Origin of the sequence: Desulfosporosinus fructosivorans (assembly GCF_004766045.1) — a bacterium.
Lineage (GTDB): Bacteria > Bacillota > Desulfitobacteriia > Desulfitobacteriales > Desulfitobacteriaceae > Desulfosporosinus > Desulfosporosinus fructosivorans.
On record NZ_SPQQ01000004.1, the window covers coordinates 230686 to 288356 of the forward strand.

Genomic DNA, 57671 nt, shown 5'->3' on the forward strand with positions numbered 1-57671 from the left:
CACTAGCCGTATTAGCATGTCCAGTTGCAATGGCACTCCCATTTACATTAAGCAATTCTTTCAACTGTTGATACTTAGCCTCATCATTATCAAGAATTGCTTGAGCTGAGGCTTCTTTAACCATCGCATTAAAGTCACTCTTTAAGAATCGATCATTGGATAAGAGTTTCATAGAAACCAAGGGAACACAGGCAAAGGCCTCATTGATTTCAATAAATTTCATATCTTCGATGATGAGGTCAGCTTCATCCAGACACTTCTTAATGGCAAAGGCAGGCGATACTGGCATAATTCTCGGCTGCAATGCAATAGTAGAAATAGCGACCAGAGTATAAAGTATAGGTAAGCCCAGTTTCTCTGCATTCTCTCTTGAAGTAATAATCTGTGCGGTAGAGCCATCATTCATTCCTGGCGCGTTACCTGCAGTACAGGTGGGATTACCAAAGATTGGCTTTAATTTTGCTAATTGTGCCATATCAATAGTAGCACGGTATTGTTCATCCATATCTAAGACTTTGGAAGAAATAACGTTGCCCTTTTTATCCCTTTGCGATATTTCAAGTGCTGCCATTTCATGTTTAAAGAACCCCCGCTCCCATGCTTTACCGTAATTAACATGGCTGGCCAGGGCTAATTCATCTTGTTCTTCTCTTGATATACCATACTCAAGGGCAACGTTACCAGAATCCACCGCTACCGGGGCATAATCTTTATAACCTAACGGAATTATAGGATCTTCAACCATAAAGGAAGAATGCCTTTTCCCTTCCCACCGAATGTCCCGGAATAAAAAGGGAACTGTGCTAAAGCTCGTCGAACCACCAGTCATAACTATCTTCGCTTCTCCTAGCTTAATACTTCGAGCACCATATTTTACGGCACTCAGTGCAGAGGTACAAGCTTGATCAAAGGAAACAGAGGGAGTTTCTGGTGCAATTCCGGCCTTTAACATTGTTTGTCGAGCTACCACTGGGGTAAATGGATCCTTAGTATTACTGGTATCGCCACTTCCCCACCATACTTCATCGATTAAAGCAGGATCCAGGTTAATTTGGCTCATCGCATTTTTCATAGCGATGGCACCCAGGTCATAAATATCAAGGTCTTTCATGGAACCGCCAAACTTGCCAAAAGGGGTTCTTACTGCACTGACACAGACGATATCGTCGTTACTCTTTTGAAAACTCATACGATCACCTCATTTTTTTTGTTAGCAATGATTGCCCTAGATCACCCTGCCATAAGCTTCACGGTACTGACGTTTTAACTCGGATCTAAAGTTGGGATGAGCGATGCCTATAAGCGCTTCAGCTCTTTCTATTTCTGATTTGCAAAATAAATTGACTGCCCCATATTCGGTAACTACCCAGTGAACGTCATTTCTAGTCGTTGTGATAGGGGTTCCCTGGCTAAACTGACAGGAGATTCTAGAAATAGTTCCATTTTTAGCCGTGGAGGGCAACACAATAACTGGTCTACCATTCTTCGAAGCTGCTGCTCCCCTTATAAAATCTAATTGTCCACCTATCCCGCTATATTGTTTAGTACCAATTGCCTCAGCGCACACTTGCCCACCTAAATCAACTTCTAAAGCAGCATTAATGGCTACCATATTATCATTTTTAGCGATTACGCTAGAATCATTGACGAAATCGACGGGGAAGAATAGGAACATAGGATTCATGTTAATGTATTCATAAACTTTTTTAGTACCTTCGGCGAAGGTGGTTACTATTTTTCCTGGAAATAGGGTTTTCTTTGAACAGTTAACATTTCCTGCTTCAATTAAATTGATGAGACCATCGGAAAACATTTCAGTATGGATTCCAAGGTCATTCTTTTCCTTGAGGTAGTACAGCACTGCATCAGGAATAGTGCCTGCACCTAATTGCAATGTGTCACCATCTTTAATGAGACTCGCGACGTGTTTACCGATAAGCTGAGTTGTTTCATCCATCTCCGCAAATCTCTTAAGTTCAAGAATGGGACCGTCATTTTCTACGATATAATCAAGATCACTAACATGTACGAAGGTATCACCATAAGTGCGTGGAACGTTCGGATTTACTTCTGCAACGACGATTTTAGCGCACTTAACCAATTCCTTGGAATGATCTACGGACATACCGAGACTGCAATATCCGTGTTCATCGGGAGGGCTAACCATAGTAAAGAAGACATCAGACCCTAAATGACCCTCTCGAAAAGCCCTTGGGAAATCATGAAACATGAGCGGGAAAAAGGTCCCGCGATTTTCCCAGATAGATTCACGAGTATTTCCTCCTGCAAACATTGACTTTAAAATAAAGTGACCCTTCATTTCAGGTTTGCAGTATGGAGCGCTTCCTATAGTGACTCCCTGTATAATCGTAACATTTTCCAACTCTAGGTAACGTTTAACCAGTGCATTCATCAGTAGTTCTGATTCGCTCGCCGCATGACCCGGTATGATATCGTCACCTGACTTAACGACTTTAACTGCCTCATCTGCGCTTGTTAAGCGGCTGTTGTATGTCTCTCTCCAGTTCATAATAAAGCTGCCCCTTTCCATTTTCCAGGCACAAGTTGTCTATGAATGCACCTATACTATTTAGTTGTTTTGCAAGAATGATGCCAATGCACAGTCAGCAAAATACCTATTATGCAAATAGTGTGTTATAAGGATTATAAGGAAGATAATTAGAGACAAAGAAAACCGCCGTCAACAAAAACTGTCTGACCAGTTACATAGTTTGAAGCCTCTGAACTAAGATAAATGATGGCACCGTTCAGTTCTTCTGGATCTCCCATTCTACCCATTGGAATATGATTGAGAATGGCACCAGCATCCTTTAACGAGGTATTCATTCTGCCAATAAAGTATCCCGGACCAATGGCATTGACACTAATATTGTAAGGGGCCCATTCAAGAGCAAGCACTTTAGTAAATTGCATTACAGCCGCTTTTGTCGATGCATATGCCCCTCTCGTGGGCAATGCTGCCGACCCCATTACTGAGGTAATATTTATAACCTTACCCCGCTTTTTTTCTATTAAAGTGGGTCCTACAGCACGTGAGCAAAGGAAAACTCCTTTGAGATTCACGCGCATCACATCATCCCATTGCTCTTCAGACATGTCTACGCATAATTCCCGGTGGTTAATGCCGGCGTTGTTTACCAAGATATCAATGGTTCCATACTTCTGTAAGGTCAGGTTGACCATGTTTTGAACGCTAAGAGAGTTACCTACATCTACCTGAACAGAAATACAGGACCCTCCCTTTTTGCTAATATCATCACAAATCTCATCCGCTTTCGATACCGTTTTACTAGCACAAACAACCGAAACACCAGCATCAGCAAGAGCGTGCGCCATTGAGGCTCCTAAGCCCTGTCCTGCTCCAGTAACGATCGCGACTTTTCCACTTATATCAAATATATTTTTCATCTTTTAACCTTTCTCTAAAACATGATCAATGGCAGAAGGATAGCTCCGTGTTCTCTGAATAAAAAGCAAGGCTTCTCCATCCATAACTGTTTCACCCTTCTGATTAACACAATGTGTAAGGAATTTCAGCATATGTTTTGCTTCAAGTTTATCGATTATTGTCGACGTCGCGGTAATGGTATCATCTAAATATACTGGTTGCATAAACCGTATATCTTGAGATGCATAAATACCTCCAATTGCCAATTTACTTAAAGTTGCCGAAACAAACCCTAATACATATATACCGGGCACAATAATATCCTTGAACCGAGTTGTTTTGCAGTATTCGCGATCTAGATGAACTGGATTCATATCACCTGTAAGTCCACACCACATAACTACATCAGCAGCAGTGATGGTCTTTGCGAAGCTACAATAATCCCCTACTTTAAACTCAGCCCAACTTTTTGTCACTGTACTATAATCCACAATTAATACACCTCACAATAAAATTATTAAGTACGAGTTATTTGAATCAGTAATTCCATAAGGTAATTACTATTTCTCACCCCACTTTTTTCTTTGCTCGTCAATCAGAATTAAGCTCTACAGAAAAAGTATGCAATATCTGTACCAATCAAATTTTCAATTAAATGCTAAAACATAATTATATCTGGCACAAATTTTGCATGACTGATTATAAAATCGAATCTAAGTGGAAGGGTGGTATTTCTTAAATGCAATTACGCGAAGCCGTTATAGTTGCTCCAATTCGAACACCCGTTGGAAAATGTCGTGGAGTTCTAGCGGATGTTCCTGCTTACAAGTTGGGCGCCGCTGCAATCAAGGAGACAGTTGCCAGATCTGGTATCGATCCACTCGAAATTGATGACGTAATTATGGGCAATTTATTTTCCTTTGATGTGGCTAATATAGCTCGTATGTGTGTGTTAGAGGCCGGTCTACCTGTGCAAGTACCGGGATTAACAGTCGATAGACAATGTTCATCCGCCCTAAATGCAATCATGTTATCCGCCGCACTAGTGATGGGCGGATTTGGCGATGTGTATATTGCAGGAGGTACTGAAAGTGATTCTCGCCGACCTTTCGCTTTGGAAAGACCTGATAAGGCATACAAAGTACAGCCACCCAATTTTTGTGGTCTTCAAGTGTCCCCACCCCAAATCGGGAATCCTTCTATGGGAATAACAGCGGAAAACGTAGCTGAACTCTATGGAATTACAAGAGAAGAAATGGATATGTTTGCATACAATAGCCACATGAAGGCCGCTAAAGCGATGGCTCGAGGAGCCTTTAACGAACAAACTGTACCCATAACAATACCTCAAAGAAAAGGTGACCCTGTTGTAATAACCAAAGATGAGTGTCCTAGAGAAAATATTAGCATGGAAGATCTGGCGAAACTAAAACCAGCTTTTAAGAACGATGGCACAGTAACCGCGGGAAACAGCTCTCCAATGAATGATGGAGCTTCTGCCTGTACGGTAATGTCAAGAGAAAAAGCAGAGGCTATGGGATTAGATTGGATATTAAAATTCAAGGCCTATGCAGTAGCTGCTTTGGATCCAAATTACATGGGATTAGGTCCTGTTTCTGCAACACGCAAACTTTTGAGTAAAACAGGCATGACTATAAAGGATTTTGATGCTATTGAATTAAATGAAGCGTTTGCAGCCCAAGCGATAGCCTGCATTAAAGATTTAGGACTTGATATGGAAAAGGTTAACATTAATGGTGGCGCAATTGCTCTTGGACATCCCCTAGGAGCGACGGGTGGTATTTTAACGGCTAAACTGGCCTACATCATGAGAGAAAAGCAGCTAAAGAATGGACTCGTATCTTTCTGCTGTGGCGGTGGACAGGGAGTTACCGCCTGGTTCGAAGCCAGGCAATAAAAGAGCTTGCGCAACTATTCTGGTACCCAAAATAGTTGACACAAAAAAAGAGACCCGCCTAACTTCCAATTAGTCGAGTCACTAGGTTTAAAAAGGTTTGTTGGGCATTTCGTTTTCCAATATTCGAACATGTCCATTAAAAATAACATAGCTGGGAAACTTGATGTTTCCCGGCTATGTTATTTGTCCATGCTCATTATAGTGATATCTCACTAGGAGGTGTATTCAGCCCCCCATTCTCTCCTGCATAGCCTTGATTAAAAAATCATTCACCATCTTTTTATACGCTGCATGCACATCCGCGTCAATCGAAGCGAACTTGGTCATCTCATAAGCCAGTTCCTTGAATGCTTTATCCATATTCTCATATAAAAAAGTGATTTTATTGGCGGCCACTTTGTTATACGCGACAGTAAGACTATCGCTCATCCTTTGGACACTCTTGTAACTTGTCTTTTCTTTGAGCTTGTCACACTCCAATTGCTTTTTCTCGACATCCTGCTCAAGTGCCTGCTTGGACTTCTGCAGATCGCCCGCCATCGTCTTCAGGGTGTCGCGCTCCTTAGTCAGCTGAGTGTTTTTGCCCTTTTCACCATCCAGAGCCTTCAGGAGATCAGCTTTTTCCTGAAGGGCCTGGTCCCGATCCTGAAATGCCTGTTCCCGGTCCTGAAAAGCTTGCTCCCGATCCTTCACTGCCTTCTGCAGTTCCCGAACGGACATGTTTTCGATATCCATCTCCGCTATGAACTGCTCCCGTTCTTCTTCCGGGACCCCGAGAAGGATAAGCGCCTGAGAATAGGTCATGTTCGGCAGTCGCTGCGTTTGCGCGCCGGCGTTGAGGGCAGCAGGCTGTTGGTCCCCGTAGGCATCAAAGACGAGTAGAAATCTTTGGGCCGTTCTCTCCGTGTAACTCACCGACTCCTCCAGCCACTTCAGCCATTCCCCATGCTGAAGCATCTCTTTGGCCTCCTTCAGCCGCCGCCCAACCTCGACGGCGTTGTTAAGTACTACTTTTTCGGTCTGCTCTTTTATCATATTAATTTCAGCCGCGATGACGAGCGGCGTGCGTTCTGTTATCAAATCGCTCATGATTATTGCCAATCCCTTCTTGCACTTTATTCACATCATATGGGATTGGCTTGAAAAGCGTGACAGCCTCCTATAAACGGCTTGTCCCAAATACGAATACGTTGTCGTATTTGGGACAAGCTTGGGTTTGACCGGGCTCACCTCCGCCGGCGACCCGGTACTCAGGCAGAAAAGCCTGAGTGACGTGAGATCCGACGCAACGGAACAAGCTGTTTATGATGTCATCATCTAACTTCATCATAGTCAAACTCATGGTCAAATCAAATTTTGGCAATAAAAAAAAGCCCCGAAAGGCTTGAACTTACTGGTCGGAGCGACGAGATTCGAACTCACGGCCTCTTCTAATACTTAAACCTTTGGCAATCACCGATTGCACCACGGAAGCACATCAGACACCTGCAGGGTTCTTTGTTATACATTCACATCCTGTAATTGCGCCTGTGTGTTTTTTTGTATCATCCAAAGTCGAACAACACTGTGCCTCGGCAACGTGGTAAAGAATTTCTTCTTCCATAACGTTTGCACAATAACAAACAGGAATAGGGGAAGAAATATTTTTCTTAAACCAAATCTTGTTCTTTAATTGTCCTTGGCCAATTACCTTTCCGTTTTGTGAATAATAACCGGTCTCACATTCTGGCGTTAGACATATAAAAAACTGTTCTCCATGTAAATTTATATCATTTATATTTTCCACCTGATAATCCACAGTAATGTCTTTTACCCTTTGTCCAATATTTCCGCATATAGGACATGAATTATTTACTTTGGGATTTACGTTAAGCTCTAACAACCTTCCACCTCACTCTGTAAGAGTATCTAGGCTTTGATCGGCACTCCATTTTTGTTAAAATACTTCTTTCCAAAAAACAAACTAACATTAACTAAACCGATCATGACAGGCACTTCAATGAGCGGGCCGATGACTGCTGCGAACGCGGCTCCAGAGTTGATTCCGAACACCGCGACTGCAACAGCAATGGCCAGTTCAAAATTATTACTCGCCGCCGTAAACGCTAAGGTGACCGTTTGACCGTAGGGAAGTCCTTGTCGCCAAGCCATATAAAAGGAGACGAAATACATAATTGCAAAGTAAATCAACAGCGGTATCGCAATTCTTACGACATCCAACGGTACAGAAACAATAGTCTGACCTTTGAGTGAGAACATGACAATGATTGTAAAGAGCAAGGCGATTAGGGCGAGTGGGCTAATCTTGGGGATGAATTTTTTCTCGTACCACTCTTTTCCTTTCATAGGCAATAGTATCAAACGCGTCAGCATCCCCGCAAAAAAAGGAATTCCCAAATAAATAAGCACACTTTGGGCGATCTGCCAAATACTGATGTTAACGTTAATACTCAGAGCAAGACCCAGCCAGTTCGGTAGGACGGTAAGAAAAATGTAGGCATAAACTGAATAGAAGATAACCTGAAAAACAGAATTCAGAGCAACCAACGCAGCAGCATACTCTGAGTCTCCTTTAGCCAGACTGTTCCAAAGAATTACCATGGCAATACAACGGGCTAAGCCAATCATAATAAGTCCAGCCATATACTCAGGGTAATTATGCAGAAAAATGACAGCGAGACCGAACATTAAAATGGGCCCAATAATCCAGTTTTGAATTAACGACAAGGTCATGACTTTACCATTTGTGAAGACACGTCCGATTTCCTCGTATTTCACTTTTGCTAGAGGTGGATACATCATCACGATTAAGCCAACGGCAATCAGAATATTAGTCGTCCCCATCTGAAATTGGTTAATAAAATTCGTGGTACCAGGGAATACAAAACCTAGACCAACCCCCACTGCCATTGCTAAAAAAATCCACAAGGTTAAATAGCGATCTAGGAATGATAACTTACGGGTTACTGACAATTCGACATTCATATTAATCAACTCCTTATATTGTTATTAATATCTAACCGTTATCCAGCAAAATCAGAACCCAGTCCAATCTCTTAAGTTTTGCAACCTTTGGCATGCGTCAGGCTTTCCTCGTCCTCTTTGACCTTGGGAACCATGGGCAAAAGTAAGCCTATCAGAGGATTTTCCATATTCAGCGAATAATAAGTCCATTGTCCTCCACGACGTTCATTCACAAATCCCGCTTGACGCAGTCGTCTCATATGTTGGGACACTGCCGGTTGGCTTATTTCAAATACTTCTGTCAGATCACAGACACATAACTCTCGTCCTTGAAGCAAGGATAATATTCTCAAACGCGTTTTATCCCCAAGCACTTTAAATTCTTCCACCATTTCTTCAAAACGTTGTCTGGTGCTCAAGGGCTTTGCCTCCTTTCTGTAGATTATATGATTCTCGTATCCCCATATGCTTATATAACTATATTATTATATGTTTGGTATAATTACAACTACGATTTCACCACAAAGAGACCGTTGCGGTCTCTTTGTGAGGCGTCGAATTAAGCCCACAGGGTCCCTTAATATTACGAACCCTTCCTAACCTCGTCATATATCTTGCTGTTGCTGATCCCGCCATACAAACGAACAACACCGTTGACCGACACCAGCGGTAGAGCAAAGCCGTTCTTGAACATGGTATGTGCCGTATCATAGCCCTTTAAATCATCCTCAAAAACATCAATAAACTTTAATTGTACATCAGCCGCCAGCTCACTTTCCTGGAAAAACCGGACCAAATCCTCATACATTTCTCCCATAGTTTTTTCAGTCATCGACCCACAGGCACCACCACAACTGCATGAACTAGCCGGAGCTTCTTCACGGATTCCGAACACATCTACCTGAACCATGGCCTTTTCCTCCTCCCCTTCTTTCAACACTCCCAAAAGACACAAGATTTCGTGCACTCATGGACAAACTGTTATTCCCCGTCCCCAAAGACAATCTCCACACGAGGGTACTTTCATTTCCTGTGCATCCCCCTCTCAATTCCCAATTAATAAATGTCGGTTTTCGACTTAATCTATAACCATATTCTAGCACACAGGTTGTAACGCATATAGCGTTTTAATTCGAGTGGACCCAACTCTCCCAGCAATTGTTCTTCTAATGCCAAATTGAGTTTTTCTTTCTCTTTTTCCGTATAACATTGATATCCCCCTTTAGTATTTCTTTTTTAATATCTATGCTTATAATAGTGAAATCGTCCAACGAAACGCTGGACGATTTCACTATTATAAATTCCCAATTGACTCCTTGGCTTCATTGGCTTCTACGACATGATCCCGTATCATGACAAAGCTCAAAAATAACGTGATGATGAGCGCGATACCATTAATCAGGAAAAGGTTACTGAGCCCCACGCCTGAAATTACCCTGCCCCCAATAGCAGTACCGACGCCGCCCCCACCCATGAAAAAGAAGGCTACCAGTGACATTGCTGAACCTCGAGCTTTCTGGGCAAACTCTGTCGCTCTTGTGAGAAGCGTGGAATGCGTAAAGATGAAACCAAGTCCCAATAAGGCAATACCTAGTATCAACATCCCTAATACGTTACCATATTGATAGATAATTAGATCGGCGACAGCTGCTGACGCAAGTCCTAAGCTCAATACTTTACGCGCACCGATTTTTGCTGCTAACTTACCACTCATTCTCCCACCAATCACTGACATGATTCCAAAGGCCGTCATAATTAAACCGATGTATAGATAATTAAAGCCGTAGGTTTTAGCAATGTAAGCTCCTGCGTAAGAAAAGCTTCCGATGATGAAAACGCCCTCCAGTAAGACGATGATATATGTAAACAAACTTCTGCTCGTTCCCAGCAGCTTAGCATACGGCGCAAATAATTTGCTGTCGGGGTGCTTCTCCGACGGAAGTAGCTTATAATTTTTAATGAGCAGTACTGTTGGAATTACAGCCAGTATCGCATAGACACCAAATACCCCTTTCCAATTGAGGATGTAGGCAATTGTGCCTCCAATGGCCATGCTGAGTCCTTGACCAAGAAATGAGATACCCATAAACGTCCCTATCGCGCCCTGTCTCTCCTGGATTGGGAACATATCTCCGATCAAAGCAAGGGAAATTGGCATAACTGACGCGGCAAACACTCCAGTTAAGGCCCTGAATATTGACAAACTCGTTAAACTTGTGCCGAGCGCACAAAGCCCCGTCGCTACCGTAAAGAGAATCATTGCAGAGGTTATTACCTGCTTTTTCCCATATCGATCTGCCAAAGGGCCAAAAATAATCTGAAAAATTCCAAAGGGGATCATATAGGCCGAGATTAAGAGTCCCGCGCTTGAAATGTCAATATCTAGATTCTGAGAAATGGCTGGCAGTATGGGAGACACCACCCAGTTATCTGCCATGACGATAAAACCTGCTAAACCAAGTAACAGAACGATCTTATTTCTATCCTTATTTGTACTCATCCACTAATCCCCCTTCGATCCATACAATAACCTTGTTTTTTCTAACATCGAGGTTGTTTCGATACTGCTCAGATCTTGACACGATTTGACTGCTTTCAATTCACCTCCTACAGTAGTATATAATGAATTTATAATATAATAATCTAATTATACTCCTATTCCCTAATTCTTCAACCCCATTACAATTCATAATGACAAGAAAATAAGTGGAGCTTTAACAAACCACCATAAGGTTTGTTAGAGCTCCACTCATTTCTTCCTAATACACTCAAAAGGTCCCGGCATGCTGAACTTTCAGTATGTCAGGACCTCTTAATAGTTAGGCTTTAAGTTCTTTTTCTAAGATCTCAATGATCTTCGCTTTGTTTGGTACTTTTCCAACTAGTTTAACCACCCCGTTAATAACGAGTGCTGGCGTACTCATGACTCCATATGACATTATTTTCTGCATGTCCTCGACCTTCTCAACTTGGGCTTCTATCCCCAACTGAGCAATACCCTCTTTAGTTACCTTTTCTAACTTTGCACAATTTGAACAACCAGAACCTAAAATTTTAATTTCCATAGTCCCAACCTTTCTTTACAATTATCTTGCGATAAAGGAATGGCATTTCTAATCTCTTTGGCCTCCTTCAGCCGCCGCCCAACCTCGACGGCGTTGTTAAGTACTACTTTTTCGGTCTGCTCTTTAATCATATTAATTTCAGCCGCGATGACGAGCGGCGTGCGTTCTGTTATCATATTGCTCATGATTATTGCCAATCCCTTCTTGTACTTTATTCACATCATATGGGATTGGCTTGAAAAGCGTGACAGCCTCCTATAAACGGCCTGTCCCAAATACGAAAACGTTGTCGTATTTGGGACAAGCTTGGGTTGTATAAATTTAAAAAAGCGGTCCGCAAATAATAACCTTCGGACAAGTAAAATCATATACTATACGGACAAGCCGAAATTCAAACGGCTTGTCCAAGCGAAGGAAAGGATGTGGTAACGATGGCGGTAGTAGGGATGCCTTTAAATTCGACGTCGTATACCAGACCGCCCCCCCCCCGCCGCCGGCGGCCCGATACTCAGGCAGAAAAGCCTGAGTGATGTGAGATCCGACGCTGCGGAACAGGCTATGACAATTGGAGGTTCTTACATCACACGTTAGGGGATAAAGCTTTTTACACTTTTTAAGCCAGGTATCAAAATGGGCTTTGTTCATTTTGTCTATTCCGCTACAATTAAACTTTGATCACTGGCCTTAACCTACTTCTTCTTGATCGGGGAAGTCGCTTCCTTCAGGGCAGTATTTGCCGCGTTGACTATTGCATCAACGGATATCTTGGTTATATCGATTCGGATTATTTCCAGTGGCATAAGTGGGATTCCCTTTCAAAGGATTACTGGGTATCACATACTTCTAACGCTATTTTCAGCTTGTCAAAATTCATCTTCAGTTACGCTTTTTTAAGTCCAGATATTTTATCAATTCCTTCTCTAAGACACATTTTATCATAGCAATACGTGATCAAATTTGCTAACTCTTTTATATCCTCAACAGAGTCAATATATATCCTCGATTCTCCTACCTTTTTTGGAGCTGCTTCAATTTTAAAACCGTTAGAGTATTTTTCCAAAGTCTCTGATTCCATTCTTGTAATAAAATTTCTATGAGTGCTATCTAGATTTATTCTAACAAACCAGTTATTGAGGTTAGATACATAAATCGAAAAATAGTTCAAAGTATCCTTATACCCTAGTTGATCGACATTTCTACCGTATTTTGCCAACATCTCTTTAATGTACTCAAAAGATTTAAGTTCATCATCCGTGGTGATGATTTCCTTACTTTTAATCTTGTCATCAATTTCCTTTTCAACGATAACATCAGGCTCAGTATTAACTTCCTGTCGGTATAGACCATCACTTACCCTATCCAACACAGCATTGGATATAGATTGTTTAACAATAGGTCTGAATTTGTCTACTATATTGCTTGTAATCCTATTGAAATTGAAGTCCTTTAGTAGAAATCTGACAAATTCATCACTAGGGTTTTTCAGCAACTCTTTTATATTATTGTCCAGTGTAGATGCATAAGTAAGTTCTTCGGCACATCTTGTCAAAGACTCTTTATTGAAAGAATCTTTCCGGAATTTAGCTAAATTTTCAAAGTCGGATTCTTTTAATTTTGTAATGTTTACTACAAAGAATGGTTTATTATCCATGATATTAGTATCATTAATGTCGGTGAAAAACTTGTACTCTATACCGTTTGTAATAATACCTACACTTACGTCCTTAGTGGAATTAAAATATCTGCATAATTGAGCATCATGATTATGTAATTTCTCATTCACAGATTTAGCTTCAAAAAACATCACTGGACTAGAATCTTTAAATATAGCATAATCAACTTTCTCGCCTTTTTTCTTACCAAAATCAGCGATGAATTCAGGTCTTACTTCAAGAGGATTATAGATATCAAAACCTAGAACTTGAATGAACGGAAGTATAAGGGATTGCTTTGTCATCTCTTCATTTGTAACATGGATTCTTCGTTCAGCGATTTGAGTTGATAATTTCTGTAACTCCTCTTTGAATTCCATATAATTACCTCTTTCCATTAATATACTTACTTCTTAACCCCTATGAAGTCGTTTCCAATATAATTAATGTCACTCCGCTTTATTGTGCTGCAGTCTGCTTCTTAAATATGCTTGAAGGTTTTCATCACGGCAGAATATATAACAACCTTTCATACCACGGGTCATCAGAACTTTATAGATATTTTTTATAAGATAAGTCAGTTCTTCCGGCTTTTGTTTTAAACCTTTTTTGCCAGTTTTATCATAGTAGTCGCCATATGAGGCATAAATCTGCATAGTCTCTGGATTATATCTTAGATCATTTCCTACAATAACCCCGACATAGTCAAATTCCAACCCTTGGGATGTATGTACACAACCTATTTGATTCACTTTTTCAGCGTCAAAGGCCCATGTATATTGATTGCTTCTGCTGTTCCACGGCATGCTGAATCCATGTTCAGTCAGCTCAACGTCCTTAACTTCAGCATTCGTGTTTCCTTCCGCTTCGGATGTCCATGGCCATGCAAATCCTGCCAGCATCCGTGCTTTGAAACCCACTTCATTTCTTTCTTTTACTTTTTCCAATACCTTCTGCGGGGTGTCCATAATCATGAAATCAAAGGCGTCTCCATCCCAGCCGTCAAAATTCGCCGTATCTTCAATACCAAGATTATGATCCAACCAATTTAAAAAGCCTTCCGCACCTGCACATCTGAACTGTGCTTCTAGCTTTATTTCCATCACTTCAGAACCAAACTTTACTGCAGCTTCCTTGATGGTACCCACCGTTCCGACATCCTCTGGTCGTATTCGTTGGTTATCATCGATAAAGAAAACATTAACTTTAGAAGCCTTAACTATATCCTCTACCTGACTTTCACCTTTGTACATATAGGCCCCTTTTTGCTTAAGTCGATGTGCTTCATCGACGACAAATACGTCAAATTCATCTTCCAACGCATTATAAAATGAGCCCGAGCCTGAAAACAAAACTCCTAAACGCTTTTTACTATGCTTTTTATTATTGGATAACATCTCCACCATTGCAGCCCTGAACGATGCATTCGGTGCCACGAATTTCAGGTTCTTTCCCTGTTTTAGTAGTTCAACAAATGCGTTCATTGCAACGATAGACTTACCAGTACCGGGTCCACCGTTTACAATAATCGTCGATTTCTCCGTTGCTTTTGTTGCAGTGGTAATTATGTTTTCGTAAGCCACCTTTTGCTCATCTAGAAGGGTATATACTTCATTTCCATCAAACATGTCCGAAACATATTCCACAAACTTCTTTGAAGGTTTAATCTTCCCATTTTCAATTTGATAAAGAATATCAAGTCCATTTCCTTTGCCTACATACTTCTTGATGAAATCCACAAGTTTTCCGGCATCCTCCGAAAGGAAAACTGGCGTATCTCTGATGATTTCCTGATATTGCACTGCCGTTAAAGGCTCCGGATTTCTCCTTGTATAGTTATGAAGATAGGCACATGAGTATGGATGAATATTTTTTGCGTTAACGGCCTCATTCATATCAGATATATGTTTTTTGTATGAATAGGCTTGATAGGACGGATGAGCCACCTCTCTAACTTTGCCGCCAACATAAGTTGTGACGATATCCTCCTTGTTAGTTGTACCGACTTTATCCCACTGTTTTAGCTCAATAATCACGAAGTTCGCATTATCATGCTTGTCATGTCCTGATACAATGAAATCAATTCTTTTGCTGGTGTTTGGGATCATATATTCTATCAACACACCACAATCATCCGGTATCTTTGATCTTCTCAGTACCGTTTCCATAAACTTAAGCGAATAATTCCACGCTCGTTTCTCCGATTCCGCTACCTTTCTCCCATATTTGGACATGAACTGAACATCTATATCATAAACGATCTTATTATCATCAACGGCCGTCCGGAATCCAAGTGCACTGTTCTGGTAAATAATCATATCACTTACTCAATTCGGTATATTTTTTCTTGCTACCATATGCTTTTTCAACTTGGTATTTCTCCCCATTTCGTTTAAGTTTTTCTTTAATAATCTCATTTACATCAACCTGCAGGGCATCAGCCATCATGATACTGTAAATTAACACATCCGCCAATTCCTCTACAATGCTGATCTTCTTTTCTGGTGCGTCTGTTTCACTGCCTGTCCATTGGAAGTTCTCCAACAGTTCCGCAGCCTCTAAAGAAATAGATATAGCCAAGTCCTTTGGATTATGAAACTGTTTCCAGTCCCTCTCATCCCTAAACTGAATTACCTGATCAACAACATCTTCTAGCATTTCTATCACCTTTCTCAATTGAAATCTTTAGACAGACATTATGATAACCACTTTTTGCATAATTTGTTCAACTTCGCAAGCTATCATTGCTTAAAAGCAACCCTTTTTCTGCACAACTGGCATATTGTTCGCCTGCGGCAATAATGTGGTCAAGCACAGATATAGAAATCTGTTCTAAAGCAATTTGGATTCTTTTTGTAACCGCAATATCTTGAGGCGAAGGAGATGGACTTCCTCCAGGGTGATTGTGAGCTAGGATAACGCTATGAGCTTTATGGCGTAAGGCTGTTTCCACAATGATCCTTGGGTAAACTGGGGCTTGGTCAATGGTCCCCTCATGGACGAGTGCCGGATAAATCACGTTATGTTGGGCATCTAGACAGATTACATAAAAAACTTCATAAGTTCTTCCCGCACAGAGCGTTAAAACATACTCCCCTGCTTTGTCAGTGCTATTGAGTGCCGGTCTAGTTCCCCACCGATCTTTCAGATAAACCCGAGCAAGAGAAGGTATAAGTGCCAACAAAATAGCTGAGTTTTCGCCTAAACCTGGTGTCTTGGACAGATCTTTGGGATCGGCTTCCAAAACTCCCGACAAAGAACCATATTTATTAATCAAAGAATGGGCGAGTTCATTGGTATCCCTTCTCGGTATGGCGTAAAACAACAGAAGTTCAAGGATTTGATGGTCTACAAAGTCGTCCAATCCTTCTTTCAGAAATCGATTTTTCAATCTACTTCTGTGTCCTTCGTGCATGGATCAACATCATTCCTTTCGTGGTATTGTCAAATTTCTATTCTTAGCGTTATTTCTCCACTTTTCCATATTACCCTGCTTTCTTTGGTTAATTAATCCAATCTTTTCTTGCTCTGAGAACCATCGGAAATCTCCTCCAAAAAACTCTCAAATAAGGGCTACCTAAAAAAAGGTGACGTATCGAAACTAAGTTTCGCCACGTCGCCTTACTCTTTCGGATCTTCCACATACCCAACTCAATCAGAGCTTCTTTTTCAAACCAGGACACCTTTACCCCATCTGGGAAAGGACTAGTGAGTGGATAGGAAATGCGGTACTTTATGAGCAATATTTGGGCGGTACCAATCCACTAAAGAGTCATTCCCTATCGTCCGGACCGGACGGATCCTTAACACTTCAGCAACCAACTTCACCATGATGACCGCAGCAGCTTGAACCGCGACGAATTTTAATCCAGTTGTTCCTGAAGACCATTCCTAATTTAACTAAGGAAGGTTCTTCTCTTCGATGCCAATTGCTGAAAACAGCCTGAATACTAGGCCGGAACTGACTTTTCTCCCCATTATCGTGCTGATGAGGTTGTTGATGGTGCTGGAAGCATTTTCATCCCTTCATTCCATGATTGCAAATCGTAAATGCCTCGCTGAAAGATTAATTAGGTATCATATATATGTATATAATTATATTGTAGCAAATATTGGTTTTTTTATATTCTAGACTGTGTTGTACCAAATACACACGAAAGGTCCCGGCATGCTGAACTTTCAGTATGTCAGGACCTCTTAATAGTTAGGCTTTAAGTTCTTTTTCTAAGATCTCAATGATCTTCGCTTTGTTTGGTACTTTCCCAACTAGTTTAACCACCCCGTTAATAACGAGGGCAGGCGTACTCATGACTCCATATGACATTATTTTCTGCATGTCCTCGACCTTCTCAACTTGAGCTTCAATACCCAACTGAGCAATACCCTCTTTAGTTACCTTTTCTAACTTTGCACAATTTGAACAACCAGAACCTAAAATTTTAATTTCCATAGTCCCAACCTTTCTTTACAATTATCTTGCGATAAAGGAATGGCATTTCTAATCAACTAACGTTCGGTAAAATGCCTCATCAACGCTTCCCCTTCTTTAAATTGCTGGGCAAGAATCTTCGCGACATTCTCTAAAATCGTCAACGCTTCAGGGTATTTGATGCGATACATAACTTTCAAGCCCACTTTAGTTGATGTAATAATTTGTTGTTTGCGCAAGATACTTAAGTGTTGCGATAAATTTGACTGCTCGACTCCCAAATCTTCGATCAGCTCACAAACACAGACTTCCTCGTTGTTCTTTGCCAGTCGTTCGACAATACGTACCCGAGTAGGGTGCGCTAAGGCCTTAAAAAAATCGCTCTTCAGGGCCACGATCTGTTCTTCCATATAAACCCCTCTAATCCTCTTTACATTAATCTGCCTGTGAGGTTACTAATTAATAATATTATAATATACATTCGGCTCCAAATACAACTACTTGTGTGGCAACTGGAGGTTAAAGTCTCGCCCTAAAGCCTAAACATGGTCCAGCAGATTAATAATACGCAGGGACATGGGTATAACATCCAACTTTAGTACTGGATAATAATAATTGACCTTTTCACCATAGACATTATAACAACTTTAAGCTTAGTGCTCTTCTCAGCCCAAAGATTAGGACACGATATAGCAATTCTTAAAACTATTTATCAGCATCTTTGTGTGGAATCTCGATTTAATAAATCGACAATTTATTAGCGTATCTCTGATTTTATTATGACCCAGGCGCTTAAATCTTCCTTTTATGTTAAATTATTTATTTAGACTATTTATTTTACAAAATACCCGATATAATTATATAAATCAAATTATTCGAATATTTAAAATACAAGTAAGGAAGGAGATCACCAATGGATGAAATGAAACAATTTATTCAATTTAAACTGGGTATACTCGATTATGCAGTGGAAATGAGTAGCGTTCGAGAGATCCTCAAACCTGTGAAGGTCACACAACTTTTGGGTGCACCCGCCTACATTCAGGGCATTGCTAAAGTTCGTGACGGAGTTGTTACTATTGTGGATTTGAGGAAAAAGTTCAATATTGCACCAACCGACGAAGGCGAACCCCGAATCATGATTTTCGAATCAAACTTAGACACCGAAAGAATTGGACTTTGGGTAGATGATGTGGTTGAAATTCAAGAAAGTAATTCTATTGAGCAAGCCCCGAGTATCATACACAAGGGCATTATTAAGGAAATTCTAAAATTAGACAACGCTATTATTCCAGTACTGGATATTGAAAAGCTATTTTCCAGTGATATTATAAATTGGTTAGGTTCCGATATCGAATTAAACGCTAATTCAACTTTAGCTCAAGAATTTTAATCCTTGGAGGTAATGATTATGATAGAAGATTATATACAATTGGTCGATGTGATTTTTGACACAGATTTTGAGAAAACATCTGTCTTCTTATTTGACCTTGAGAAGTATATTTATGTAAGAATGGGTTCCGTCATTAAACTTCCCCTAGATGTTGGAACCATATTACCAGCCACGTCAACGTCTTTGGAATGTCTTCAAACCGGTAATAAGGTTCAGCGAATGGTTGGTGCGGAGATATTAGGGATTTCTTACACTGGAGTGGCTTATCCAATTAGAGAAAACGGAGTCATCATCGGTGGAATCGCTGTCACAGGTTCAACTGAGAGGGAAAGCTCACTTCGGAAATTGCCCTCGTTATCAAAAAATCTCTCCGAGTCCTTGCAACAGGTCGCAGCCGCTATTGAAAATATTGCTGCCTCAGCTCAAGCACTTGCTGACGGTGGGCAAGCGCTCACTATACAATCACAAGAAGTAAACGACAAGGCATTTGCAATGGGAGAAGTCGTTGAATATATCAATTCAGTTGCAAGTGATACGAAGGTTCTTGGTCTCAACGCGTCCATCGAGGCGGCTAGAGCCGGCGAAGTTGGACGAGGGTTTGCTGTAGTAGCCACAGAAATTCGAACGATGGCAATATCTAGTGCCACCTCTGCGAAAGATATCCGCAAAATCATCGGTGGTATTCAAGGTCTAGTTGGTAAAATGACTATAGAATTAGAAAAAGTAGGTGGTAACACCCAGGAAGTCTCTGCAGCAGTTGAGGAAATCGGAGCAACCATTGAAACCCTTGCAGAGTCTGCAATAGAACTAGCAGCGTTAGTTGAGAATATTTAAAAAAATAATTTACATTCCCGAAAAGAGAGCATTCCCTTTTGCCTTTGAAATATATTCACTTGACTTTGCAGCTTTTCCTTCAATGGCAAAATATTGTAACAGGTTACGCTTAACTGGCCTGGTTAAATCGGAAATATAACTTTCGCTGGCATCATGCAGAAGGCAGCCGAGTTGTACCCGTTCGGAATACCCACGTTTTTTAGCCTCGTTATAGCAATGAATCGAGTGTTGGGCAACTGAGTAAAAAGGCCAGATTCCTCCACAATACTAACAATACTAAGCAAAAAAAAAGACGCTTACTAAAGCGTCAAATCATAGTTATACATCCAAGCCTGTCCCAGAAACGAATACGTATTCGTTTCTGGGACAGGCTTGGATAGAAAAAGGCCCAGTATCTACATTATATGGAATTAAGCATCAAATTTTCCAACACATAGAGTAAGTCTGGAATAATTGAAAAATTAAAGTGCATAATAATTTAAATACTTTAAGGAGGCTGAACCAAATGGAAATAGATATAAAAAAAGACCGCTTAGTTGCTGGAGGTATAGCGGGTGTTTTAGGTGCTTTTAGCAATGTTATTCTAGGTTATATATTTAAATCGTTAGGTTGGTCCGACCGATCCTTTTATGACTATTCGACAACATTGTTTGGCGGGTTTGTCATGTGGATGTTATTAACATCACTCGGAACAATGTATAACATTCCTCTTTTCAGCGATACTCCTCTTGACGTTGCTTATACAACTCTATTTACTGCTTTAGTTTATGGCATTGTGATTGCTTGGGCTTTAAGGACTATTGAAACAAAAAGTAAGTTATTATGATAGTCATGCAAAATGTTCTTTTATTAGACCTATAAATTTAATTGCAAGCATTCACATTAATGCACACTATTATCGTCTCAACGTGCCCTGTCACCCCAAAAGAGCTATATTTTTATATAGTCATTTTGCCGTGACCACGGTGACTTGTCTCTGACTCTGAGGTATACTTTACCCATGCGAGGGGCTACAATCATGGAGTAGATGTCTTACTATCATCTTCTTTGGTTTGTTTTTATGAAAAAAGAACCTCCGAAACTCAATAATTTTTAGTTTCGGAGGTTTCCGCATTCCATTTATAGTATTTATTCTTACTAGTCTTCAGTAGTTGCATGAACTACTGATGAATATGCGCTTGTTCCAGAACTGTTTACAGCCTTTACTTTATAATAATAGGTTGTATCATCGGACAAATCATCATCGGTATAACTTGTGGTTGTAACGGTATCAACTTTGGTGTAAGTTCCGAAAGAAGAAGTCGCTCTGTAAATATAATAGGATGTTGCATCACTAACAGAATCCCAGTCTAGGTATATTTCGCTGGAACTTTCAGCTATAGCAGTAAGATCATCCGGTATGGACAGTTCATCAAACTCATCAGAAGTTGTTGCATGAACTATAGATGAGTAATCGCTTGCTCCAGAACTATTAACAGCCTTTACTTTATAATAGTAGGTTGTATCATCGGACAAATCATCATCAGTATAACTTGTGGTTGTAACGGTATCAACTATGGTGTAAGTTCCGAAAGAAGAAGTTGCTCTATAAATATAATAGGATGTTGCATCACTAACAGAATTCCAGTCTAGGTATATTTCGCTGGAACTTTCAGCTATAGCGTTAAAGTCAGTTGGCGCAGACAGAGAAATGTTAGATGTGCCTTCAACGAGTTGGGTTAGGCGTTCAGTTAATTTACTTTTCATTTCTGTGGCTTGAGCTTCGGTAATAGTACCAGCGGTAACTGCATCATCAATAGCATCACCTAAAAGTGCCTCAAGATCTGACAACAGAGTGCTTTCACTAACACCGCGACTTTCAGCAATTTCAACCAAGGTATTGCCAGCTTGTAACTCATCAATAACGGTTTGTTCATCGACACCTAGAATACTTGCAACTTGGGAAATAATGTGAAATTGAAATACCGATTGTCGGTGCACCTGTTGTCCAACTCGTTGACCAGGCTTTTGATCCTGTTGTCCAACTCGCTGACCAGGCTTTTGATCCTGTTGTCCAACTCGCTGACCAGGCTTTTGATCCTGTTGTCCAACTCGCTGACCAGGCTTTTGATTAGCTTGCATGGAAGCAGCATTTGCTACTGGAACATTTGAGAGTATACCCCCAGCAAGTAAACATCCTACAGCTAAACTGACTAACGTTTTTTTTCTGAGTTTGGACATAATTTATACCTCCCCTTCTAAATTATGGGTTATATTAAGTGATACGTATTAATTATTCAGTTTAGGTGGGTGTATAAAAGAAAAATATTCAAAACCCTAAAACCTGTTATTTAAAGATGTACAGACCGAACTTTGTCTTATGGGATGGTATGCACATGCTGGCGCTGTCCATACCCCAAGGATTAAACGTGACTCCAATATGAAAAAACCGAAACAAACACCATAGTAAATCGACGTAAGAAAGAGAAAAGCGGACTTTAGCACTTCGGATTGTACCAGCGCTAGTTTTCTTTGCCTTTGGTATTGTGGAACAATCGGCCACTGTGATTTTACCCCGAACCTTTTATGCTGTTAGAATATCAATAAAGGAATGTGCCCTTGCTTTCAGAAAGCTTAGGCACATAAATCGTGGCATTTGCCGCAATCTACTTCCCTACGAACGTGAAACAATCCAATCCCCCTCTTGATGAGGGGAGATTGGATGTTTTAGCTACCGTTGTCAGAGAGGACTCCTGTATATACGAGTAACGCACCTGAGAATCGACGCTTTCCGATCGATCCGAATTGTTGGGTACAATGTTATTATGCAATATCCATCTTAAACTAGACTGAATCTTACCTGAAAGTTTACTGAAGCTCATCTGAATGTTTGCTGAAACCGATCATAGCTAATTAGCTCTCCGCTCACAAAAAAAGCCAGAGTAAATTCTGGCTTTTTCTTAACCCAATTGTTACCTACTTTTTAAATCACACCGAATAATCCAGTTTAGTCATCATCTAACTTCATCATGGTCAAAACCCATGGTTAAATCAAATTTTGACAAAAAAAAAGCCCCGGAAGGCCTGATTTTACTGGTCGGAGCGGCGAGATTCGAACTCACGGCCTCTACCACCCCAAGGTGATTTGTTGCGTTTATCGCAACTATTTAACTTTATAGTGTTCATGCATGTTCCATACCCCGTGTATAATGGTAACTTTATTTCGTTATCACAACTATTCGTCACAGAAATAAGTCCTTAAAATGCTTAGTAATCTTTTGGTCGGCATTTTGGTCGGCATTTTGGTCGGCATTTTCCTTGGCAAGATGTTTCCCTAACCCCTATTTTGCAAGTGCTTTCCACGCGATAACTCTCCAGTTATGTAAGGCTAAATGATGTAAATAGTTTTACTCGTTGGTGAATTCATAAGAACAAAATCTAGAGGTGCTCAAGCTTTGTTAACCATTGATCAAAATGACTACACTGGGATCTGATTGTATCAAGACCAATTTCCATTACAGTTAAACAGCCGTGAAGAGGTTTTTCATATTCGGGAAATATATTTAAGATTCTTTTCGACGGTGCAGTTAATGGAGAATTATTTATTTCCTCTGGGGATTCAACAGATTGTGCTATTGTACGAATTAAATCCACCTTTTCTTCTGAGTTAGGAAAAGTATAAGCTATTTTTTCAGGAGTACAAAAAAGAAATGCTTCAAATTCATGCAACATAAGATAAGGAATAAACCTAGTATCATTTATATCCTGTTTCATTTGTTCTTCAAGATATTCAACTTGTACATATCCATTTCCAATTGGCAATGAAGAATATCCAGGGGCATCGGTTGGAAAAGCATAAAAATCGAACATGGTTGTAATAGCATTTATATTTGAATCTCGACTAAGTAGTTGAATATCAGTCTTGATTTTTGTATAACTGTCTACACCACCTCTATATCGCCTACAATTACCTACTCTTTTAGTACATACCCTTGTAGCATATGGAAAGATGTCATATTGACTAAGGTGGTCAGATAAGATTTCTTTAACAAAGGTTTCCTCAGTTTGCCCCTCAACTAAAACGGCTAATCTCTTAATCACTATGGTCTACCTCCAAGGACATTCTTTTCCCAGAGTTCTCCTAAGGAGTATGCTTCCAGCCAGTCTTGGAATTCTTCAGAGGTAGGCCTTTTTAAAACTGATTGATCATTCTTATAATCCACTACGATTAAATCCTCTGGCTCTAATTGATCTACTAATAAAAGCGATTGGGTTGAAGCAATTATTTGAGTTTTCTTAGATACACTCTTAAATAGTGACCCTATAATATTAATAGCATAAGGGTGCAAGCCTAGCTCTGGCTCGTCAATTAGAATACAAGAAGGAAGATCAGGCTGTAATAACAATGTGGCAATACAAATAGTTCTGATTGTACCATCTGAGAGCTGACTAATATCAAAATAATTATCAGATTCTTTATGTTTCCATTCAAGTCGAATAATATCTGAATTCAATTTTGCAGGCTCCAAAATAAAGTCTTCAATAAATGGAGCTATCAATTGTACAGTTTTTAGGATATAGGAATAATATTCAAAATGATTTAGTTTTAGTAGATAGAGAAAAGCTGCTAAATTAGACGCGTCAGGTCTAAGAATCCGATTATCATTGATGTCACAATTTCCTTTAATCTTGGATGATTCACTAGTATCATGAAAATGATATACACGCCAACTTTTAAGAGAATCTAAAACTTGGTCGGCTACAGAGTAGCCTTGTTTATTTTTAGATGCACTTATTAAAGAAGTTTCTTTGTGTCCTGAGCCGAGATAGTTCTCCCAAGGCTTTGGATAGTTGTCTTCATGATAAGAGATATACTCCTTAGCGAAAAACATTTGATTATTAATAGTAGGTTCTAAAACAAACTCATAGGCGTTCTTACCAAATTCCAAATATGCATCAATTGAATCTGTATGTTTTTGACCAAAATATAAAAGAGCATTGGAACCACCAGACTTTGTAACGTAATTCTGTAACCTTTGATTAACCATTTCATTTAGCATTTTAAAGAAAGAAATAAAGTTAGATTTTCCAGCTCCATTTGGTCCAATAAGTATATTAAGAGAGGAAAGTTTGACATCAGAATGCTTAATTGATTTAAACCCTTTGATTTTAATTCTATCTAGTTGCGGCATTTTACCACCTCAGTTTTTTAAATACGCGTTTTTCATTAGTAAAGTAAATTCTATTTTTTCACCCTATAATCCTTCTTGGAAATATAGGTTTTGATTTGTTATAAAGTCAATATTCCATGAAAAAAAATACAAATTAAATTGATTAATGTTTTTGGAACTTATTCAATAAGACTTGCTTAAGACTAGCTCCATTATATCAATTAGGTTGTTGAAAAACCATCCTCCAAAAACCGTTACTCTTGCCGCAACTGCAAGCTTCTATAAAATCCACCCAGACGTTCACTCATGTCGTGAGCATCAATGAACAATATGGCTCACAGCTTTGAATTCCAATACTCTACAAAAGATTTATACCCTCGCATATCGGCAAAGTATGCTACTAGTTGCTCGCCTTTAAGCTTATATGAACTGACAAACTCAACATCATCACGACACGCTTTTTTTAATCGATGGTTGCCATCGATTATTTCAAACACTCCCGGTCGTATTTCCACCTGAAGTATAGGCCTGGTAATATCCACCTTTGGCAAATGATCCTCGTTTACCGAACCACGATTATGTGTCTTAAACCACTCGGTAACCTTGATCAACTCTGTTTCAGCCTCAAGCTTCCCTGCCGTGATTTGTTCCAGGATCTTTGAAATATTAAAGTTGAAAATTCCATTTGGATATATTTCATCGCCAACACTAGTTGGAATTGGCATATAATTTTTATTAAGTTTGAGCTTTCTGCTTTTATTCATCCTCAACAAGCCTCTCGCATTCAGACCGGTTTATTTACAGTTACCTTCGAGTATGACAATTGGATTCAGTCCCGCTCCGTACCCACTTGTTTGTCTTCCTAGGTATGAAATTTCTCCTCCACTTAGAGTTTGGGTATCTTTTGACACACTTAAGTCTAACTTCTCAAAGCAATAACGAAAGGGTCTTGTCGGTAAATCCAGTTGTTCTTTGCAACAATACTTGCTATATCTCTGTAGCCGATGATATGTTTGGTCTTTAATATTGATAATCCTCGCCATAGAATTGGTCCTTTTTTTAACCTCTGAAACAATTCTTCTTCGAAAACTTTGTTATATTCATATGTAATAAATTCTTTCATTGAAGTTCCACCGTCAGTAACTAATATACCATATCCATTTTCCTCACAATACCTTTTCAAGTTATTGTATTTTTGAAGATTCAATTCTAAAACCATATGAAATCTCGGTTTTACTTCTATAACTGCGCCTCTTCCGTCTTCTAATACGAAAAAAATGTCTGGAATATAGTTTCTTTGTTTGAAATAGTAATACGGAATTTTGAATGGTTGTACGTTAAAGAAAACTACTTTTTGGCTGTTTTCTAATATTGTTAATATTTCTCTTTCCATTTGAGACTCATACTGAATTCTTCTATCCATCTTACTGCTGTAGAAGTCTCCGCTAATAGACAACTCATTATATCAACGTTTACTTCTCTTACTGGCATAATATTTAAATAATCTTTCTCCGTTAAGATACTAACATTTTCAAACCAATGAATCCGGTTTCCTATTCTAGTATCAAATGATCTGTTTTTCTTTCGGATTTTATTATTATCTAGAAGCCTTCTGTTTAATTCATCAATAAAATTCTCATAGCTATCTTGAATACCGTTCTCATATTGCTTTCCAATAATTAGCTCAGTAAGCAATTTAATAAGTACTTGAGTATTGGTAGATTGAAACCCATAATATAAGAGCAAAATAAATCTTTTTTCAAAATCGCTATCATCTGGTCTTAAAAAATAATTAATTATTAATTTCAAGTCAATTAGTTCTCTATTGCTATTTTCTCTGAATGCTTTAGTTAGTCGACAATTTTCAATATTTACAATTTGGCGTACTCTTTCCCTACTCAAGCCATATTTTGATGCAATAATTTCTAAGATAACCCTTTTATCTCCATAAAAATTAAAACGCATTTTTAAGATTTCATTATTTCTTTGGCTTTTCTTGATCCCGTTTATTCCTTCAATTAATAACTCCATAAACTGATTAGCCAAAGCAGAATATTCTTCCTTAAGTTCCTCACTTAATTCAATCTCTAGGCTACAGTATTGGTCAATTTCTTTGTTGGTTAGATTGAATAACAATTTATATTGAGCCCTTAATTCTTCTACTTCATCGCTAACCTCAGTATCCGAAGTACCTTCTTGTAATGTGTATTCAGTCCTGATGACAGAATCCATTTGCACTTTCAGCATTTCTTGCCGCCTGAGTTCCTTTTCTTGCTTTCGCTGTATCTTAAGCAGTTCTCGACGCTTGCGTTCTTGTGCTCGTATCATCTCAATCTGCTCTAGTCGCTTGGTTTCACCTTCTTGCTTTCTTTGCATCTCTAGTCGTTCACGGCGTCCGCGTTCTTCCTCTTGCTTTCTTTGCATCTCCAGCAGTTCTCGGCTTCTGAATTCTTCTTGCTTGCTCTGTATCTCTAGCTGTTCTTGGCGTCTGCGTTTCTTTCCGAAAAATAAATTAATGAAACTGAATAGAGCCATATCCTGCCCCCACATATATTTCTCAAACTTTATTCCTTCTAATTGCACAAAAACTTGTACCTTGTTTTATTATTACATATAGATGCCAAAAATCCTTTAATAGCCTCAAATAATTTACCTTTCATGGAAAATATTATTATAAACCTGCATTACAAGCGTAATGACTCTTAAGTGCCCAAACAGCACATGCAGATCAAGCTGATCTTTGTCCCCTCTTCGTGATATGCGCCTAAGCATTCCGGGAGGGCCCTGCCATCCTTTTGCCAATGGATTTTATAAGTTTTCCCTCGGGTGGAAACATAGAGTTCGCCGCCCGACGCTACTACCGCCCCGGCTACCACGCGCAGGCCATTCCCCAGCGCTCCTCTGGTGGGCAATCTTAAATACTTAGAGGATCTGAGGGGCCTGTTGATGGAAAACAGTTCGGGATCCAGGCCGCTACCATGATCCTTGACATAAAAAAACTCCCCCCCATAACCAATTTCACAATCTCCGCCTAGACCTAGGGCATTGTCCACCAGTTCCTTGCAAACAACATGGATAATTTGCTTTTAGGCACCCCTGCCTTTTGGGGCAGTGTCTCCATATTTCTGAACAATTTCCAGTCTTCCCGTTCAAATAGCATGCTCTAAATTCATTCCTTCTCAAAGAAATTACTGGAATATAATATGTTCAGGCTTCGAAAAAGGTCAGACAACTTGGCAAATTACTCTGAAGCAATCCGTCCACTTGTCATGAAAGTGAAAGGAGCTGCCTTTTCATGAATGTCCTCAGACATCATTATAAGACAGCCCCCAATAATCTGTACTAAATTCCAATACTGCTTACAATTTGCCTCCTATAACAGCCAGCTGTAGTCCTGCCTGCAGTCTGCCACAACGTCCACGCAGACATTTTCCCCTTTTATTTGGTAAATCAGCAAGTATCGCTTTGCCATTAGAAGCTTAAGATATTTGCCTGCCGGTACCAGCGGATCGGAAAGCCAAGAGTTCCGCTCCGAAAATTCCTCCAGAAATTTTGCCTTCGCGCTGAACGTAAGAGACAAAAAAATACCGAAGACTCGTTTGCACTTTCTTCGGCATTATCATGCGACATGGCTGTATGAAAATGATGTACAAGACCAATCGAAAAATCATCGAGCTCCAACAAGAAGAAAGTAGATAGAACTAAGAGCAGAATACGAAAATAGACCATTTATTATGGTCTATTTTTTTGGTCGGCATTTGGTCGGCATTTAGTCAACATTTGGGGTTTGACCCGCCTACCTTAAAAGGCTGAAAGCCTTGATATTACTGGTCGGAGCGGCGAGATTCGAACTCACGGCCTCTACCACCCCAAGGTAGCGCTCTGCCAAACTGAGCCACGCCCCGACTTACTCCCTCACGAAGAAGGCTTTTAAAGGATATCATATTAGGGCCAACAACGCAACCCTATGTTTGGCCAATTACTTCAATCTTTCTTACCCCATCAATTTCCCCAAGCCCTGACAAAAGATTTTCTGGGGTATCTGCCATTCCCGCGGTTTCCAGGGAAACCGAGACATTGGCAATGCCTTGCAATGGAATCCCTTGATTAATGGTTAAGACGTTGCCTTTGACCGAAGCAATAAAATTAAGAACATGAGAGAGTACTCCTGCTTTGTTCTCAAGGATCAAGGAAATCGTAATAATCTTTTCTCGGCTCGCCTCGTAAAAAGGAAACACGCCATCCTTATACTTATAATAAGCGCTTCTGCTCAGCCCTACCCGTTCCACCGCGTCGTTGATCGTATATACATCTCCTTTAACAAGGAGTTCCTTTGCTTTTGCGGTCTTCAATATGGCTTCCGGCAAAATATTTTTACTGACGATCAAAAAATCATTTGTCTTGCCAACCACCAAATCGCCCCTATCTATCTCAGCCATTATTACTTATAATCTTCTGACATATTATAAGCTGGTTTGTGTGAGTTTGGCAAGAGAACACTTGTTTACCACTGAGACACATGTTGGATGTAAGTCCCCCTTCCAAGGTTGAACTAAACTCCATTCCTAAAACCTGACTAATGTGCATTACTTCAAAATAGCCGCTTTGCTGTTTCCCTTTTGCCAACTGCATCAAACAGGCGGGACACTCTGTCACAACGACATCGACGTCCGTGCCTTTGATGTTCTTGACCTTTTCGGCTAAAATATTTTGGGCAGTTTCCGGAAAATCAAGATAAAATGTACCGGCCCCGCCACAACATTTGTCCGCCTGAGGCATTTCCACATACTCCGCTACTCGTTTTAATAGTTCTCTCGGCTGTTTCTTGATCCCTTGTCCCCGCACAAGATGACATGGATCGTGATAAGTGACTTTCAAAGCGCTCTTGCGGTTTGGCTGATAGTCGATTTCATAAAGATATTCACTTAATCCCATCACCTTTTGACTAAACTCCTGCGCTCTTTCAGCCCACTGGGGATCAGCGGCTAGACGATGTCCATACTCTTTCAGGGAACTCCCACAACTGGCACAATCCGTAATGATTCGATCCACATTCGCAAAAGAGACAATATTTTTCTTGGCCAAAGTGTAGGCTTGATTTGCCATACCATGGACCAACTGGGGCATTCCGCAGCAGACACTCTCAGAGGTGATGACCTCAGCCGTCTTGTTCAGCAACTTCATTGTCGCCTGGGATGCCGCTGGGAAGAACATCTTCATCGCGCACCCCTGGAAATAGGCAATTCTAGCGTGATGCGGCATTTTGGGGCGTGTTAGTTCCGGAAAGGAAGGGAAGGCAGCAGGACCCATAGCCATTTCCTGAAAGTGGTTTTTTGTGTGTTCAATCGGCACTACGCTCCGCAGCAGTCCGTTTAATCCAGCTTTCCGGCTTAATTTCAAAGTCCCAGCCGTCAGTCTGATGAGCACATTGTTTCCAAGGAGCACTGCAATAAATTGGTGCTTAATCCGTCGTCCCAACTTCTCAGCTGTGTATTGCCGAGCCTCAATCATAACCTCATCCGTTTTGACTTTGCTCGGGCAATTCTCCGTGCAAGCCTTGCACAATAAGCAAAATTCAAAGGCAGTTACGATCTTAGAATCGGCGGTTATTCCACCCTCAATCATGGCTCTAACCGTGGCGAGCTTGCCTCTGGCTACTGCCGTTTCCCTGTGATTATCAGCATAAACAGGACAAACGCTCAAACAGGCACCACAGCGATCACACTGGTTAACTATTGCTTGGATCTTATCAAGTGAACTAGCCGCATTCCTTTTCACAAGCATCCATCCATTCTCAGAAGATCTTTCCGGGGTTAAGTATCCCTGACGGATCTAGGGCTTTTTTGATGCTACGGATCGTTGCCACACCCGTTTCTCCCAAAGCATCTGTAATATATTCTTTTTTTGTAATCCCGATCCCATGTTCGCCGGACAGCGTACCGCCCACAGCCAAGGCTGCTCTAAATATTTCGCCAACCGCTAGGTCCACTTTTTCCTTTTCCCCTGGAAGGCTCAAGTCTACAAGAAGGGAAGGGTGTAAGTTCCCATCCCCAGCATGACCATAAATAGCCATTTGCAAATCATATTTTACCGCAATTGCCCGCAATCGTTTTACAATTTCCGGCAATGCATTGCGTGGTACGGATATATCTTCGGCTATTCGATTCGGAGCAAGAGCCGCAACTGCTGAACTCAAGCCTCTCCTCAAACTCCAAAGTTCGGTTTCTTCCTCTTGGGTCATAGCAATCCGAAATTGTATAGAGCCGTACTCTGCGCATATTTTCTGGACTCCCCCGGTTTGTTCCTCTAAACTTGTCTCGCTGTCCCCATCAAACTCAAAGATGATGCCAGCCTTGACGTTGGGATCAAGGCTAAAATTTCCAAATTTAGCCACAGCCTGAAGACTGATCTGATCCATGAGTTCCGCGGCTACCGGAATGGTACCCGATTTAATTGCTCGGCTCACCGCTGCACAGGCTCCCTCTAAAGAATCAAATAGAACCTGGACCGTTCGCCACCTTTTCGGCATAGGGATCAGCTTCAAAATCGCCTGAGTGATGACTCCCAAGGTGCCTTCCGAGCCCACGAACAACCGGGTCAAGTCATAACCAGTCACATTTTTAATCATCTTACCTCCGGTTTGGAGCACACTCCCGTCAGCCAAAACGACCTCAAGTCCCATCACATAATTCCCGGTTACTCCATATTTAACGGCCCTCGGCCCGCCAGCATTTTCCGCAATATTTCCCCCGATCGTGGAATGTTTCAGGCTGGAAGGATCAGGTGGATAAAACAACCCCCGTTGAGCGCAATACAGATAGATATCCTGAGTCTTAACCCCTGGTTCAACCGTAATTGTCAAGTTTTCGCCATCAAACTCAAGAATCTTATTCATCTCATCGAGACACAACACGAGACCACCATTGACCGGGACACTTCCTCCGGTACGCCCACTGCCCAGCCCCCTGGCCACAACGGGTATTCGGTAAATATTAGCAAGTTCCATAATTCTGGCTACTTCTTGCGTCGAATGAGGTTTCATCACCAAATCCGGCTTAGTTGCCGGAATCAGCGGTAAGAACGAAGCGTCATAAGAGTAAGTAAATAGGTCTAGATCTTCAATTAAGATGTTGTTTGGTCCTACGATTTGGGAAAACTCGTCTATAACTTTCTTGTCCATCATGTTCTCTCCCCTGGGCTCTCCCGTAGCTTAGCAAAAACTTCAGTCATGTCTAAGCACCCTAGTAATAACAAATTTCATATTGATATTGATATTGATATTGATATTACTAACCCGTACTGAGAGTATTTCCTACCAACACCCCATCTAAAATCTTGGCTCCTTTACCTCGTTCCAAAACCGTAACTGGGTTGATATCCAGGCTTAAGAGGCTGTCACCCGCTTCCACAGCTAATTGACTCACGCCCAAGAGTATCTCGACCAAGGCTTCTTGATCAACCGCCGGTCTTCCTCTGACCCCGTTCAAAAGAGCGGCCCCTTTAATATCCTGAAGCATTTTCTGCGCGTCCGCTCTACTTAAAGGCACGGGTTTCAAGACCACGTCTTTGAGAACTTCTACAAAGATCCCACCCAATCCGAACATGATCTGCGTACCTAACACCGGATCTCTTTGTAAACCAATGATTACCTCGACTCCCGGTGGCACTTGTTCTTGCATGAGGATACCATTGATCTTGGCTTGGGGATTGTACACCAGGCCACTAGCCATAATTTCAAGAAACTTAGCTTCTACTTCCTTAGCCGAACTGATATTTACTGCAACTCCACCCGCTTCGGTTTTATGCAAGATATCAGGAGAATCTATCTTCATGACTACCGGGTAGCCCATTTTTTCTGCTATAGCAACCGCTTCTTCACCGCTCGTAGCGACGTATTCTTTGGTAACTGGGAGCCCGTAAAGTTCTAATAATTCCTTCGTTGCGTGTTCACTTAAAGCTTGGCTACTTTCCTTAAGAGCCAATTGGATTTTTCCTTGTCGTATTTGGTTTATTGCATCTGCCTCAGGTGCTTTCCAATTACGTTGAAAATTGCCATAACGGTATAAAGCCCCCATAGCTTTAGCTGCCCGTGCTGGAGAGTGATACAAGGGAACTCCGGCCTCCTTTAGAACATCAAAGCCCGGTTTAGCTACTTGGCCAACACTCCAACTGACAACTAATGGTTTCTCTGTCCCTAGAGCAGCTTCGACAATATCTAGGCCAATTTTCTCCGCCAGTTTTCCAGTAGCCATCGTGATTGCGACGATCAGCATATCTAATTCCTCAGAAGCTAAGAGGATTTTCAGACATTTCTTAAACTCTTCTCCTTGGTTAAGAGATTGAGCTGTAACATCAATAGGGTTTTGGGCGCAACCAAAAGAAGGGATGACCTTACGTACCTCTTCCTGTAAAGCTTCGCTTAAGGCTGGCACTTGCAAACCCCATTCTTCTGACCGATCAGCAAGCAAGATTCCTACTCCACCTGACATGGTGACAATTCCTACCTTGGCTCCATGAGGTAGTTTGCCAGGCACAAAGGCTTGGGCTAAGTCGATTACATCATCACTGTCCTTAGCCTGGATGATCCCCATCTTATCAAAGTAACTTTTATAGGCTGCTCCGGAACCAGTTAAGGCAGCTGTATGAGTGGCTGCCGCCTTTTGACCACTGGCAGAATTACCGACTTTTAAAGCGATCATTGGCTTTCCAGCCACAGCTGCTCTTTCTGCAGTTCTTTTGAAGGACTCTCCGTCCCTTAAGCCTTCCAAGTATGTAAGGATTACTTTCGTGTTCGGGTTTTCCACCACATAAGCTAAACCTTCACCAGCTGTTACATCCGCTTCATTGCCTGTTGTGATAACAAAGTTAACACCAACACCGGCCTCTTGCAGTAAATTAAACAACATAAAACCGACAGCCCCACTTTGGGATACTAAGGCTACTGGACCCCTCTTGATGCTATCTACTTCCATCGAAGCACTGAAGGAAGCAATCAGTCCAGCAGAAACATTCAGGATACCTAAGCAGTTAGGGCCAATTAAGCGCATCTGGAATTCTTGGGCGATCTTGTTAATTTTATTTTGGATCCCCTTACCTTCCGCGCCTGTTTCAGCAAAACCCGAAGAAAAGATGACCGCTCTTTTGATCCCTTTGGCACCGCAATCCCTTAAAATCCCTAGTACCCGAGCTGCAGCCACAGCAATCAGAGCCAAATCTACTTGGTTTGGAATAGCCCCTACCGAAGAATAACAGATCAATCCCTCAATCTCTTGGTACTTTGGATTAACCGGATAAATCTGTCCGCGATACTTATGTTTTAATAAGTATTTTAGGATTTTTCCATTAATAGTCTTAAAGTCCTGACTAGCTCCAATAATGGCTACACCTGTAGGTTCCATGAAATAGCGCATTTTGTTTCCCCTCTCCAAAGTCTATTATATTCACTGAAATGATCTCGAAAGCCCACCAGTTATTCGGCAGGCTTCCAAGCTTAACACCTGATAAATTCTGATGTTGTTCTGGTTATTATCTAAGTATATTCTTCTAATCCGTATTAGACATTGATCTCTTTAGTATTCATGGATCTTGTCTGAAACCGCTGCCATAAGTAGACAACTATTAATACTGTAATACCAAGTGTATCTGTCAGCAATCCGGGCTTAATTAGGCCAAAGGCCGCTACCAACAATAATATTCTCTGTAAACTATTTGTAGTTTTTAGCATATAACCCTGTACTGCGCAGGCTAGTGCAATTACTCCTATAGTAGCAGTAACAAGTGCGCCTATAACCTCACCTAGACCACCTTGGGCTATTAGGGCTGGGGAATAAATCCACATGTAGGGAATAATAAACCCAGCTGTGGCTAAGCGAGCTGCAGTCCATCCCACTTTACTTGGACTACAACCAGCTATCCCAGCGCCTGTGAAGGCCGCCAAGGCCACAGGAGGAGTGACGTTAGAGATGTTGCCAAAGTAGAATACGAACATGTGAGCTGCCAGAGGTGCGATTCCCAGTTTGAGTAGAGCAGGGGCGGCAATGGTAGCACCTACGATATAGACCGCCGTGGTAGGCATTCCCATCCCTAGGATTATGGCTGTAATCATCGTCAGAACCAAAGTGGCAAATAAGTTGCCCTGAGATAACGCAAGCATATTATCTCCTAGGGTAATGCCTAGGCTGGTCAGGGAGGATACTCCAACGATGAAACCCACGACCGCCGTGGCAATAGCTACGCCAATGCTCCCTTTTGCCCCCATTTCCAAGGCAAGCAAAAATCCGCGCCAGCTCATCCGCGTCGATTTGCGCAAGAAGCTTGCCCCAACTGCAACCAAAATTCCGTAGAAAGCCGCATAAGTCGGAGTTACACCTTGAATAAGCAGGTAAACAATTGCCACGAGCGGGATTATGAGGTGTCCCCGCTCTTTTAAGACTACTTTCATTACGGGTAATTTGTCACGTGGCACACCCTCTAATCCAGTTTTAAGTGCTTCTAGGTGAACCATGGCGAATACCGCTAAGTAATAGAGAAACGCAGGGATCAGCGCTGCAATCATAATACTTTTATAGGGGATATTTAAAAATTCAGCCATGATAAACGCCGCAGCACCCATGATTGGGGGCATGAACTGACCTCCTGTGGAGGCAACAGCTTCCACGGCCGCAGCAAAATGAGGCTTATAGCCGATGCTTTTCATCAAAGGGATAGTAAACGCACCGGTTGTAGCTACGTTAGCTACTGCGCTACCACTAATCGTCCCCATAATTCCACTGGCAACCACGGCGACTTTGGCGGGTCCCCCCGGTGAAGTTCCAGCCATGGCCATTGACGAGTCATTAATTAGCTTAGCCATCCCCGTTTCCCCTAAGAAAGCACCGAATAAGATAAATAGGAAAATAAACGTGGCCGAAACACCCAACGCGACACCAAAAATCCCTTCCGAACCTACGTACATATGGGCAATAATTCGTTTAAGGCTGAAACCGCTGTGCCCAAAAGAACCCGGTACGTGTTCACCAAAGTAAGCATAGAGGAGAAATATTACGCCAAGGATTGGCAACTCTGGGCCTAGCGCGCGCCGTCCTGCCTCAAACACAACCAGAATACCCAACGCACCCATAATATAATCTCGGGTAATCGGCAGACCACCACGCAATGCTAATTGCTCGTTGGCAAATACCATATAGAGACCAGCTACCAAACTAAGAGCGATCATTACCCAGTCAAAAATGCCCGGTTTACCCTTCATTCCTTTCTTACGAGCAGGATAAAGTAGGAAAATCAGTACCATGACAAAGGTCAAGTGAATAGAGCGTAACTTAATGGCCTCTAGTGCACCAAAACCCGCTACCCAGAGGTGAAAAAGGGAAAATGAAACAGCTATTGTAGAGATCAATAACCCAATTTTCGATTTGGCACCAAACTTCCGAACTTGAGATTCCTTGTCGTATTTTTCCAGCATTTCCTGGACAACTTCTTCGGAGGCGATTTCATCTGCTGATATTCTAGTAACTGGTTTGTCGCCTGTATTTTCTTGTTCGTCCTTCATACAGTTAAACCACCTTCTTTACTTCATCACACCGATTTCCTTGAAGTACTTAATTGCACCTGGGTGCAACGGCACGGTACCCATCCCTTTGTTAGCATCTTCTTTCTTAATGTTCTTAGTGATGGCGTGGGCATTTATCAGATCCGGTATGTTTTCATAAATGCTTTTTGTCAGTTTATAGATTAAATCCTCACTGAGATCAGCTCGAGTCAGTAATAGATTGGCTAAGGCTACCGTGTGCACATCTTCATCCTGCCCCTTGTAAGTGCCCTTGGGTATTACATATTCGTAATAGAATGGATACTTGGTTATAATTTCCTTAATCATATCCGGTTCAAGAGAAATAAGCTTGACTTCGATAGAATTGGAGACATCCATAATAGCTGCTAAGGGCATAGCACCAGAGAAATTAGCGGCATCGACCTGCTTATTTTTTAGCAATTCGCTCGCTTCAGTAAATCCAACATAGTCCGCTTTTACATTACTCTTATCCTTCTCCCAAAAATTCAGCCCGTAGACGCCAACGACTTCTTTAGAGTTGGTTACAGTCCCACTCCCGGTGGCACCTGGCGCAAATCTCTTTCCATTAAGATCCTTAAGTGAGTTGATGCCTGAATCCTTACGTACTACAATTTGCGTCACATTAGGATATAGGAACGTCATACCACGTAGATCTTTGTTGGCCCGACCTGTAAATGTATCCTGGCCTTCGTATGCATACACTCCAACATTGGCCATCGTAAACGCAACATCCGCTTCCTTCTGTTGTAAAAAGTTCATATTTGCTGCACTTGCCTCAGTTGACTGAGCCGAAGCTTTAACCCCTGGAACCTTGTCAGACCATATCTTAGCCATGGCATTTCCTATCGGATAGTAGGCACCGGAAGTAGTTCCTGTGGCAAGGTTTATTTTCTGTATTTTTCCTGTATCAGCTTGGTCTGAACCTGCAGGGGCTTTAGCAGTTTGACTTCCACATCCTGTCATGAAAAGGGTTATACCCACAACCATTATTAAGCTAAGTAGTTTTCGCATCAAATTTGCCCTCCTTCTTTATTACCACAATACTTAAAATATTCAGTTATTTGTGATTATAACCCTCCCTTCCTTTTGAGAGAACCTCATATTAACACCGTCATAGGGTAGTAACTACCTTATGTCGTGATGGTGTTCGCATTTTTTATTTTAGAAAGGTCAACATAACGGATGCAGCAATCAGAGTACCTATTACACCTGCTACGTTTGGACCCATAGCATGCATCAGAAGATAATTTTGGCGATTTTCTTCAGCACCTACTTTATGTACGACCCTAGCAGCCATGGGCACGGCAGAAACCCCCGCTGCCCCGATTAGGGGATTCATCTTCTCTTTTAAGAAAAGATTCATAAACTTCGCTAATAGAACCCCTGACGCAGTAGAAACTGCAAACGCAAATAATCCTAGAACAAATATGAATATAACATCTCGTTTGAGAAATACGTCTGCTGTCATTGTGGCGCCTACGGAAAGGCCTAACAAAATAGTCACAGTATTCATAATTTCGTTTTGAGCGGCCTTCGTAAGCCTTTCAACGACGGCTGATTCCTTAAACAAGTTACCGAGCATAAACATAGCAATTAATGAGGCTGAAGCAGGCACTATCAACATAATTAAAATTGCTGTAACGACCGGAAAAACGATCTTTTCCATTTTGCTGACCGTACGTAATTTCCGCATGACAATTCGTCTCTCAGCCTTAGTTGTCAGTAATCTCATGATAGGCGGTTGAATAATGGGGACCAAAGCCATATAGGAATAAGCCGCCACTGCCACCGGCCCAATCAGATAGGGCGCTAAATGAGACGTAAGATAGATCGTTGTCGGGCCGTCTGCTCCGCCGATGATAGCTATCGACGCTGCTTCTTTCATGTCGAACCCAAAAAGCAGAGCCGTAAAAAAAGTTAAATAAACTCCTACCTGGGCACCACCACCGAGCAGTAATGTTTTGGGATTAGCAATCACCGGACCGAAATCTGTCATCGCTCCTAAACCAAGAAAAATCAGGGGAGGAATGATCTCCCATTCTATTCCGAAGTGATAAAAAATCCAGATAAGTCCGCTGTCCGGCTTCATCAAATATGTTAGGGGTAAATTAACCACTAGGATTCCAAAGGAAATTGGTAATAATAGAAGGGGCTCGAAGCCTTTTTTAATTGCTAGATACATAAGAACAAAGGAAATTAACCACATAAACAAATTGCCGAATGTTAGATGAAAAAAGCCACTTGAAACTATCAGTTCCTCTAATACCTTCTCCATGAATTAAACGACTCCTCTCTCCTTTAACCAGGCTAAACCGAGCTCTTTTGCAGCATAAATTGTTATTTAACCCTCCCCAAGTTTCTAACAGTAAATTTAATTCTCGACTTTTGCTGCTTTTTTCTCAATTAATCTAACGACAATTGAACTAATCTGAACTGTAATTTGCAGAATAAACATGACCAGCATCACAATACTTACTCCACTAACAAAAATCTTGATAGCTAAATTCCAATCAATCACTACTATTTCCCATCCTTTCCACCATAGCTTGATCTAATCTCGCTCTGCTTCGGTGGGGGTAAACTCCCTCACCGAAGTCTCGATGTTCAACTTTGCTGAACAGTTCACTTACTTCTTCCGTATTGATCCACCTTCAATACCCACATTTAACTCCTTTAATTTTTGCAACTTTCGCACCACGGTGGACTGATTGACCCCTAGCGCTTCAGCAGCTTTCACTGTGGTCCCATGCTGTTCCATGGCTAACGTAACAAGTTGTTGTTCTAAATCATCCATTGCTTGCTTAAGAGGAATTACGCCAGTCACTGTAACTGCCCTAAGAGGGCTTTTTTCCTTTTCGTAAAGTACGAGGTCGACCTCTTTAGCGGAAATAATCTTTCCACGGGCGGTAACTACCAATCTTTCTATAACATTCTCCATCTCCCGAACATTACCAAGCCAAGGATAATCCAATAATAACTGAACTGCATCTGGGGAGATAACCTTATCCATCTCATGCCGTTTATTGTTTTGCTCTAAGTAAAAAAGAACTAGGGGAATAAGATCCTCTTTACGTTCCCTTAATGCTGGAACTTTAATAGGAACTACATTGAGGCTAAAATAGAGATCTTCGCGGAATAGACCCTTTTCGACAAACTCTATTAAAGGTCGATTAGTGCCGGCCAAAATTCGAGTATCCACCGAAACTGTTTCTTTCCCACCAGAAATTTGTAACATTTTATCCTTAAGAACCCTTAATAGTCTTCCTTGCAAGTTTAAGGGCATCTTCCCTATATCCTCGAGGTAAACACTACCATTATTCGCCAGCTCCAATAAACCTGCTTTCCCCTTTCCGTTACCCAAAGCATTTCCTTGTCCAAAGATCTCGATCTCTAACAACTGATATGGAAATGAGCCGCAGTTCAATTTATAAAAAGGTTCTTCCCTGCGCTTACTTTGAGAATGGATCAGTTTGGCGATTTCTTCCTTACCTACCCCTTGTTCCCCCACTAATACTACTGGAGAATCCACCTGACTTACCCTAGAAGCCAGTTCTAGAACATTTTTCATAATAACCGAGCCTGATCTTATGTCAGCACTAGTTTCCTGATGACTCCTCATCTGAGCGATCTCAGCTTGATATTTTTTGGAAAGTTGTTTACTCTCCTCTAACGCTTCCCGTAAGAATATTATCTCACTCATATCTCTAATGTTGATAACGATTTTAGCCATTTTTCCTTCTTCATCGTAGACTGGGTTACCCGTGATAACTAGGGAATGCTCAGCAGAGGAGCTTTCCAAAATACTTACAAGCCCATCCTGCTTTTTAACCAAATAGATTATATTTTTCTGGAAAACACCTTTATCTACCAGATCCTTAAATGGCCGGCCCAGCAGTTCTTCCCAGGAAACCTCTAATATCCTACCCACGGCAGGGTTGCAACGCAAAATTTCACCTTGGTTATCACAAATAATTATTCCATCATAAGAAGAGGCTACGGTTGTTCGGAGTTCCTCATTAAGTTGTTTTACACTTTGTAGTTCTTGTAAAACCTTTTCCATCTCGGAAACATCTTGGAAAACCCCTACTGCCCCTATAACTTCTCCGTCTTTAATAATTGGAGTTCGATTGGAGATATACAACCTGCGCCCGACTTGAAATTTTGCCCCAAATTCCGGTATTCCGCTACGAACAACTTCAAGGAGGCCTGTAGGGATAATAACATCGCTTAAAAAGCGCCCGATTGCTTCTTCTTTAGTAGAACGGGTCGGTCTTTCGGCAGCTGGGTTCAGGGATGTGATAATCCCTTGTCGATTAATTGCTAAAATTCCATTATGTGCCGAATCAAAGACCGCTTCCAGTTCTTGACTGCGTAATTGCACATTTTGAAAGTAGGCCTGCCCTAAGGAATATTTCGTGACCACGCCAGTAATTTCTTCCTGGCTATTAAATACTGGGTATATATCAAAGGGTAAATCCCAGACATCATCTAATACAGACTCTTCCTTTAATGGTAAAAAGCGTGTCGTTAAGTAGTCGGCAGCCTTATTTTCTGCAGCATACTGTTCTAAACCCTTCTCGAAAACCTGCTCTTTAGTGACCATACCCAGTAGATGACCCTGGTCGCTAAGTAAGGGCAAACCATTCACCTGTTTTTCCTTCATTAGAGTCAGAGCATCCCCTATTGTATGATAACTATAAAGACACACGGAAAGTCGTGACATCACTTGACCGACACGTAACAAGTTATTTTCCTCCTACCTATATAAAGGCCTTATCTAGAGGCCCTTGCTCAACTACCTATTTGGCGAATATCCAAGTTCAATGTTGGCAATAATTTGCATATGAATGTTGGAGGTCCCTTCAAGCGTTTCAAATTGCTTGGCATCGCGGAGCCATCTACCGCAGGGATATTCAGTTGAATAACCATAGGAACCGTAGATCTTCATGGCCATATTTGCACCATGAACTGCTGCATTACAGCCGAATAGCTTAGCTATGGAAGTCGCCTGTTGGTTGGGTAATTTGTTTTCTTTGAGCCAGGCAGCATGATAAACGAGATATTTGGCCGCTTCATCTTCCAGTTTCATTTCAGCAAGTTGTTGCTGGATCATTTGATGTTTTCCGATTTGCTTTCCGAACTGGATACGCTCATTAGCATATTGTACTGCACCTTCTAGACAGGCCGCTGAAAGTGCTGCCGAACCTGTAGCACAACCCATTCGCGTGTTATTCAACATCCACATGCAAATCTGAAACCCCTTATTAAGTGGACCTAAAAGGTTTTCCTTCGGAATCACTGCGTTGTCAAACACGAGTTCCGAAGTTGGAGCAGGCCACATGCCAACTTTCTTGAGAATTGGAATTCTGGTAACGCCCGGGGTGTTATTGTAATCAACGATAAAACAGGATAGGCCCTTAGATCCTCCGCCTTTTTCAGTTGCGGCATACACAAGACCAATATCGCAAGTGTGACCGCCTGATATCCACATTTTGGAACCATTCATCAACCAGTGATCACCCTTATCTTGGACAAAGGTCTTCATACTGCCCACATCAGAACCGGTGTTGGCTTCAGTCATGGCAAAACTACCGACAGTTTTCCCACTTACAAGACCAGGGATATACTTTTGCTTTTGTTCTTCCGTACCCCATTCATTAATAGTCATCGCTGGGCCCCAGACGTTGCCGCTGATACTTAGCCTCCAGGAAGTATGAACCTTGGCTATTTCATATAAAGCTACTACGCCCTCCATCCAACCCATGCCATTTCCGCCATACTCTTCTGGTATGCTCCACCCTAACAAACCCAACTCGCCCATTTTGGTTAGAATCTCTCTGCGGTAGTAGTGATTATCTTCATCTTCTTCCACATATGGAGCAATCTCCTTTTCAGCAAAATTGCGGGCCATATCTTGAACCATTCTTTGTTCTTCGGTTAAGCCAAAATCCATCGTGTTTCTCTCCTCCACACTATATTTAATGGCCAGTAAAAACCGGTTTACGTTTCTCTTTAAGGGCATTTAGTCCTTCTTTATGGTCGGACATTTCAGAAACAATAGCCATTTGGGATGAAATAAGATCTAAGGCTGTCCGCAAGTCGTTCGTTCGTTGCGCGGAATAAACTGCCCTTTTAATCATTTGCACACATACCGGGGGGGATTCAGCTATCTTCTTAGCCATCTCTAAGGTGGCTTGTTCTAGTTCTGCAGCGGGGACCACCTTGTTGACCATACCCATTTTTTCCGCCTCATAAGCTGAGATGAAATCTCCAGTCCATAAGATTTCTAACGCCTTGGCAACTCCTACCAATCGCGGCAAATAGAAGACTCCACCATCACCCGGTACAAGGCCTGCTTTCACGTAACCTGCAGAAAGTTGAGCGTCATCTGCAGCCACCCTAATGTCGCACATTAGAGCCATGTCAAGGCCCGCCCCTATGGCAATTCCATTAATGCCACAGATTACTGGTTTATCCATCAAATCTAAGGTCAGAGCAATTTTATGGATATGGTTTGTTAAAGCACGTTTACGGTCAATTGCTTTATCGCCCCATGATTCGCCTTGATCGTCACACCCGACAAATCCCTTTCCAGCTAACATAGCTTCTGTATCACCACCGGCGGAAAAGGCCTTGCCATTGGCAGTCAACACGATAACCCTTATACCTTGATCCTCTTGTGCGTCTTGTAGGGCTTCAGCCCATTTCCGGATCATCGGCAAGGAAAAGGCATTATACTTCTCCGGTCTGTTGAGAATAATCCTAGCTATAGAGCCGTCCTTCTGATAAAGCAAATGACTGTTCTTATCTTCTTGAGGGGTTTTCACGAATTTCAAGCACTCCCGTCTTCCCATCATTTCACATCTCCTTAATCTTTCTTTTCTTGCTTCCACTGGAGATATCATAACAGGAAACGGACCCATTTATCTAATCGTGAGACTCCCCCACCGAAGTCTCGTTGTTTAACTTGAGTTGACGAGTTCCATTTAGATAAATACCCCAGAGGGAAAGGATTTTTCCTCTATCCCTTTATCGTCCTAGGTAAGATCATCTGATGTATTGGGGTAATCGATTTAGGATTTTGATAATTAGCTCCTGCAAAAGCGACGCAATATTTTCTTAAATCGGGGAGGGTTACCACCTCATCCACAAACCCTTGCTCAGCACAGAATACCGGCCTTGATTTTTCTTCGTAATCTTTAACCATTTGATTCATTTTTTCAATGATTGGTCCTAAATCGTTGCCAGCCTCTTGTTCCTTGACCAGTCTTCTAGCATAAGAAGCGGCCGCAGCAGTTTCTCCGTGCATAACATATATTTCTGTCAACGGTGTTCCTAGCGTAAAGGCATTGTTTTCATTGGCTTGGGGACCACCCATAATATAATGGGCAGCAGCAGTTCCTTTTCTCAAGATGACACACATCATAGCGACATCAGTTTTCTGGATTGAATAAATCAAGCTTTGACCCAGAGCGAGCAATTCAGCCTCCTCTGCGATATCGCCTACATCAATGCCGGTAGTATCTTGAAGCCAGATTATTGGCAAATTATCTCTCCCGCAGAAGGTGACAAATTCGGATTGTTTAATAAGTCCTTGACGATAATGTTTACCGCCTACCCCCACGTAGGCTCCTTCTGCATACTCTGGATATTTAGATATGACTCCTTGTCTGTTGCCAATCACTCCAACTGGGAAGCCGTCAATTTTCGCTACTCCCGTAAAAACCTCCGGACCGTAATCAGGCCTATACTCCATAAATTCACTATTATCCGTAAGACGCGCTAGGACTTGAACCGCATCATAGGGTCTTTTTTGATTGGCAGGAATTAGTCTATTTAAATCTTGTACAGGATACTTAGGTTCAGCAGATTCAGCAACCCGAAATACTTTCGGGTCAAAAGCCGGCATGCCACTCATGTACTCTTTGATCCCATCTAAGACGCCAATTTCAGTGTCATGAACTTCTCTAAAATAAGCAGTCTGATCAAAATGGGTTTCCACCCGCCCCGGAGCCTTAGCTGTGAATCCCTTCGTTGCATCGATTAATTGTTGAGCTGATTCCAAGTCAAAAGAGCCTTTAGGATTCATCCCGCCCACAATTCCAGCTCCACCTACTGCAATATTGGCATCCTTGTGCGCCAAAAGGATTGTAGGACTGATCCCTTGATAGCCTCCACCTGCGGGGTTGGTTCCATAAATTGCATTTAAGATTGGAATCCCCAGCTTGTTCAGTTCTGCATGTCTATAGAAAGCAGCGCCGCTTCCCCGCCGATCAGCATATACTTTCTCTTGCTCCATTAATTTAACCCCGCTACAATTAGTGAGCCAAACCAAAGGAATATTGAGCCTTTTGGCCAAGTCAGTGACTCTTAGAATATTCTCAGCTTGGCCAGAAATCCAAGCCCCTGCCATGACTTTATTATCGAAAGCAATAATTACTGCCCATTTTCCGTCAATTTTGCCCAGACCGTCTACAACACCCGTACACCCTTCTTCGTTCGTTTCTGGGTTATAAAGTGTATGTAACGGACACCAGGTTCCCGCGTCAACTAGATAATCCAATCTATCCCAAACGGTCATCTGACCTCTTTTCCTTATTACTTCAGCGTTAGTACCAGCGTTCTTAACCTTTTCTACAGCACCAGAAATAATATTCTCTTGTTCTTGAATAAATATTATGTTTTCTTCAGTTCGCTTTATTTCTCCCGCACTCAAGGGTTTCCCAATATCGGACATTTTTTCGAAGTATGGTCGTAGGGCTGTTTGCTTTCTAACCACAGATAAAATCCCCCTTCTCACCTCATTAACTGTCGCCCCCGGTAATAGGGTATAAATTTGCCCCCACGGGCAAACTCGCTTACGAGGGGACAAAGCTGCTAAACTAGATGATGTTCTAAAATGGATATTCTAAAATATTACTCAATGACTACCAATACCTGGTCTTCGCTTACACTTTCCCCTTCTTTGACTGCGATCTTAACAACTGTACCTGCATCCGAAGCATAAATTGGGGTCTCCATTTTTAAGGCTTCGAGGATTATGACTTCATCATCCATTTCTACTACATCTCCAACCGATACATTTATTTTCCATACATTTCCGGCTAGTGGAGAAACTAAGTTACCCATGTGCTTTCACCTCCTCTCATTTGAAATTATAGATTCAAGTCCCATTGTCGATAAACTTCGTAATTATGCATTTGCGCATATTTTGAATAGATTGCATCATCTCTGACAAATACTTATCTATAAACCTGATTATTAATTTTCTCCTATTCCAAATACGCTCAAAATCGCTGATTTTTACTCATTTTATTAAAAATATCGTTTTTGTATTTACCTAAGTCCTAAATTCTAAACTAGTATTTTCTGCACTTTTGCATAACATATGAAACCATATTCTTATATTATTACTTTTATCTGAAAATTACAATATCTTTATGCCATTATGCATAAAGATATTTGAGGCCAACAGTAGTAATAATTCCGTCAGTTGAAACGACTAGGTCTTATCATAAAAAAAGAACGCTGGCTGCGCACAATTATGCGTTCCAACGTCCTTTTAAGTGAGGGACAATTCATGAATTGCCCCTCACTCAGACTGCCTACTCGATATTTTTTTAGATGATAATGCAGATTAACCCTCCGTTGCCGTCATTGACAATCCGTTGCAAGGTGTCTTGAAGCTTATGTTGGGCATTTTCTGGCATACGATAAATTTTGTTTTGGATCCCTTCACGAACCAAATTATGCAAGGATTTTCCAAAGATATTAGATTCCCAGACTTTCTTCGGGTCACTCTCAAACTCATCTAGCATATACTTCACAAGTTCTTCTGCTTGCTTTTCCGTACCGATCAGAGGGGTTATTTCTGTTGTAACGTCAGCTCTGATTATATGCAACGACGGAGCACTTGCTTTTAGCTTGATCCCATAATGCCCGCCTTGTTTCACGAGTTCTGGTTCTTCAAGGAACATTTCTTCAAGTTGGGGGGTGACAACACCATAGCCGTTGATACGAACTTCCTCAATAGCTGCGGATAGTTTATCCCATTCTTTCTTAGCCACGCTATAGTCTAAAATTAAGCGAAGCAAGGTATGATCTCCTTCAATTTCAATCCCCGTTAGATCTTGGAGCACTGTTTTAAATAGCCCCTCGACAGCGGTGATTTCAACATTGGCTACTCCAGTACCTAAGTTCATCTCTTTAAGGATAACATCTTGAGCATATTGGCATTCTGTCAAGGCATCTAAGGCTTGATCGATATCACGCAAACGCCGTACCCCTTGTATCGCTTTGCGCACTGTTTCTTCAAAGTCTGCTCGAACTGGATGAGCAGTGTCGAGTTCCTCAACCCATTTTGGAAGATCAATATTGACTTCAGCTACGGGGAACTCATACAGTACTTCTTCAAGAATTTGAGTGATGTCATCGTGATTCATTTCAAGACAATTCACTGCAATTACAGGTATCCCGTATTTTTCTTCAAGAGAACGGCCCAGTTCCAGTGTGTTTTCTGCATAGGGGCGAGTTGTATTTAAGATGACTACATATGGTTTTCCTAGCTGGCGAAGCTCAGAAATAACCTGTTCCTCTGCATCTATATAGGCCTCTCGTGGTATATCAGTAATAGACCCATCTGTCGTAACCACGATACCGATCGTGGCATGATCGCTGATGACCTTACGGGTACCCATTTCAGCTGCCTCCTGAAATGACATAGGTTCGTCACTCCAAGATGTTTTCATCATGCGAGGCTCTTCGCTGTCTTCTGTCTCGTACCCCAAGGCACCTTCGACTGTGTATCCTACACAGTCAACCAACCGTACATTCATGTGAATTGTGTCTTTAATAACGATTTCCACGGATTCTGATGGAATAAACTTGGGTTCTGTCGTCGTGATCATTCTTCCAGTTCCACTTTGAGGAAGTTCATCTTTAGCCCGCTCCCGCTCAAAAGCATCTTGGATGTTGGGCAGGACTAGGAGGTCCATGAATCGTTTGATAAAGGTGGACTTTCCTGTGCGGACTGGCCCGACGACACCGAGGTAGATATCGCCCCCTGTACGTTCTGCGATATCTCTAAAAATGTCTACTTTTTCCATTTATACTTTCCCTCCTTTTGTGTGCTGTCCCCAATTTGGGGAAGGGCCTCCACCTTTTCTCCCCCTTCCACCTCCTAGTAACACGTGGCTTCCCGATACCGGACTAGCACCTTAAGCAATATAAGTATATTGATTACTTTGGGGAAATATGACATGGACAACAAAAAACGCAGAAAAGGTTTTTGATTTACCTCTTCTACGTCTATGAAACAAAGTTTGAAATTATGTATTAATTTAACCAGTTCAATTCCACTATTTCTTCAAGTTCATGGCGCTTACCCCGCATCATCAGATCCGTCACGGCAATTCTTGGATCAGCACCTTCGAACAGCACTCTATAGGCTTGCTCTGTAATAGGCATCGAAATATCTTTCTCTATACTAAGTTGATAGGCAATACGGGCTGCCTTAACCCCTTCTACCACCATTCCGACGTCTTTAAGCACCGTGTCTAGCGGTATACCTTGCCCTAGGGCGACTCCCGCCCGGCGATTCCGACTATGAGGGCTAGTACAGGTAACAATGAGGTCCCCAACACCTGACAACCCGGCAAACGTTAACGGATGTCCTCCCTGCGCCACTCCTAAACGGGCAATCTCCGCTAATCCCCTAGTCATTAGTGCCGCCTTGGTGTTGTCTCCGAATCCTAACCCCTCGGCAATCCCCGTACATAAAGCAATGACATTTTTCAAGGCGCCTCCAAGTTCTACTCCGATGACATCTGGATTTGTATATATTCTAAATTCTGGTGTCATCATCAGGTCTTGAACTGCTTTGGCAGTTTCTACATCTGAGGCAACCACTACAGTTGTCGGCATGTTTCGTCCGACCTCTTCCGCATGGCTGGGACCGGACAATACGGCGATCCGATTTTGAGGCAACTCTTCAGCCAATACCTCCGAAAGGCGAAGATGTGACCCTTCTTCCATACCCTTAGCAGTATTGACCACGATGCAACCTGGTTTTAGGTAGTCTTTAACCAAACGAGCAGCTTGTCTAACACTATGAGATGGCACACTGAAAACAACCAGTTCGGCGTTTAAGAGTGTAAGATCCGTTGTTGGTTGAATTCCTGGAGGCAAAACAACACCCGGCAAATAGCGCGCATTTTCACGTTGTTTCCTGATAAGCTCCATCTCATCAGAATGGCGACCAATGAGTGCAACCTGGTGACCCGCATTCGCTAAGACAACGGACAAGGCACTCCCCCAGCTTCCAGCCCCATAAACCGCTACGTTAGACATAGTATTACTCCTTTCCATATCGATATTCGTAATTAGTGATTTATTCAATATGTACTGGACCATGTTCCTCGACCTAAGAATCACGCGCCTCGAACCACAATTTTCCCGGCAAGCGTGGCAAGGGGACGTTTCGTTCGTGGCATGGGGACGTTTCGTGGCATGGGCGTGGCATGGGGACGTTTTGTTTGCCACGTTCCCTTAGGAAATCTTTTTATCCCCAAATCGATGTTCTGTTCCTTTTAATACTCTTTTAAAATTGGCGCGGTGGAGAATTAGAACTGCTAAAACAGCGACTACTCCAAAAACACGATATGCTAATGGTTCTGGAAAAACAAAGACCGTGACTAGAACCGTAAGTGCCCCCGCAACCGAACCCATGGAAACAAAGCGTGTGATCAATACCACGAGAAGAAAAACTCCAATTGCCAAAAACATTATTTTTGGCATCAATACAGTAATGATCCCGAATCCCGCAGCAACTCCTTTTCCACTGGGCCTGAATCCAAAAAATGGATTAAAGCTGTGACTCGCCATTGCGAGAAATCCGCCGATGATTCCTCCCCATGCGCCATAGGCCCAAAGGCCCAAACCGGCAGCCATTGCTCCTTTTAAGAAATCTCCGAGCAACACTAAAATGCCCATTTTAACTCCTAAAAGGCGAAAGGCATTCGTCGTACCAATATTTCCACTGCCATGACGACGCACATCAATCCCTTTCAATTGTCCAGCTAAATAGGCAAAGGGAATAGCACCCAAGCAATACGCCAAGATAAAAATCAAGTAGCGTGGCATGGCTTAATCCTTCTCTTTCTCTTCATCTTTTTGTCGAACAACAATTCGAATTGGAGTACCCTCAAACCCGAAATGTTTCCGCATCTGATTCTCTAAATATCGTTTATACGAAAAGTGCATCAGTTCAGGATCATTAACAAAGAAAACGAACGTCGGGGGCTTAACACCCACCTGTGTAAGGTAGCGGACCTTTAAGCGGCGCCCTTTATCAGACGGAGGAGGGTTCAGATGAAGCCATTCTCTCAGTAAGGTGTTCAAGGTAGCCGTCGTCACTCGGGTTGAATTTTGCTCAACCACAAAATCTACAAGCTCAATAATTTTCGTGACCCGTTGTCCGGTCAAAGCAGAAATGAACATCGTGGGTGCATATTGCATAAACCCTAACTCTAGTCGAATATCTTTTTCGAATTTGTTGATGGTATTCTCATCCTTTTCGACGAGATCCCATTTATTGACCACTAAAACAATAGCTTTTCCTGCTTCATGGGCATACCCAGCAATTTTTTTGTCTTGTTCCGTAACTCCATCTACAGCATCTATAAGCATGAGGATCACATCAGAGCGATCAACGGCCCGTAGAGAACGTACAACACTATATTGTTCCGTTAGCTCATCTATACGCGCTTTACGACGCATTCCTGCCGTATCAATGAGGACATAATGTTTCCCATCTTGTTCAAAAGGAGTATCGATGGCATCCCTGGTTGTTCCTGGAATGTTACTGACGATAACCCTGTTTTTTCCTAACAGCGTATTGACCAAAGAGGATTTTCCGACATTTGGACGGCCAATAACAGAAATACGTATTACATCAGGATCATACTCTTCTTCGTCATTCTCTGGAAAATTTGAAATCACCAAGTCGAGTAAATCGCCGGTATTCATACCATGCACTGCCGAAATTGGAATTGCTTCTCCTAATCCTAAACTTAAGAAGTCATAGAGTTGGCCTTCAATTAACTCAAAATTTTCAACTTTATTGGCAGCCAGGATGACTGGTTTTCCGGACCGCCGCAAAGTACGAGCAATCATCTCATCATCTGCCGTAGGCGGTAATTGAGCGTCCACCACGAAGACAACGACATCCGCTTCTTCCATGGCGATTTCAGCCTGCTTACGCATCTGCGCAGGGATTGGTGTGCCTACATCTTTAAATTCGATTCCTCCAGTGTCAATTAGAGCAAACTTTCTTCCAAGCCACTCCGCGTCACGATAAAGTCGGTCTCTCGTCACCCCAGGCATGTTTTCTACGATGGCTACAAGACCGCCAGTGATACGGTTAAATAACGTTGATTTTCCGACATTAGGCCGTCCTACAATAGCTACAACAGGTTTACTCAAAACGTTCCACCTCCAAAGAATATCCAATCACTTGCTCTAAAAATGAGAGCCCATTGTTTTCGACAATACTCGCCTTACCATTCACTTTTTCTTCTAACCATTCCACACTCAGATCGTCGAGAAAGATATCTTCATCCGCCTTAAGCATTACACGCGGAATAAGAAACTCCTCGCCCAACAAATTTCCTAATTGATGGGCAACATCCTGAGCCGTGACTAAACCCGCAGCAGTGACGGATGGACCAAAAAAATCATTGCGTATAGCGTGTACTGTGAGCTTCAAACCACTTACTTTATCCATCAAACGGCCTCGCCACAATTCAAACAGCTCTTGCGCTGATGTTCCAGTAATGACATGCACATGGCGTTCTGTAATTTCTTCTGGTAACTGCTTCCAGCCGGCTTCTATTTCATTGATAAACTTCCGTGCCATCCCCACACCGTTTTCTAATTGGGGAAAATCATCATAGACTAAAGCCTCCGGAAACTCTCGTCCTGCTATAATATAAAATTCATCGGCAAAATAGACAAGATGTTGACCTGTGTGCTCAAAGAAGTGCTTTTGCCACCTCTCTGCCTGATCCAATATCCCGTTCGCTTCAGCTGACGAGAATCCACGCAGGGGGGTAAGCTGTTCGCGGTAGCGAGTTAAACCCACGGGTACTACACCAATCGATTGTACCGAAGGATAGAGTTCAGCTAGCCGTTCAATTGTTTCTCTCAACACGTCCCCGTCGTTATGATCTGGGACTAAGACGACTTGAGCGTGTACTACGATTCCAGCGTCGGCAAAACGTTTAAGTTGTTGTGGTAGCTTTCCCGCGTGCGGGTTTTTCATAAGACGAGCACGAACTTCTGGATTCCAGGCGTGAACAGAAATATAGAGCGGACCCAGATGCATTCGAAGAATACGCTCTATTTCATCCTCACTCAAATTAGACAGGGTAATAAAACTCCCTTGAGTTAGTGATAACCTGTAATCATCATCTTTATCGTAAAGCGATGCCCTCATACCTTTTGGCATTTGTGCAATAAAACAAAAAGTACAATTATTTCGACATACCTTTAAACCTTCAGCACTTATTGTTTCGACCTCTAAACCTAAAAATTCCCCAGAATCTTTTTCTATGTCAATCTCCCATAGTTCACCATTTGGCTTTTCGATTAGAATAGTATAATCTTCTTCTGAAATACCAAACTGAAAGTCAATGATATCGTTAATTTCTTCATCATTCACCGTAAGAACACGATCTCCGACTTGTATCTCCATTTCTTCCGCAATACTCCCAGGGTCAACTGCTGCGACCACAAGCCCTTTAGGCAAAATATTTCATCCTCCTGACATTCCAGATCAGGGCATATTATCCCAGCCTCAATCGTTTACAAGTATACTACAAAACTCACACACCCGCTACAGGCGTTCTTTTTCTTCCGTGGGTTCACTGTTCTCTACTCCATTCGCAGGCAACAGAAGTTCCCCGATCTGTCTTTCACTGTCTCTATTATAATAATAAAGCCATCCTAAACGAAAGCCTGCCCATAGTAAAAACAACCCCACGCCAAAATTCCAAATAAACGGATCAGGGAAGTCCGCACGCCTTACAATCCCCTCATAAGTAAAACGCATGAAAACTTGGTTTAAAAGGATGCTTCCCGTGAAAGAGGCGGCCGTACCCCAATAAGATTTAGCAGTCAACCGCGCCACAAAAACCAGCACAACTGCAAAAATCCAAGATTCATAAGGAATAACCCCAGGTTCATTCACAAGAAAAAGCGTCTCAAGGCCTAAGACAAAGCTAGTGAGGAGTATGGGGAGTATCCGCCGCTCTGCACGCTGCCAAGCCCATCCCCCAAAAAACAGCATGACCATCAGCCGCGCATAGTGCCAGTTCCACGGCAGTGTCGAAGGGAACACTACTTCTACACATTTTCCGATTAGCCAGGCGATCATCAACATCAGAAATAATCGTCGAGAGGCTCGCTTTTCAGCGTAAGTAGCAAGTGCTAAGAAAAAAATTGCCCAATCTCCATAGGGGAATCCCAAAATAACCCCTCCTTAAACGGCCCCATACTCCTATTATTCCCGTTTAGGTGGAGTTTACACTGAGACGTTTGGGAGGTTCTTTCCCGTCTTGCTTGAAGGGATATGTCGATAACGGGATATATTTAAGATCAAACCGATCTGAATCAACGTAATAATAAGGGAACTACCACCATACGAGATCAACGGCAGTGTAATCCCGGTTACCGGTATTACTCCAGTGACGACTGCTAGGTTAACTGTTGTCTGAAGCGCTAACGATGATATGAGCCCAAAACCTAAGAGCCGACCAAAGCGGTCTGGGCATTCGCGAATTACATAGTAGGCTCGCGTATATAACGAAATTAAGAGGAATAATAAAAACAGGGCACCCACTAAGCCCAGTTCCTCCCCCACTATGGCGAAGATCATATCTGTATGGTTTTCTGGTAGAAAACCATACTTTTGCATACTTCGACCCAAACCAACACCAAACAAGCCTCCCGATCCAAAGGCAATTTCGGCGTTTGTAATCTGATATCCTAAATTAGTTGCGTATTTCCAAGGGTCTAACCAGGCCAAAATTCGATCCCATTGATAACCCCCTGCATCATGGATAAAATATACTAGCGGTATTCCACAGGTTGGGACAGCCGCCAGAAACCAAATCGTCGGAAGTTCTGTCAGAAACAACATAACAGCACTGGTCATTGCCAAAACCATTGTTGTCCCTAGATCCGGTTGTTTGTATACGAGGCCCAAAATCAGGACCGAAACAGGCATCAGGATTCCCAGTGGGGTGCGCCAACTTTTTCCGTGTTGGATTGGATACCTGTCTAGAATGTGCGCATAAAATAGCACCAAGGCCATTTTTGTAATTTCCGAAGGTTGAATATTAACTCCCATAATATTGATCCAACGAGCTGAGCCTTTCGCAGCAAGCCCTGCATCCGTAAAGATAACCGCAATGAGCAGTCCTATACTGATCAGTATGCCAACACCAGCGAAACGACGCCAAAACGCATAAGGGACTTTAATTGCTACAAGCGCGAAAACAACCCCCACAATCGTCCACTTCATTTGTTGGAAAACATAGTAATAGGTGTTTTGCTTAGCGTTAAAGCCGCTCACTGCCCCGGCACTCAACACCATAATTAATCCAAAGGCTATGAGTGCGAGGGCGAGAAACAAGATAGGGAAATCGATAGGTAGCGTTGGTTTTCGTTTAGCCATCTGGATCACCTTCCTTCTATGGTCGGAGGATGTGAAACTTCCTCCGGGCTTGGGTCGCGCGGGTGGTGAAACGGCTGTTGGATTTTATTTTTAGGAGGCCAGTTTGCGTCTATGGACTCAAATGCGCAATGCAAGTGAGGGGACATTTCTTAACTTGCATTGCGTTTCTCAATTATCTACTGCAAGCAAAAACGTGCACTTAGTTCCTTATTTGTCTGTAAACTTAATCTTGCCCAGGACATCACCGATGGTAACTGGTTTGATTTCAGGTTGAGAAGCCATCGCTTCGACATCATTTGCGCGAGTAACGTCTTCAACCATCTCTCGCATACTAAGACTAATTCGTTTCTCCTCTGGCTTACATTCAATGACTTTGGCACATACCACGTCCCCGACCTTCAGCACCTCTTCTACCTTATTAATGCGATGATCCGTTAGCTGAGAAATATGCACCAACCCATCTACGCCGTCTGCAAGACCCACAAAGGCGCCAAACGTAACGATGCGCACTACGACTCCTTCAACTAAAGTTCCTACAGGATATTTTTCTGCTACCTGAAGCCACGGACTTACTTTTAGCTGTTTAAGCCCTAAAGATATTTTACCTGTTTGCTGATCAAATTTTAACACTTGAAGTTCCACTTCGTCTCCGATCTTCAACATTTCGGAGGGGTGCTTAATTCGAGTGTAGGCCATGTCCGAAATATGAAGCAAACCGTCAACCCCACCGATGTCAACAAATGCTCCAAAATCTGCTAATCGTCGCACGACTCCAGTCACAATATCGCCTTCTGTGAGGGTCTCGAGTCGTTCTTGACGCTTAACTGCCCGCTCTTCTTCCAAGATAACTTTTTGTGAGAAGACAGCCTTCCGATTATCGGGATCAAATTCAATCATCCGCAAGCGCAATGTTTTTCCTAAAAACTGATTCAAATCTTCGATATAATCAAGATGGATTTGCGAGGCAGGTACAAAACCGCGCATACCCACATCGACAACCAAACCACCTTTAACTATTTCGATAACTTTTGCACTAATCTCTTCTTTACTCTCTACTAATCCATTGAGACGTGCCCCCCCATTCCGTTCATGCCGCCTGGAAAGGTCCGCAGGTCCTTCTTCTTCTTTAACCCGTTTTGATACTGGTGCAATTTTTTCCCAGTCGTCCATACTAATTTCATTTTCGTCAATTTCAGTCATTTTCTGATAAACCTCCTCAATTATCCAATCTGGTGTAGAAGCCCCTGCGGTTAGACCCGCAATTTTCACTTCATCAAACCACTTAACTTCCAATTCTTCCGCCGTTTCAATAAGATATGTTTTGGTCAGTTCCGCACAAATACTCGCTAGTTTTTCCGTATTTGCACTATTGCGCCCACCCACCACCACCATAACGTCAACTGTTTGTGCCAACTCGCGAGCAGCCTTTTGTCGTTCTGCCGTTGCGTTGCAAATCGTGTTGTGAACGGTTAGGTCGTTAGTGTGGAGTTTTAGCTCTTCAACAATCCCTTCAAAACTTTCTGCTAGTTGGGTTGTCTGGGCTAAAACGGCTAGCTGAGAGTAAAACGAAAGTTCTTTGGCTTCCTCGAGCGTTTGAATAGGTATGGCCTGTTCCCCAGCCCAACCTAGAATTCCCTGAACCTCAGGATGAAGTTTGTCTCCCATTACAATGACTTGCTGCCCCATCTGAGCAGATTCTGCTGCTAGTCGCTGCGCTTTCTGAACAAAGGGACACGTAGCATCCACCACTTGAATTCCTTTATTTTCGGCGCCCTGATAAACATTAGGTCCTACACCATGGGAACGGATTATAAGGGCCTGTTCTGTTGATACCTCTTCCAAGGCATTGACAACACGAATTCCGCGCTCTGCCAAGCGTTTTACAACCTGTTGATTGTGAATGAGTGGTCCGAGGGATACAGAAGGAGAATTTTCTACTGTCCGCTCTGCCATATCCAAGGCGCGCTTAACCCCAAAACAAAAACCAGCTTTTGCCGCCAGTTTAACTTTCATAGCCCTTGGCCTCCCTAAAAATTTTAAAGATTTAGTTCTCTACTGAGTTCTTAAATTCCTGCTATTTGAAGCGGAAATGTCTCCACCAAAGTAAATCATTTAGCAATGGACAATTCGTGCATTGCCTGCATAATACGATCAGCAATCCATTCTCTACGATTTTCTACCCCATCTGGCGCCTTTAGCATTTCAGGAGTCATAGGCTTACCTACCACTACCGCTATGTTTCCCCAGCCTTTTGTTAACAATTTACGTGTCCCATATACCTTGACGGGGACGACCGTTGCTTTGCTTTTTTCCATGAGAAGAACCATTCCCGGGAGGCCTTTTTGGATTTCTCCGTTTTTGGACCTTGTCCCTTCAGGAAATAGCCCTAAGACACTCCCCTCTTTTAAGATGGCCAAAGACTGTCGGATGGCATTCATATCCCCCTGCCCACGTTTTACTGGAAAGGCACCAAGTTTAGAGAAAACCTTCCCTAAAACAGGTATAGAGAAGAGTTCTTCTTTGGCCATAAAATATACTTTGCGAGGCAGACTAGACGCAGCGACTAAGGGATCCCAGATGCTTTGGTGGTTAATCGCTAAAATAACAGGACCTTCAGCCGGTATATTTTCCACGCCCTGGATATTCCACCCCATTAGCTTAAACTGGAAGCTGAACATCCCTTTCGCAAATTCATATAACGTCATCATCAACCCTCCTTGTCAACGCTACAATTTTAACGACTATTTCCTCCACACCAAGGCCCGTAGTATCCAGAATGACAGCATCTTGAGCTGGTTCTAGCGGAGAAACCTCCCGTTCCATATCCTTTCGATCACGCTTTTGCATATCCTGCGCGACTTCTTCGTAAGGCACATTTTTCCCTGCTTTCTCAAGCTCCACCCACCTTCGATTTGCCCGTTCCTGTAGTGTTGCTGTTAAGAAAATTTTGAGAGAAGCGTCTGGCAGAACATGGGTACCTATATCACGCCCATCCATAACCACACCTCCCCGCTTAGCCTCCCAGCGTTGCAATTCGACCAAGCGTTCCCTGACTCCCACATAAGCTGCAACAGTAGAAACAGCGCGAGAAATCTCTGGATTTCTAATTGCCTGAGTGACGTTTTCCCCATCACACCAGACTGTACCTTCAGCCGAATGATCCAAAACTACCTCCGCACTTTTAGCGATTTGAGTAACACTATGTTCGTCTTCTAAAGGGACTTTGTTCATAAGGGCTTTATAGGCTATTGCGCGATACATCGCTCCAGTATCGACATAGAACAAATTTAACTGCTTCGCAAGAAGCTTTGCCACTGTACTTTTACCAGCACCTGCAGGACCATCGATGGCAATTTGCAATGCCTGTTGTTGTCTTTGCTTCACATTAAAATACTCCTTTTTATTTAATATAGTAAGCTCGCTGCGATCAATGTAGCAACTATGTTATTTAAAGCGTGTAACGCAATAGCTGGGTAGAGTGACTTATATTTATCATAAAGATAAACTAAGAACATACCTAACATAAAACGCGGGAAAAATCCGTAGGCTTGGAA

General features: G+C 42.1%; 55 protein-coding genes, 1 tRNA gene and 1 pseudogene (2 of these 57 only partly in view). 5 read left to right on the plus strand and 52 right to left on the minus strand.

The features are described from left to right. The 4 genes from E4K67_RS13110 to E4K67_RS13125 all read right to left on the minus strand — a co-directional run. A protein-coding gene (locus E4K67_RS13110) for a thiolase family protein (RefSeq protein WP_135547395.1) crosses the window boundary here: on the minus strand, nucleotides 1-1189 show its 5' portion. 119 nt of this gene lie to the left of the window's left edge; the window shows 1189 of its 1308 coding nt (coding positions 1-1189); its start codon is at nucleotides 1187-1189; its stop codon lies beyond the left edge, outside the window. A 36-nt stretch (nucleotides 1190-1225) separates the two neighbouring features. Next, nucleotides 1226-2530 carry an acetyl-CoA hydrolase/transferase family protein gene (locus tag E4K67_RS13115; RefSeq protein ID WP_135547398.1) on the minus strand — a complete coding sequence of 435 codons (1305 nt, stop codon included), beginning with the start codon at nucleotides 2528-2530 and terminating at the stop codon, nucleotides 1226-1228. A gap of 149 nt (nucleotides 2531-2679) precedes the next feature. Further along, nucleotides 2680-3429 carry an SDR family NAD(P)-dependent oxidoreductase gene (locus E4K67_RS13120; RefSeq protein ID WP_135547400.1) on the minus strand — a complete coding sequence of 250 codons (750 nt, stop codon included), beginning with the start codon at nucleotides 3427-3429 and terminating at the stop codon, nucleotides 2680-2682. Between the two features lie 3 nt (nucleotides 3430-3432). Then, nucleotides 3433-3900, minus strand: coding sequence for a MaoC family dehydratase (locus tag E4K67_RS13125; protein WP_243454451.1), 468 nt, complete (start codon nucleotides 3898-3900; stop codon nucleotides 3433-3435). 248 nt (nucleotides 3901-4148) lie between these two features. Between E4K67_RS13125 and E4K67_RS13130 the strand changes: the two genes are divergently transcribed. Then, on the plus strand, nucleotides 4149-5327 hold the full coding sequence (locus tag E4K67_RS13130) for a thiolase family protein (RefSeq protein ID WP_135547403.1): 1179 nt from the start codon (nucleotides 4149-4151) through the stop codon (nucleotides 5325-5327). A gap of 225 nt (nucleotides 5328-5552) precedes the next feature. Here the strand turns inward: E4K67_RS13130 and E4K67_RS13135 are convergent, their stop codons facing one another. Beyond that, a complete protein-coding gene (locus tag E4K67_RS13135) occupies nucleotides 5553-6416 on the minus strand; it encodes a DUF3102 domain-containing protein (protein ID WP_135547406.1) in 864 nt (287 codons plus the stop codon). Nucleotides 6417-6543: 127 nt separating this feature from the next. Here E4K67_RS13135 and E4K67_RS13140 point away from each other — a divergent pair, with 127 nt between their 5' ends. After that, nucleotides 6544-6648 (plus strand): DUF1659 domain-containing protein, encoded by a 105-nt coding sequence (locus tag E4K67_RS13140; protein ID WP_243454452.1) that lies wholly within the window; start codon nucleotides 6544-6546, stop codon nucleotides 6646-6648. A 69-nt stretch (nucleotides 6649-6717) separates the two neighbouring features. Here E4K67_RS13140 and E4K67_RS13145 read toward each other — a convergent pair whose 3' ends face one another. From E4K67_RS13145 to E4K67_RS13210, 14 genes are all read right to left on the minus strand, one after another. After that, the gene (locus E4K67_RS13145) at nucleotides 6718-7209 is read right to left on the minus strand and encodes a (2Fe-2S)-binding protein (protein WP_243454453.1); all 492 of its coding nucleotides are present in this window, start codon (nucleotides 7207-7209) and stop codon (nucleotides 6718-6720) included. Nucleotides 7210-7235: 26 nt separating this feature from the next. After that, nucleotides 7236-8312 (minus strand): ACR3 family arsenite efflux transporter, encoded by a 1077-nt coding sequence (gene arsB, locus E4K67_RS13150; protein ID WP_135547411.1) that lies wholly within the window; start codon nucleotides 8310-8312, stop codon nucleotides 7236-7238. Nucleotides 8313-8383: 71 nt separating this feature from the next. Beyond that, nucleotides 8384-8710 carry an ArsR/SmtB family transcription factor gene (locus E4K67_RS13155; protein WP_243454454.1) on the minus strand — a complete coding sequence of 109 codons (327 nt, stop codon included), beginning with the start codon at nucleotides 8708-8710 and terminating at the stop codon, nucleotides 8384-8386. A gap of 164 nt (nucleotides 8711-8874) precedes the next feature. Then, nucleotides 8875-9201 (minus strand): hypothetical protein, encoded by a 327-nt coding sequence (locus E4K67_RS13160; protein WP_199242537.1) that lies wholly within the window; start codon nucleotides 9199-9201, stop codon nucleotides 8875-8877. Nucleotides 9202-9585: 384 nt separating this feature from the next. Further along, nucleotides 9586-10791 (minus strand): MFS transporter, encoded by a 1206-nt coding sequence (locus E4K67_RS13165; RefSeq protein WP_135547413.1) that lies wholly within the window; start codon nucleotides 10789-10791, stop codon nucleotides 9586-9588. 319 nt (nucleotides 10792-11110) lie between these two features. Beyond that, on the minus strand, nucleotides 11111-11356 hold the full coding sequence (locus E4K67_RS13170) for a thioredoxin family protein (RefSeq protein ID WP_135547414.1): 246 nt from the start codon (nucleotides 11354-11356) through the stop codon (nucleotides 11111-11113). After that, nucleotides 11338-11541 (minus strand): DUF3102 domain-containing protein, encoded by a 204-nt coding sequence (locus E4K67_RS13175; protein WP_135547416.1) that lies wholly within the window; start codon nucleotides 11539-11541, stop codon nucleotides 11338-11340. Before E4K67_RS13175 ends, E4K67_RS13170 begins: the two co-directional genes overlap by 19 nt. Nucleotides 11542-11677: 136 nt before the next feature. Beyond that, entirely contained in the window at nucleotides 11678-12001 is a 324-nt protein-coding gene (locus E4K67_RS30645) for a hypothetical protein (RefSeq protein WP_243454455.1), read from the minus strand. 235 nt (nucleotides 12002-12236) lie between these two features. Continuing rightward, the gene (locus E4K67_RS13185) at nucleotides 12237-13388 is read right to left on the minus strand and encodes a type I restriction endonuclease (RefSeq protein ID WP_135547418.1); all 1152 of its coding nucleotides are present in this window, start codon (nucleotides 13386-13388) and stop codon (nucleotides 12237-12239) included. A gap of 69 nt (nucleotides 13389-13457) precedes the next feature. Then, complete coding sequence (locus tag E4K67_RS13190) at nucleotides 13458-15326, minus strand: DUF2075 domain-containing protein (protein WP_135547420.1); 1869 nt, start codon at nucleotides 15324-15326, stop codon at nucleotides 13458-13460. Between the two features lies 1 nt (nucleotide 15327). Then, on the minus strand, nucleotides 15328-15666 hold the full coding sequence (locus E4K67_RS13195) for a nucleotide pyrophosphohydrolase (protein WP_135547422.1): 339 nt from the start codon (nucleotides 15664-15666) through the stop codon (nucleotides 15328-15330). 67 nt (nucleotides 15667-15733) lie between these two features. Then, on the minus strand, nucleotides 15734-16399 hold the full coding sequence (radC, locus tag E4K67_RS13200) for a RadC family protein (protein WP_476728669.1): 666 nt from the start codon (nucleotides 16397-16399) through the stop codon (nucleotides 15734-15736). Between the two features lie 813 nt (nucleotides 16400-17212). Then, nucleotides 17213-17458 carry a thioredoxin family protein gene (locus tag E4K67_RS13205; RefSeq protein WP_135547414.1) on the minus strand — a complete coding sequence of 82 codons (246 nt, stop codon included), beginning with the start codon at nucleotides 17456-17458 and terminating at the stop codon, nucleotides 17213-17215. Nucleotides 17459-17514: 56 nt separating this feature from the next. After that, nucleotides 17515-17847, minus strand: a complete 333-nt coding sequence (locus E4K67_RS13210; RefSeq protein ID WP_135547426.1) for an ArsR/SmtB family transcription factor — start codon at nucleotides 17845-17847, stop codon at nucleotides 17515-17517. A gap of 503 nt (nucleotides 17848-18350) precedes the next feature. Between E4K67_RS13210 and E4K67_RS13215 the strand changes: the two genes are divergently transcribed. Beyond that, nucleotides 18351-18830, plus strand: coding sequence for a chemotaxis protein CheW (locus E4K67_RS13215; RefSeq protein ID WP_135547428.1), 480 nt, complete (start codon nucleotides 18351-18353; stop codon nucleotides 18828-18830). 18 nt (nucleotides 18831-18848) lie between these two features. Then, nucleotides 18849-19664: a methyl-accepting chemotaxis protein gene (locus tag E4K67_RS13220; protein WP_135547430.1), complete on the plus strand. Its 816-nt coding sequence runs from the start codon at nucleotides 18849-18851 to the stop codon at nucleotides 19662-19664. A 78-nt stretch (nucleotides 19665-19742) separates the two neighbouring features. Here E4K67_RS13220 and E4K67_RS31530 read toward each other — a convergent pair. After that, nucleotides 19743-19910 (minus strand): annotated as a pseudogene (locus E4K67_RS31530) (phosphohydrolase); the annotation flags it as partial. Between the two features lie 259 nt (nucleotides 19911-20169). On the opposite strand from E4K67_RS31530, the gene E4K67_RS13230 reads away from it, so the two are divergent. Further along, nucleotides 20170-20490 carry a hypothetical protein gene (locus E4K67_RS13230; protein WP_243454456.1) on the plus strand — a complete coding sequence of 107 codons (321 nt, stop codon included), beginning with the start codon at nucleotides 20170-20172 and terminating at the stop codon, nucleotides 20488-20490. Nucleotides 20491-20801: 311 nt separating this feature from the next. On the opposite strand, the gene E4K67_RS13235 is transcribed toward E4K67_RS13230, so the two are convergent. The 32 genes from E4K67_RS13235 to E4K67_RS13395 all read right to left on the minus strand — a co-directional run. Next, on the minus strand, nucleotides 20802-21884 hold the full coding sequence (locus tag E4K67_RS13235; protein ID WP_135547432.1) for a fibronectin type III domain-containing protein: 1083 nt from the start codon (nucleotides 21882-21884) through the stop codon (nucleotides 20802-20804). A 1197-nt stretch (nucleotides 21885-23081) separates the two neighbouring features. Beyond that, complete coding sequence (locus E4K67_RS13240; protein ID WP_158408471.1) at nucleotides 23082-23744, minus strand: DUF4276 family protein; 663 nt, start codon at nucleotides 23742-23744, stop codon at nucleotides 23082-23084. Continuing rightward, nucleotides 23744-24835 (minus strand): AAA family ATPase, encoded by a 1092-nt coding sequence (locus tag E4K67_RS13245; protein WP_135547436.1) that lies wholly within the window; start codon nucleotides 24833-24835, stop codon nucleotides 23744-23746. Before E4K67_RS13245 ends, E4K67_RS13240 begins: the two co-directional genes overlap by 1 nt. A gap of 314 nt (nucleotides 24836-25149) precedes the next feature. Next, nucleotides 25150-25578: a hypothetical protein gene (locus E4K67_RS13250; protein ID WP_243454457.1), complete on the minus strand. Its 429-nt coding sequence runs from the start codon at nucleotides 25576-25578 to the stop codon at nucleotides 25150-25152. Nucleotides 25579-25733: 155 nt separating this feature from the next. Next, entirely contained in the window at nucleotides 25734-26207 is a 474-nt protein-coding gene (locus E4K67_RS13255; protein ID WP_206752196.1) for a TnsA endonuclease N-terminal domain-containing protein, read from the minus strand. Next, nucleotides 26189-27397, minus strand: a complete 1209-nt coding sequence (locus E4K67_RS13260) for a sigma factor-like helix-turn-helix DNA-binding protein (RefSeq protein ID WP_135547440.1) — start codon at nucleotides 27395-27397, stop codon at nucleotides 26189-26191. The genes E4K67_RS13255 and E4K67_RS13260 overlap by 19 nt, the downstream gene beginning before the upstream one ends. 119 nt (nucleotides 27398-27516) lie before the next feature. Beyond that, a complete protein-coding gene (locus E4K67_RS13265; RefSeq protein ID WP_243454458.1) occupies nucleotides 27517-27867 on the minus strand; it encodes an ATP-binding protein in 351 nt (116 codons plus the stop codon). A gap of 775 nt (nucleotides 27868-28642) precedes the next feature. After that, nucleotides 28643-28719 (minus strand) — tRNA-Pro (locus E4K67_RS13280). A gap of 60 nt (nucleotides 28720-28779) precedes the next feature. Further along, nucleotides 28780-29253: an ACT domain-containing protein gene (locus tag E4K67_RS13285; protein WP_199242538.1), complete on the minus strand. Its 474-nt coding sequence runs from the start codon at nucleotides 29251-29253 to the stop codon at nucleotides 28780-28782. Next, nucleotides 29246-30592, minus strand: coding sequence for a (Fe-S)-binding protein (locus E4K67_RS13290; RefSeq protein WP_158408472.1), 1347 nt, complete (start codon nucleotides 30590-30592; stop codon nucleotides 29246-29248). Before E4K67_RS13290 ends, E4K67_RS13285 begins: the two co-directional genes overlap by 8 nt. 16 nt (nucleotides 30593-30608) lie before the next feature. Next, complete coding sequence (locus E4K67_RS13295) at nucleotides 30609-31997, minus strand: FAD-binding oxidoreductase (protein ID WP_135547446.1); 1389 nt, start codon at nucleotides 31995-31997, stop codon at nucleotides 30609-30611. Between the two features lie 106 nt (nucleotides 31998-32103). Next, a complete protein-coding gene (locus E4K67_RS13300; RefSeq protein ID WP_135547447.1) occupies nucleotides 32104-34224 on the minus strand; it encodes an acetate--CoA ligase family protein in 2121 nt (706 codons plus the stop codon). A 143-nt stretch (nucleotides 34225-34367) separates the two neighbouring features. Further along, nucleotides 34368-36362 carry a TRAP transporter permease gene (locus E4K67_RS13305; protein WP_135547449.1) on the minus strand — a complete coding sequence of 665 codons (1995 nt, stop codon included), beginning with the start codon at nucleotides 36360-36362 and terminating at the stop codon, nucleotides 34368-34370. An 18-nt stretch (nucleotides 36363-36380) separates the two neighbouring features. Beyond that, a complete protein-coding gene (locus tag E4K67_RS13310) occupies nucleotides 36381-37394 on the minus strand; it encodes a TAXI family TRAP transporter solute-binding subunit (protein ID WP_135547451.1) in 1014 nt (337 codons plus the stop codon). 145 nt (nucleotides 37395-37539) lie between these two features. Next, complete coding sequence (locus E4K67_RS13315; RefSeq protein WP_135547453.1) at nucleotides 37540-38658, minus strand: sodium ion-translocating decarboxylase subunit beta; 1119 nt, start codon at nucleotides 38656-38658, stop codon at nucleotides 37540-37542. A gap of 96 nt (nucleotides 38659-38754) precedes the next feature. Continuing rightward, nucleotides 38755-38901 (minus strand): hypothetical protein, encoded by a 147-nt coding sequence (locus E4K67_RS30380; protein ID WP_206752197.1) that lies wholly within the window; start codon nucleotides 38899-38901, stop codon nucleotides 38755-38757. Between the two features lie 108 nt (nucleotides 38902-39009). After that, nucleotides 39010-41127, minus strand: coding sequence for a sigma-54-dependent Fis family transcriptional regulator (locus E4K67_RS13320; RefSeq protein WP_135547454.1), 2118 nt, complete (start codon nucleotides 41125-41127; stop codon nucleotides 39010-39012). Between the two features lie 51 nt (nucleotides 41128-41178). After that, on the minus strand, nucleotides 41179-42336 hold the full coding sequence (locus E4K67_RS13325; protein ID WP_135547456.1) for an acyl-CoA dehydrogenase family protein: 1158 nt from the start codon (nucleotides 42334-42336) through the stop codon (nucleotides 41179-41181). 25 nt (nucleotides 42337-42361) lie between these two features. After that, the gene (locus E4K67_RS13330) at nucleotides 42362-43240 is read right to left on the minus strand and encodes an enoyl-CoA hydratase/isomerase family protein (protein ID WP_243454459.1); all 879 of its coding nucleotides are present in this window, start codon (nucleotides 43238-43240) and stop codon (nucleotides 42362-42364) included. A 164-nt stretch (nucleotides 43241-43404) separates the two neighbouring features. Beyond that, nucleotides 43405-45120 carry an acyl-CoA carboxylase subunit beta gene (locus E4K67_RS13335; RefSeq protein WP_199242546.1) on the minus strand — a complete coding sequence of 572 codons (1716 nt, stop codon included), beginning with the start codon at nucleotides 45118-45120 and terminating at the stop codon, nucleotides 43405-43407. 179 nt (nucleotides 45121-45299) lie between these two features. After that, the gene (locus tag E4K67_RS13340) at nucleotides 45300-45512 is read right to left on the minus strand and encodes a biotin/lipoyl-containing protein (RefSeq protein WP_135547460.1); all 213 of its coding nucleotides are present in this window, start codon (nucleotides 45510-45512) and stop codon (nucleotides 45300-45302) included. A gap of 491 nt (nucleotides 45513-46003) precedes the next feature. Continuing rightward, complete coding sequence (gene spoIVA / locus E4K67_RS13345) at nucleotides 46004-47488, minus strand: stage IV sporulation protein A (protein ID WP_135547462.1); 1485 nt, start codon at nucleotides 47486-47488, stop codon at nucleotides 46004-46006. A 229-nt stretch (nucleotides 47489-47717) separates the two neighbouring features. Further along, nucleotides 47718-48731, minus strand: coding sequence for an NAD(P)H-dependent glycerol-3-phosphate dehydrogenase (locus tag E4K67_RS13350; protein ID WP_135547463.1), 1014 nt, complete (start codon nucleotides 48729-48731; stop codon nucleotides 47718-47720). Nucleotides 48732-48929: 198 nt separating this feature from the next. Beyond that, nucleotides 48930-49523 (minus strand): glycerol-3-phosphate 1-O-acyltransferase PlsY, encoded by a 594-nt coding sequence (gene plsY, locus E4K67_RS13355; RefSeq protein ID WP_135547465.1) that lies wholly within the window; start codon nucleotides 49521-49523, stop codon nucleotides 48930-48932. A gap of 3 nt (nucleotides 49524-49526) precedes the next feature. Continuing rightward, nucleotides 49527-50864 carry a ribosome biogenesis GTPase Der gene (gene der, locus E4K67_RS13360; RefSeq protein WP_135547467.1) on the minus strand — a complete coding sequence of 446 codons (1338 nt, stop codon included), beginning with the start codon at nucleotides 50862-50864 and terminating at the stop codon, nucleotides 49527-49529. Further along, a complete protein-coding gene (locus tag E4K67_RS13365; RefSeq protein ID WP_158408473.1) occupies nucleotides 50857-52188 on the minus strand; it encodes a DUF512 domain-containing protein in 1332 nt (443 codons plus the stop codon). The genes der and E4K67_RS13365 overlap by 8 nt, the downstream gene beginning before the upstream one ends. An 87-nt stretch (nucleotides 52189-52275) precedes the next feature. Further along, nucleotides 52276-52908: a hypothetical protein gene (locus E4K67_RS13370; RefSeq protein WP_135547469.1), complete on the minus strand. Its 633-nt coding sequence runs from the start codon at nucleotides 52906-52908 to the stop codon at nucleotides 52276-52278. Nucleotides 52909-52962: 54 nt separating this feature from the next. Continuing rightward, nucleotides 52963-54117, minus strand: coding sequence for a putative lipid II flippase FtsW (gene ftsW, locus E4K67_RS13375; protein ID WP_135547471.1), 1155 nt, complete (start codon nucleotides 54115-54117; stop codon nucleotides 52963-52965). A gap of 207 nt (nucleotides 54118-54324) precedes the next feature. Further along, entirely contained in the window at nucleotides 54325-56130 is a 1806-nt protein-coding gene (locus tag E4K67_RS13380; protein WP_135547473.1) for a 4-hydroxy-3-methylbut-2-enyl diphosphate reductase, read from the minus strand. A gap of 95 nt (nucleotides 56131-56225) precedes the next feature. Next, nucleotides 56226-56822 carry a lysophospholipid acyltransferase family protein gene (locus E4K67_RS13385; RefSeq protein WP_135547910.1) on the minus strand — a complete coding sequence of 199 codons (597 nt, stop codon included), beginning with the start codon at nucleotides 56820-56822 and terminating at the stop codon, nucleotides 56226-56228. Then, the gene (gene cmk / locus E4K67_RS13390; protein ID WP_135547475.1) at nucleotides 56809-57501 is read right to left on the minus strand and encodes a (d)CMP kinase; all 693 of its coding nucleotides are present in this window, start codon (nucleotides 57499-57501) and stop codon (nucleotides 56809-56811) included. Before cmk ends, E4K67_RS13385 begins: the two co-directional genes overlap by 14 nt. Nucleotides 57502-57521: 20 nt before the next feature. Further along, nucleotides 57522-57671, minus strand: the 3' portion of a protein-coding gene (locus E4K67_RS13395) for a CPBP family intramembrane glutamic endopeptidase (RefSeq protein WP_135547477.1). The gene runs 558 nt beyond the window's last position; only the last 150 of its 708 coding nucleotides appear in the window; the start codon falls outside the window, past its right edge — the gene reads right to left on this strand; the stop codon is at nucleotides 57522-57524.

Coding starts and splice junctions, on each gene's coding strand:
- E4K67_RS13115 (WP_135547398.1), bottom strand. CDS start 2,530: ATGAACTGGAGAGAGACATACAACAGCCGCTTAACAAGCGCAGATGAG.
- E4K67_RS13120 (WP_135547400.1), bottom strand. CDS start 3,429: ATGAAAAATATATTTGATATAAGTGGAAAAGTCGCGATCGTTACTGGA.
- E4K67_RS13130 (WP_135547403.1), top strand. CDS start 4,149: ATGCAATTACGCGAAGCCGTTATAGTTGCTCCAATTCGAACACCCGTT.
- E4K67_RS13135 (WP_135547406.1), bottom strand. CDS start 6,416: ATGAGCGATTTGATAACAGAACGCACGCCGCTCGTCATCGCGGCTGAA.
- arsB (WP_135547411.1), bottom strand. CDS start 8,312: ATGAATGTCGAATTGTCAGTAACCCGTAAGTTATCATTCCTAGATCGC.
- E4K67_RS13160 (WP_199242537.1), bottom strand. CDS start 9,201: ATGGTTCAGGTAGATGTGTTCGGAATCCGTGAAGAAGCTCCGGCTAGT.
- E4K67_RS13165 (WP_135547413.1), bottom strand. CDS start 10,791: ATGAGTACAAATAAGGATAGAAATAAGATCGTTCTGTTACTTGGTTTA.
- E4K67_RS13170 (WP_135547414.1), bottom strand. CDS start 11,356: ATGGAAATTAAAATTTTAGGTTCTGGTTGTTCAAATTGTGCAAAGTTA.
- E4K67_RS13175 (WP_135547416.1), bottom strand. CDS start 11,541: ATGAGCAATATGATAACAGAACGCACGCCGCTCGTCATCGCGGCTGAA.
- E4K67_RS30645 (WP_243454455.1), bottom strand. CDS start 12,001: ATGAACAAAGCCCATTTTGATACCTGGCTTAAAAAGTGTAAAAAGCTT.
- E4K67_RS13185 (WP_135547418.1), bottom strand. CDS start 13,388: ATGGAATTCAAAGAGGAGTTACAGAAATTATCAACTCAAATCGCTGAA.
- E4K67_RS13190 (WP_135547420.1), bottom strand. CDS start 15,326: ATGATTATTTACCAGAACAGTGCACTTGGATTCCGGACGGCCGTTGAT.
- E4K67_RS13195 (WP_135547422.1), bottom strand. CDS start 15,666: ATGCTAGAAGATGTTGTTGATCAGGTAATTCAGTTTAGGGATGAGAGG.
- E4K67_RS13205 (WP_135547414.1), bottom strand. CDS start 17,458: ATGGAAATTAAAATTTTAGGTTCTGGTTGTTCAAATTGTGCAAAGTTA.
- E4K67_RS13210 (WP_135547426.1), bottom strand. CDS start 17,847: ATGGAAGAACAGATCGTGGCCCTGAAGAGCGATTTTTTTAAGGCCTTA.
- E4K67_RS13215 (WP_135547428.1), top strand. CDS start 18,351: ATGGATGAAATGAAACAATTTATTCAATTTAAACTGGGTATACTCGAT.
- E4K67_RS13220 (WP_135547430.1), top strand. CDS start 18,849: ATGATAGAAGATTATATACAATTGGTCGATGTGATTTTTGACACAGAT.
- E4K67_RS13230 (WP_243454456.1), top strand. CDS start 20,170: ATGGAAATAGATATAAAAAAAGACCGCTTAGTTGCTGGAGGTATAGCG.
- E4K67_RS13235 (WP_135547432.1), bottom strand. CDS start 21,884: ATGTCCAAACTCAGAAAAAAAACGTTAGTCAGTTTAGCTGTAGGATGT.
- E4K67_RS13245 (WP_135547436.1), bottom strand. CDS start 24,835: ATGCCGCAACTAGATAGAATTAAAATCAAAGGGTTTAAATCAATTAAG.
- E4K67_RS13250 (WP_243454457.1), bottom strand. CDS start 25,578: ATGAATAAAAGCAGAAAGCTCAAACTTAATAAAAATTATATGCCAATT.
- E4K67_RS13255 (WP_206752196.1), bottom strand. CDS start 26,207: ATGGAAAGAGAAATATTAACAATATTAGAAAACAGCCAAAAAGTAGTT.
- E4K67_RS13285 (WP_199242538.1), bottom strand. CDS start 29,253: ATGGCTGAGATAGATAGGGGCGATTTGGTGGTTGGCAAGACAAATGAT.
- E4K67_RS13295 (WP_135547446.1), bottom strand. CDS start 31,997: ATGATGGACAAGAAAGTTATAGACGAGTTTTCCCAAATCGTAGGACCA.
- E4K67_RS13300 (WP_135547447.1), bottom strand. CDS start 34,224: ATGCGCTATTTCATGGAACCTACAGGTGTAGCCATTATTGGAGCTAGT.
- E4K67_RS13305 (WP_135547449.1), bottom strand. CDS start 36,362: ATGAAGGACGAACAAGAAAATACAGGCGACAAACCAGTTACTAGAATA.
- E4K67_RS13310 (WP_135547451.1), bottom strand. CDS start 37,394: ATGCGAAAACTACTTAGCTTAATAATGGTTGTGGGTATAACCCTTTTC.
- E4K67_RS13315 (WP_135547453.1), bottom strand. CDS start 38,658: ATGGAGAAGGTATTAGAGGAACTGATAGTTTCAAGTGGCTTTTTTCAT.
- E4K67_RS13325 (WP_135547456.1), bottom strand. CDS start 42,336: ATGGATTTTGGCTTAACCGAAGAACAAAGAATGGTTCAAGATATGGCC.
- E4K67_RS13330 (WP_243454459.1), bottom strand. CDS start 43,240: ATGATGGGAAGACGGGAGTGCTTGAAATTCGTGAAAACCCCTCAAGAA.
- E4K67_RS13335 (WP_199242546.1), bottom strand. CDS start 45,120: ATGTCCGATATTGGGAAACCCTTGAGTGCGGGAGAAATAAAGCGAACT.
- E4K67_RS13340 (WP_135547460.1), bottom strand. CDS start 45,512: ATGGGTAACTTAGTTTCTCCACTAGCCGGAAATGTATGGAAAATAAAT.
- spoIVA (WP_135547462.1), bottom strand. CDS start 47,488: ATGGAAAAAGTAGACATTTTTAGAGATATCGCAGAACGTACAGGGGGC.
- E4K67_RS13350 (WP_135547463.1), bottom strand. CDS start 48,731: ATGTCTAACGTAGCGGTTTATGGGGCTGGAAGCTGGGGGAGTGCCTTG.
- plsY (WP_135547465.1), bottom strand. CDS start 49,523: ATGCCACGCTACTTGATTTTTATCTTGGCGTATTGCTTGGGTGCTATT.
- ftsW (WP_135547471.1), bottom strand. CDS start 54,117: ATGGCTAAACGAAAACCAACGCTACCTATCGATTTCCCTATCTTGTTT.
- E4K67_RS13380 (WP_135547473.1), bottom strand. CDS start 56,130: ATGAAAGTTAAACTGGCGGCAAAAGCTGGTTTTTGTTTTGGGGTTAAG.
- E4K67_RS13385 (WP_135547910.1), bottom strand. CDS start 56,822: ATGACGTTATATGAATTTGCGAAAGGGATGTTCAGCTTCCAGTTTAAG.